Source organism: Halomonas sp. Ps84H-12, assembly GCF_024124725.1.
Lineage (GTDB): Bacteria > Pseudomonadota > Gammaproteobacteria > Pseudomonadales > Halomonadaceae > Vreelandella > Vreelandella aquamarina.
Map to the genome: position 1 here is coordinate 1 of NZ_JAMXSJ010000033.1, position 41,766 is coordinate 41,766.

The following is a 41,766-nucleotide window of genomic DNA, read 5'->3' on the forward strand; positions in this document are numbered from 1 at the left end:
CACGGCTTGGAGAGTAGAATTGCTCATGGCGTATCCGTCCTATGTTGGTTGTGATCTGGCGAGATCAATCAACAGGATACGCCACCCTCTCTACTGCCCTCCATACACAAGAACTGAGCTTAACTCCTATGCACGTCCTACTCATAGAAGATGATCCACTGGTGGCCTCGGGTATTCGTTCTGGGCTGATGATGTACCACTTCGTTGTGGAGCACGTTACCTCGGTGCAGGCTGCGCGTCAGGCGATGCAAAGTGTCGCCAGCGACGTGGTGATTCTTGATCGTGGACTACCCGATGGCGATGGCTTGGCGCTGCTGCAATCCTGGCGCGATGAGGGCGTGACGACACCTGTGCTCATGCTGACTGCCAGGGATGCCGTGCGCGACAGAGTGGGTGGGCTGCAAAGCGGGGCCGATGATTACCTAGTGAAGCCCTTTGATTTAGATGAGCTGGTGGCAAGGCTACATGCGCTACTGCGGCGCGTAGCCGGGCGCAGCCAAGGGCTGACCGTGCATGGCGCGCTGACACTAGACCCCAGCGCTCGGGAGGTGCGGGTAGCGGGCGAACTGATAGCGCTCTCCCGCCGTGAGTTGGTGCTGTTAGAGGCTTTTTTACACGCCCCGCGCAGCGTGCTCTCGGCGGACCAGCTCAAAGATAGCCTCTATGGGCTAAGCGATGACGTAGAGAGTAATGCGCTCAATGTCCATATTCATCATCTGCGCCGCAAATTGGGCAGTGGGATTATCGAGACCGTGCGCGGCTTGGGCTACCGCTTGGGCAAGCCAGAAGCCGTGCTTGCGCCGGGGCAAACGCCTAAGGGGCAGCGATGAGTCTACGCGCCCGCCTGCTACTCACGCTTGGGCTGACGTTGGCGCTGCTATGGGGCGTTGCGGCTGCTTGGCTGCTCAACGATTTGCAGAAAACCTTTGTCGCCACCCTGGACCAGCGTTTGGCTCAGTCCGCGCGCATGGTGGCCGGGCTGGTGCATCAATTGCCGGAGGATGTGTGGGAGCAGAGCATGATGACGACGCTTGCCATTCCACCCATCGAGGGGCTGGCCTGCCAGGTGCACTCGCCACGCGGAGAGGTGATTGCTCGCACCCACGCCAACATGGATAGCGTGCTAGCGCCAGGGCAGCGCGGTCACACCTACCGCCAGGAAGGGGATACCACTTGGCGCGTCTTTACCTACGAGCGCGGCGGCCTGGTCATTACCACGGCGGATCGAATGGATGAGCGCACGATGCTGCTAAACGGGGTAGTTCGGGTAGCCGTCGTGCCGTTTGTGGTGGCGTTAACCGGCAGCCTGATTGCGCTTTGGGTGGGTATATGGCGCGGGCTGGCACCGTTGTCACGGTTGCGTGAGTCGTTAGCCAGCCGCCACCCAGAAGCGCTGGCACCGGTGGCTACCTACGGCGTGCCGAAAGAGATGAAGCCCCTTATCGATACGCTCAACAGCCTCTTAATACGCGTGCAGCAAACCCTGGTGCGGGAGCAGCGTTTTACCAATGACGCCGCCCATGAGCTGCGCACCCCGCTCACCGCTATTAAGACGCACCTACAGGTTGCCCAACGTGCTGAAGGCCCGGCTGCTCAAGAAGCCCTTAAGTATGCCGAAGCAGGCGTCGTGCGCTTGGCCCACACCTTAGGCCAACTGCTCACGCTGGCCCGTGTGGAAGGCCGCATGCGCTTTGATGATGGTGAGCCAAGCGAAGTAGCCCAAGTTGTTGAGCTAGCTGTTGCTGATAGCGCCGCTGCTCAGGGGCAGTGCCAGTGGCCTGAAGTGCTGCCTCAAGTGTATTTGGCCATGCCCAGAGAGCTGGCGATTACGGCGCTGCGTAACCTAGTGGATAACGCATTGCATCACGGGCCACGCGGAGCGCCCATCACCCTGATGGCAGAACAAACGCATAGCGACATTACCTTCACCGTGCATGACCAAGGCCCTGGGGTGGATGAAGAGACACTGGCCCAACTGACACAACGTTTTTGGCGGGCCAGTAAGCAGCAGGGCAGTGGTCTGGGGTTGGCCATCGTTGCAGCGATTGCCGAGCGTTTTGGTGGCGACGTGCGTTTTGAAAACGCAAAAGCAGGGGGCTTCTATGCGCATCTCACGATTCCCACGGTGTCACCGCTATAAAGCAATTCCATAACAACCGACGCGATCAGGGGGAGTAATGAAAACATCAATGTGGGGCAGGCTTAGCCTGCTGATGGGCGCTTGCTTGATGGCGAGTGGCAGCATAGCTCAAGAGGGAGATGCCGAGCGGGGTGAAGCGGCATCGGCGACATGTGTGGCCTGTCACCAAGCCAACGGAGGAGGCATGAACATTTCCGGCGGCGAATCCTGGCCGCGCTTGGCAGGCTTAAATTCCAACTACATCGCTAAGCAGCTGCACGATTTTAAAGCCGGGGACCGTCAGAACGCGACGATGGTGACGTTCGCCAATATGCTCGACGATCAGCAAATTGCCGACGTGGCGGCGTATTACAGCCAGCTACCCGCGACGCCAGGCCAAGGCGGCGACAATGCCGATGAAGCGCTGCTGGCGCGCGGTCAGCAACTAGCGGAACGCGGCGACTGGAACGCCTATATCGTTTCCTGCCAGAGCTGTCATGGCCCCGGTGGCCAAGGCGTCGGTGAGACATTCCCAGGCATCGCGGGGCAACATGCGGGCTATATCAGTGCACAGCTAAACGCTTGGAAGAATGACACACGCAGCAACGACCCTCAAAACCTAATGGGGGCGATTGCCAAGCGTATGAGTGAAGAGGATATTCAGGCGGTCTCCGCGTGGTACGCCACCCAGCCCGCCGCTGAAGGGGAGGCCGCACAATGAGTAACTACCATCGTTATATAGTGATCGCGCTATCCAGCAGCGCGCTTGCAGTGGGCACCGGTTTGAGCCTCTACGCAGCGAATGCGTTTGCCCAGCAGGAGGAGCGGGTCGATGCCGCGCTGAATCAGCTAGTACACGAACCGCCCACCATGGAAGACTTGGAAGCCTCGGATCTCCATCCAGAGCTTAAAAAAGTCATTCGCTACGGCTATGACCTATTTACCAATACCCAGCAGCTAAGAGGCGAGTACGTTTTTAACGATATGAACTGCTCAAGCTGCCATCTAGGAGAGGGCCGCGTACCGTTTAGCGCGCCGGTATGGGCAGCTGCCATCACCTTGCCCGATTTTCGCGGTAAAAATCAGCATGTGAACAACCTGGAAGAGCGCATTGCAGGCTGCTTTGCCTACTCCATGAACGGCACACCGCCTGAGTACGGTAGCGACGAAATGCTGGCGCTTAGCGCCTACCACCAGTGGCTCGCCACCGGTGCGCCGATGTACCCCGATAAACCGATCTATGGCCGTGGTTTCCCAGCGCCTGAACAGCCTGAAACACCCAGCTATGCCAGAGGCGAGGCGGCGTACCAGGAAAACTGCGCCATTTGCCACCAAGAAGATGGCTCTGGGCACTATGAAAACGGCGAATATGTTTTCCCCGCCCCTTGGGGCGATGGCTCTAACAACTGGGGGGCCGGTATTGCACGGGTAGAAACCATGGCTGGGTTTATCTATCAAAACATGCCGCTGGGCCAGCCGCGCTCGTTAACCGGCCAGCAGGCGTGGGATATTGCCTACTACATCAATAGCCAAGAGCGCCCCCAAGACCCGCGCTACACCGGCGATGTTGCAGAAACCGCCGAGCGATTCGGCCCCACATTCCACAACCGCTCGCTCTACGGCCAAACCCGCGAGCATGACGGCCATGTGCTAGGCGACCACGCTAATTTTGGCGAGAAAGGTGACATCCAACCCTGGAACGTTGGCATGCCACGGTTCGAAAATCTCTCTGAGGAGTAAGCTTGAACGCATTTGCAGGAGAAAGCGTCAGGAGTGTTGTGGGAGGGAGCTTCAGCTCGCGACGGTTAGGGCACCAGTGCTGCGGCAGGCTAAGGGCGGCTGACGCCGCCGTCGCCCAATAAATTGGCCTCCCACTGTTGAGTTTGCCGCTGTTCGATCAGTGATCTTATCTCTCTAGCTATTGGCTTGGGCCAATAATACGGAGCTTCTGCTGTGCAAAGGTTTTGTTCTGTTGAAGGCCAGTATTATCTGAAGAGTAGGTAATGACTGTGTGGGAGGGAGCTTCAGCTCGCGATGATTAGGGCTTCAGTGCTGCGGCAGGCTAAGGGCGGCTGACACCGCCGTCGCCCAATGAATTGGCCTCCCACTGTCGAGTATGCCGCTGTTCGATAAGTGACCTTCCCTCTCGAGCTATTGGGTTGGGCCAATAATACTGACCTTCTACTGTGCAAAGGTTTTGTTCTGTTGAAGGCCAGTATTATCTGAAGAGTAGGTAATGACTGTGTGGGAGGGAGCTTCAGCTCGCGACGATTAGAGCACCAGTGCTGCGGCAGGCTAAGGGCGGCTGACGCCGCCGTCGCCCAATGAATTGGCCTCCCACTGTTGAGTTTGCCGCTGTTCGATCAGTGATCTTATCTCTCTAGCTATTGGCTTGGGCCAATAATACGGAGCTTCTGCTGTGCAAAAGTTTTGTTCTGGTTAAGGTCAGTATTATCTGAGGAGTAGGTAATGACTGTGTGGGAGGGAGCTTCAGCTCGCGATGATTAGGGCTCCAGTGCTGCGGCAGCTTAAGGACGGCTGACGCCGCTGTCGCCCAATAAACTGGCCTCCCACCTCTGGGTTTTTTCTAATCGACAAACGGCTGGTTGTTTACACTTGTATTCTAGGATGTGACTTATAGCCAAATAGCATCCCAATAGCTGTACTTTCCTATATCTTCGACCAAATTGGCTCTTAGAGGATTGGCAACGATATATCTAGCAGCTGCTTTTAGCGATGCTTCATCTTTAATCATTCGATCGTGAAAGCCATCTTGCCAAAGACGCCTGCCAATATTCAGCGATACGTAAGCCTTATAACGTCTCACAGCCTCAGAAAGGTCGCCATTTAGCTGAAGCAACCAATGGATATGGTCTGGCATAACAACAAAAGCAAAAGTTGTCGCCAGCTCGCTCACGCGAGGGTGGTAAAAGTGCCTGGATGCACAACAGGCAGTATGAAAATTAGTAAAAACCTGCTGACGATGGCGGGTCGTCGCAGTGACTAAGTAGTGAGCATTCGGGATTGATTGCCTCCCTTGGCGAAGCAGATGGCTCCTGTTCATTATATGCTCCCTATAAATTTTTAATTAACTTAGCACATGCTGTGTAGCATTTTCTGTAGGAGGGAGCTTTAGCTCGCGATAATGAAGGCACCTCTGCTGCGGCAGGCTAAGGGCGGCTTTCGCCACCATCGCCCAATAAATTGGCCTCCCACATCAGGCTCTTCACCCCTCAAGCAGTCAGGTGTGGGAGGGAGCTTCAGCTCGCGATAATGAAGGCGCCACTGCTGCGGCAGGCTAAGGGCGGCTGACGCCGCCGTCGCCCAATAAATTGGCCTCCCACATCAGGCTCTTCACCCCTCAAGCAGTCAGGTGTGGGAGGGAGCTTCAGCTCGCGATGATGAAGGCACCACTGCTGCGGTAGGCTAAGGGCGGCTGACGCCGCCATCGCCCAATAAATTGGCCTCCCACATCAGGCTCTTCACCCCTCAAGCAGTCAGGTGTGGGAGGGAGCTTCAGCTCGCGACGGTTAGGGCACCAGTGCTGCGGCAGGCTCAGGGCGGCTGACGCCGCCGCCCAATAAATTGGCCTCCTACTTCTTTTGTTAAGGCGCTTCGCTACCCATCATCTCAATGAGGCGTTCTTGGCTGGGGAGGCCTTGGATTCGGTCAATGCGCACAGTGCCGCCTTCAGCCTCACGTTGGAAAGCGCTGGTGGGGGTGGCGTAGAGGCCTAGCTCTTCAAAGAGCTGGTTGTTGGCATATACCTGCTCTTCGATATCCCGTGGCTGTGCGCTGGGGGAGAGCTCATCACCTTCACTGTGACGGTGCAGGGCAGCGGAGGGGTCGTCAGCGCCGAGAATGGTAGCGGCTAACGCAGGGCTATTGGGGGCGAGAATGCCGACCATAATATGGCGTAGCTGAACCTCGCCAGCCTCTACCCAAGGGCGGGTTTGTTGCCACAGCTGACGGCAGTAAGGGCAGTTGGCGTCGGTGAAGGTGTAGATGACGCGTGGGGCATCCGGGTCGCCATCCTGAATCCAGCGGCTCTCTTCAAGCAGCTTCCAGGTTTCGGCCTCTAAGGGTGCCCGTACGTGCTCGTCAAGCTGTGCTTCCGTCAGGTTGCTACCTTCGCTATCGACTAGCGTGCCGATAATGGCGTGCTCTCCATCTGGCGTTAAATAAATCGCCATATCCTGGCCCTGAGCGCTGGCCCCAAAGCCGCGCATTCCCCCGGGCGCCTCAAATTGCCCGTGAATGGTTAAGCCCTGGTTGGCCAGCGCCTGCACGGGGGCTGGTAGCTCGTCGGCATGGCTGGCTGCCGCTGCGCTACCCAGCGCGGCAAGTAAAGCGAAACGGCCAACATGGGGTAAGAAAACACGTTGCATAGCACTATCCTTATGAAAACGGCTTGGTGTGGGTGCCGCGAGGCAAAATATATTAGCGAATACGCGAAAGGCCATCTTGCAAAGTGGCGCGGGAAAGCTCGCCAAAATGGGTGCTCACGAGCTGTCCATCCGCGTTGTAGTAAAGCGTTGTGGGCATGGCATGGGCTCCGGTGGTTTGACCCAGGGCATTGCTCGGGTCTTGCCATACATTCTTCAAATCAAAGCCGTGTTCGCTCATAAACGCATGAATGTGTTGAAGGCTTTCACCTTGGTTAACGAACACAAAGGTAATGTCCTGCGCTTGTTGCTGGGCCTCTTCAAACACCGGCATTTCACGAATACATGGCGGGCACCAACTTGCCCATAGGTTAACTACCATGGGCTTTTGCTCCTGCTGAGCAAGTTGGGGCAGGGTAATAGGCTCGCCGTTGAGCGTAGCAAGCGGAGTAGTGGGCAGTGGGCGTGCCTGCTGTTCGATCAGTAGCGTACTGCCAGCTGTCAAGCCCCAGGCTAAACCGCCTACCAAAAGCGCCCCGGCAAGCGGTACTCGTTGGCGCGGTGAGCGCCATATTGCCCATCCAGCGTAGCTAAGGCCCGCCACTATACCACCGAGTATATCGAAGCCGCCATCGCGAATATCTAAGCGCGATAGCATGCTGTCATAGTCGCTCCAGTAACGCACAACAAAGACGAGGCGTGCGGCCACCAGCGCCACAAATAGCAGGGTAAATAACGTATCGCTGACCGCCACGCGATGCCGCTGGCCAATAAGCGCACCCGCTAGCAGGGCCAGTAAAAAGGCAAATCCAATCATCAATTGATGCAGACTAAACCCCATGGGGCCAATCGCAACACTTTGCTGCAACATAGTCACTCACGCTTTCACCAGTGGTTTAGCGTAAGTGTGTCAGAACAAGATTATTTAACGATTATCTCTCGTTGCCCTGAGTCGTTATGTCGCAAGCCTTATGCTTCAGCAGCCAGCCAGCGGACGGCATAGGGCGGCAGTGTTTCTTCGTGGTGAGCTGTCAGCGGGTCTAGCGGCTGCCAGTGGTACTGGGTAAGCGCTTGGTTCAGGGCATCGCCTGCGTGAGCGAGATCAAACTTAACATCGGTGACGTTATACAGCGCGAGTAGGCGTCGCCCGTTACGGAGTGGCCCGCGCTCAATGGCTAGCAGCTCGGGTGGCGTTTCTATCACGCGCTGCGGGGCGTTGGGGTGAAAGCAGGGCTCTTGGCGACGCTGCACTAGTAGCCGGTGCAGGGCATGGAAAACGTCATGGGTGGGGGTGGAAGGGCTCTCCAGCAGCAGTGCCAGCTCATCAAGCTGCCAGCGGCGACGGTTAATCGAGCGTAAGCGGCCGCTGCGCTCCACACCTTCGACATCATTTAGCGTGCCGGTGAGCGTATGGATATAGAGTGCGGGTATTCCTTGTAGGCTGAGCATGATCGCTTGGCTGCATAGAAAGCGCGCAATTTGCCACGGGTCTGGCCCGCGGCGGGTGCCGCGCATGGCCTCAAACCAGGTAATGTTAATTTCGTAGGGTGTGTCGCTGCCATCAGGGTTGCTGCGCATGCTGACAAAGCCACCAAAACGATGCATCAGTTCCAGCAGTGCGTCGCGTTCATGGTCAGGCAACAGGCCTTCTAACGGCCGTACGCCAATACCGTCGTGGCTCGCGGTGAAGTTTAAGTAGGTGCACTGTTCAGGCAGCACCGGCAAGCTGTTTAACCACGTTTGTATCGTCGTCGCTTCGCCGCGGGTGAGGGTGTGCAGCAGCAGGGGCGGCAGGGCGAACTGGTACACCATGTGGGCTTCATCGGGCGCGCCTTTCGCTAATCGCTCCAAGCCAAAGTAGCTGATGTTTTCGGCATGGGGCACGTTGGTTTCGGTGATCAGCAGCGTGCCGGGGGCTATTTCATCCACGATGGCGCGAAGTAAGCGCACAACGGTATGGGTTTCCGGCAGGTGAATGCAGGAGGTGCCCAATCGCTTCCACAAAAACGCCACCGCGTCCAAGCGAATAATGCGCACCCCTTGCTGTAGGTAGAACAGCAGAATACCCACGAACTCTAACAACACATCCGGGTTTTCGAAGTTGAGGTCTATTTGGTCTTCCGAGAAAGTCGCCCACACGTGGCGCGTACCCCGGCGCGTAGAGATCGGCACTAGAAGTGGGCTACTGCGCGGGCGGGTGACTTGGGAGACATCGGTATCCGGATCCACTTCGATAAAGTAGTCGCGACCGGGCAGGCTGCCGGTCAGGTAATCCACAAACCAGAGCGACTCTCTGGAGACATGGTTCAGCACTAAATCAGCCATCAAGTCATAGTGGCTGGCTAGCGTTTGGATATGCGCCCACTCGCCCAGCTCGCTATTGACCTCGCGGTAGTGAATCACCGAAAAGCCGTCGTCGCTGCTCCAGGGGAAAAAGGGCAGTACGTGAACCCCGCTAATGGCATCCCCCAGATAGCGCTGTAGAAAAGTATCCAGCACCGCTAAAGGCGGCGTACCTTCATCCAAGATGGAGTCACCGTAACAAATGACCCACTGATCTTTTTCGCTCCATGTTGGTGCGTCGTGGCCCGCCGTGTTAGCGGGTGGGGAAGCCGTCGAGGCGGTACGAAAATTCGCAAGATGCTGGCCAATACGCCGCTGTACTTCCCCCGCACGGGGGCCATACAGGTGGGTAAGGTAGTGGTGAACGGTCTGCTCGAAAGGGGTCATAAAGGGCGTCCTATAAATCAACCTTCGACAAACGCTGCAGCTTGTGTGCCAAATCGTTACAATACCGTGTTGATACGCGTTGTATAACACAGCTACGCCCTAAGGGCAGCGATAAGGCTGCCGCTGACAATAGGCGATAAAACAGGTTATAAAATGGCGAATAACGGGCAGGGCATGGAGCCTTGTAGCGCTTTTTATTCGTACAGGCTGACACGCTGCACGCACAGCTACTAGTGCGTACTGATAATAGGTTGACTGCCATGCATTGCCCTTTTTGTGGTGCAAATGATACCCGAGTGACAGATTCCAGGCTGGTGGCGGAAGGCGACCAGGTGCGCCGCCGCCGTCAGTGTGCCAACTGCCAAGAGCGTTTTACGACTTATGAAACCGCTGAGCTGATTATGCCGCGGGTCGTAAAATCCGACGGCTCTCGCGAGAGCTTTAATGAGGCGAAACTACGCGACGGTATGCTGCGCGCGCTGGAAAAGCGCCCGGTAAGCGCTGAAGCGATTGAAGTGTCGGTAGAGCGTATTCGCCAGACGCTGCGCGCCCGTGGCGACCGTGAAGTCAACGCGCGTGAGATTGGTGAAGCGGTGATGAAAGCGCTGCGTAGCTTGGATCAAGTGGCCTATATTCGTTTCGCCTCGGTATATCGTAAATTTCAGGATTTAGACGAGTTCCGGGCGGAAATCGACCGCCTCTCCCAAGAGCCCACGGATGAGCCAGAGGGCAGTGGGACACAGCACGGAGCATCGTAATGGGTGAATTCTCCACCGCCGACTATCGCTACATGGCTCGCGCTATCCAGCTAGCCAAACGCGGGCTTTATACCACCGACCCCAACCCCAGGGTGGGGTGTGTGATGGTGCACTTTGATGGCAGCGCGGAAGGCAGCATTGTGGGCGAGGGATACCATGTGCGTGCGGGAGAACCCCATGCAGAAATTCACGCCCTAAAGGCGGCAGGCAGCGCCGCCCAGGGTGCCACCGCTTATGTCACGCTAGAGCCTTGCTCACATACCGGGCGAACAGGGCCCTGCGCGGTGGCGCTGGCGCAAGCGGGTGTTGCGCGCGTGGTGGTGGCGATGGGGGACCCTAATCCCCAGGTCAGTGGTGGCGGTATTGAGCATTTGAAAGCAGCAGGCATTCAGGTGCAGGTAGGCCTGTTGGAAGCAGATGCCCGGGCGCTGAATCCGGGCTTTATTTCCCGTATGGAGCGTCAGCGCCCCTTTGTGCGGCTGAAAATGGCGATGAGCTTGGATGGCCGTACCGCCATGGGGTCGGGGGAGTCCCAGTGGATTACCGGCCCGCAAGCGCGCACCCAAGTGCAGCGGCTGCGCGCCCGCTCAAGCGCTATTCTGAGCGGCGTGGAATCTATCATTATGGATGATTCACGCTTAACGCTGCGTGCCGACCAACTGGCACTGGATAACGCCGCCGAGATCGTGCAGCGCCAGCCGCTAAGAGTGATCTTGGATTCGCGCCTTCGCTTACCGCTTGCCGCGGCCTGCCTACGAGAGCCAGGGCGCACGCTGATTATCACCACCGATCAGCATAGCGAAGAGAAACGGCGTAAACTGGCGGCGGCGGGTGCTGAGATTCAGGTGCTTCCTGCCGAAGGCGGCCGGATTGCGCTGGCTGACATGCTGCGTTGGCTGGCAGATAATGAGCAGGTTAACGAGCTGTTGGTAGAGACCGGCGCAACGCTAGCAGGAGCGTTACTGGAGGCGAATTTAGTCGACGAGCTGCAGCTATTTGTTGCTCCTACGCTATTAGGCGGTGAAGCAAGGCCACTATTTGCACTGCCGGGAATTACCCAGATGGCCGATCAGAAACGCTTGACGATTAAAGAGTCGCGAACCGTTGGGCAAGACTGGTGGATCACCGCCACCCCTCACGCTGACTAGCGCAAGCCGTCATTGCAAGGTACCCTGACGCCCGAAATCGCATACGATGCGACCACATTTTTTGGAGATTCCATGGCGCACTCCTCTTCTGAGGGCTTATCCCCTATCGCTGAGCTGGTGGACGATATTCGCCAGGGCAAAATGGTGATTCTCATGGATGATGAGGATCGCGAGAATGAAGGTGATATCATCATGGCCGCCGAAATGGTGAAGCCTGAGCATATCAACTTCATGGCACGATACGCGTGCGGCTTGATCTGTATGCCGATGACCCGTGAGCGCTGCGAGCAGCTCAACTTGCCGCTGATGGTACGGGACAACGGCTCAGGCTTTGGCACCAAGTTCACGCTCTCTATTGAGGCAGCCGAAGGTGTCACGACCGGTATTTCAGCGGCTGACCGCGCGCGCACTGTGCAGGCAGCCGTTGCACCGAATGCCAAGCCTTCGGATATCGTTCAGCCAGGGCATATTTTCCCGCTGATGGCCGAGCCGGGCGGCGTGCTTCGCCGTGCCGGTCATACGGAGGCGGCCTGTGATTTGGCAGCGCTGGCAGGCTTTGACCCCAGCGGTGTGATTTGTGAAATTATGAACGATGACGGCAGTATGGCGCGTCGTCCGGAACTGGAAGTGTTTGCGAAGACGCATGGCATTAAGATGGGCACCATTGCCGATCTGATCCACTACCGTATTGTGAACGAGCAAACGGTGGACCATATAGAAACCTCTCAGGTGTCGACCGTTCACGGCAAGCTTGCGCTACATGTGTTCCGTGATCGCATTCAAGGTGCGCACCATTTGGCGCTGGTAAAAGGGCAGCCGACGCCGGAGCAGGCCACCACCGTACGTGTGCACCTTGCAGATACGCTGCGCGACGTGATGGGCTTAATGAAGGGTGAGCAGTGTCGGTGGGATGCCAACCGCGCTATTCATGAAATTGCCCAAGCCCAGGCCGGTGTGTTTGTACTGATTGATGATGGGCGTCCTAATCAAGATTTGAAAGACCAGCTAGATATCTTTCTGGATCGCGTACGCCAGCCGCGTACCAGCGACTCAGACGGTTCTGGCAACTACTTAACGATTGGTACTGGCTCGCAGATTCTGCGCCACTTAGGCGTTGGTAAAATGCGGCTACTCAGCTCTCCGTGGAAATTCTCAGCGCTCTCTGGGTTTGGTCTTGAAGTAGTCGAGCGCCTGGGGCCCAATGACACGGCGTATGAGCCAACTTTTCAGCAGGAATAAATTGATGCAACCCCTTTCGCAAATTGAAGGCACTTTTGTAGACGTTGATGGACGCTATGTCATCGTGGTGGGCCGCTTTAATCACCACGTGGTCGATAGCTTGGTGGAAGGTGCCGTCGATAGCCTGACACGCCACGGTGTGGATGTGGAAAATATCCATATCGTTCATGTGCCGGGCGCGTGGGAACTGCCCCTGGCCGTGAAGCGTGTACTCAATGTGATGAAGCCGGATGCGGTGATTGCCCTCGGTGCGGTCATTCGTGGCGGCACGCCACATTTTGAGTACGTGGCGGGTGGCTGCAACACGGCTATTAACCATCTCCAACTTGAGTTTGATACGCCCGTAGCCAATGGCGTATTAACCGTTGAGTCTATTGAGCAAGCCATTGAGCGTGCAGGCACCAAAGCCGGTAATAAAGGCACCGAAGCGGCGATGGCCGCGATGGAAATGGTGTCTCTACTGCGCGCGCTGCCGGTAGGAGACTCTCAATGAGCGAGCGTCGTGAGCGCAAGCCCTCTGCGGCACAGCAGGGGCGTCACGCCGCAAGGGAGTTAGCGGTACAGGGGCTTTACCAGTGGCAGATGACCGGTAAGTCCATTACCACGATTGAAGCTGAGTTTCGTAGCCAAGTGGCTGACGATGACTTAGAAGATCATGAGAACTGGGTAAAGGTCATGGAAATCGCGGACAAAGCGCTGTTCCATGAGCTACTGCATAACACGGTGCGTTTCAAAACCGAGCTGGACCGTGAAATTGCCCCATTGCTTGATCGCCGTTTGGAAGATTTGGACGCGGTGGAGCTGGCGATTCTTCGTCTCGGCGCTTACGAGCTTTCCCGGCGAATGGAAGTGCCTTACCGCGTAGTGATTAACGAAGGCGTTGAGCTGGCAAAATCATTTGGCGCCACCGACGGCCATAAATACGTGAATGGCATTCTCGATAAGCTGGCAAACCGCTTACGAAGTGCCGAAGTCAGCGCCCGCCGCTTGTAAGCGGGCCGCCTGATCAAGCGTTTAAGGGGCCTTTGTGCTTGCCGAATTCGATCTGATTCGACGTTACTTTATGTCGCCGCAGGAGGCACAAGCGACAGATGGCGTTGCCCTAGGATGCGGCGATGACGCCACTCTATTGGTACCCCAGGCGGGGCAGCAGCTGGCGGTGAGTGTTGATACATCCGTCGTCGATGTTCACTTTCCCCACGATGCCCCCGCCTATGCGATAGGACACCGAGCGTTAGCCGTGGCACTCAGCGACTTAGCCGCGATGGGGGCTAAGTCGCGCTGGTGCTTGATGGCTATCACCTTGGATCAGCGCGCCTTTAAAGATGACACTGCCGCTGAGCAGTGGCTTGCCGATTATGCCAGCGGTTTTCACACGCTTTGCCAGCAGCACGCGACGACACTCGCTGGAGGCGATGTTACCTCTGGCGCGCTCAGCATTAGCGTCACCGTGATGGGCGAAGTGCCTACTGGCACGGCTATAACGCGTTCGGGCGCGCAGGTGGGCGATGTGGTGGCCGTGACCGGTGCATTAGGTGGCGGTGCTGGCGGGCTAGCGTTGTGGCAACAGGGTGAACGCGACCTGAAACACCCGTTGCTACAGCGCTATCTCTTGCCTCAGCCCCGACTAAAGGCCGGCATTGCGCTACGCGGGCTGGCCACAGCGGCGATGGATATCTCCGATGGCCTGCTAGCGGATCTGGCGCATCTGCGGGAAGCGTCCCAGGTAGGTGTCGCTTTGCAGCCCGACTCGCTACCCCTAGCCGAAGGATTAGCCGAAGTGCTGGGCAGCGAAGCGGCCTTAACCGCAGCGCTATCTGGCGGTGATGACTACGAACTGCTGGTGACACTACCTCCCTCCAAGGTTGCTCAAGCGCAAATGCAGCTGGCCGAGTTAGGCCTTTCGCTTAGCATTATTGGCCGCTGCACCGAAGCGCTTGGGGTGACGGGAGTGCCTGTAGAAGGGGCGACTGGCTGGCAGCATTTTCGTGGGGGTGCCCAATGAATCGAGCACCGGCGAGCGTCTGGCGGCGCCCCACCCACTTTTTTGCTTTTGGCCTCGGCAGTGGCACGGTGCCTTGGGCACCGGGTACCTTTGGTACTCTGGCTGCGATTCCTTTCTACTGGATGATGGCCGACCTGACGCTAGGCTGGTACCTAGGCATTGTGCTGGCAGCCTTTGTGGTTGGTGTATGGCTGTGCGATAAAACGTCTCATGACCTGGGGGTGCATGATCACTCAGGGATCGTATGGGATGAGTTTGTTGGTTACTGGATTACCATGGCAGCGGTTCCTTTCTCCTGGGAGGCAGCGCTGTGGGGGTTTGTGGTATTTCGCATCTTCGATGTCTTTAAGCCATGGCCCATTCGCTGGGCTGACCGCCGAGTAGCTGGTGGCTTTGGCATTATGATTGATGATGTGATGGCAGGGGTCTACGCCTGGAGTACTATGCACCTTTGGTTTTGGCTGCATTAAGTTAAGCCTGCGCATCAACTGCTATGCTTACTGTGTTGCACGCCTACTGCTTGTATGGAGCGAAGCCTTCTTGGGGAGGCTATTCAAGGAGATAGCATGCGCAAGGAACGTTTGATCGTGCCTATCCTCGCGGCCGTGGCCGTGATCTGGATGGTCGCGCAACTGCTATCCAGCGTTCTTTTTGAACGTAGCCTACGCCAAGCGCTGGAAGATCTGGAGGCGCGGGGCGAGTGGCGTGTCAGTCGAATTGAGAACCACCAGGGGTGGCTAACCTCCCGTGGAGGGCTGGTTCTTTCTCCTCTTTTAGGTCGGCCTTGGCGTTTGGAACTGACCTACCGGGCCCGTCATGGTGTGCTCAGCACGGATGTTGAAGGCACCCTATTGCCGCGCTTGGATAGTGTATTGCAGAAAGCGGTGGGTGAGGTCTCGGCGCCTTCGGTGCCACGCTGGCAAGGCCGCTATCAAACGTTGAGTGGGCACACCGAGCTGCGTCTGGCCCTGGCGCCCTTTGTGATTCAGCAGAGCGGGCGTGAGCTGGCGGTTCGTGGTGCTCGCGTTCGGCTAGAGGGGCTGTTTGGTGACTGGCGTTTGCGCGGGTTGCTGGAACAGCTCACGCTGACCGATGGCCTTGCCCAACTCACGCTGGGGCCAACCCAGCTAGAAAGCCGTTATACCTATATTGAAGATGCCTACCATTTTGCTCAGCGCGACCATCTGCATATTGAAAGTTTAGCGCTGCGCTATCCCGCTTACGATATTCATGTCACACCCTTAGATGTGCATAGCCATATGGAGCTGGATGAGAGTGAGCTGCGCTTGAAGGGCGAGCTGATTATTGGCGATGTGCGTGTGCCTAGCGAAGCACCTGATACCTCGCTGTTAAGCGGCCGTATAGAAGCGGAGCTTTCCCGGCTAAACGGAGATGCAGTGCGGGCAACCATTCGTCGGCTGCGTCAGGAGGCTGCTTGGGGCGATGCTAGCCTGCCTATGGCAGAAGGCTTATTGTCACGCTTAGAGCCAAATTTGCTCCAGGTACTCAGTAATTCTCCGCGCTTAGATGTTACCACTATTGATATTGATAGCCCGTTGCTTGGCTTGCAGGTGGATGCCGAGGGGGCTCTGTTTTTTGATGCGCGCCGCCTGGATGAGTTAAGTATCACGGCTCTTGGTAAATCCGATGAACGTGCTCGCTGGCTAGAGCGCATCGACGGCGATTTTATTTGGCATGATGCCCCAACGGTTGCCGCCCTTTGGTTGGGCTTGCCTTTAGGCACGCGGGAGCTGCAGTTTGATGTGATTCGAGGAGTCTGGCGTGTGAATGGCCGCCCTATGCCGACGCTTTGGCCATGAATGCTTTCATAACCATTGGCTAAATTGCCTTGAGGGTTGAAGTTTTCCCTGTGTGCCCACATTCCTTTAGCAATGCTGAGTGGCCCAAGCCACTAGTGACTGTTGATGGGAGGGCGCATGAGCGACCAGGATTACGATCGAGAACACGAACATCAAGACTGGCTTACTGAGAGTGAGTCGCACGATTCTCAAGAAGATAACCCCAAAAGCAACGGTTACCGCTCTGATGGGGAGCGGGTAAATTCGCTATTGCCTGCCAGTGAGATGCTGCCCGAGCGCATCTACCTGCTACCGATTCATAACCGTCCTTTCTTTCCTGCCCAGGTTCAGCCGCTGGTCATTAACCGCGAGCGCTGGGAAGAGACCATGCGCCGGGTCAATAACACGCCACACCACACTATCGGCGTTGCGTTTGTTGGGGAGCATGGCGTTGAGTCGCTGGATCATGAAGTCTTCCCCGAGATTGGCACCGCAGTGAAGGTGCATAAGCTCAAAGGCGAAGATCAACAGATTCAGTTCATTGCTCAGGGGTTGCAGCGTTTTAAAATCCAGCGCTGGCTCTCCAAAGAGCCGCCTTACTTGGTGGAAGTGACTTACCCGAAAGAGCCGGTCAATGCCGAAGATGAAGAGACCCGTGCCTATGCCATGGCGATCATCAACGGCATTAAAGAGCTGCTGCCCATTAACCCGCTCTACGGGGAGGAGCTAAAACACTACCTTAACCGTTTTAGCCCCCATCAGCCCGGCCCGCTGACCGACTTTGCCGCCGCGATTACCTCGGCCAAAGGCCCAGAGCTGCAAGACGTGCTGGCAACGCTACCCGTTGCCGAGAGGATGCAAAAAGTGCTGCCGCTGCTGCGTAAAGAGATCGATGTCGCCCAGTTGCAAAGCGAAATCAGCGAGCAGGTCAATGCCCAGATGCAGGAGCGTCAGCGGGAATTTTTCCTACGCGAACAGCTGAAGGTGATTCAGCGTGAGCTGGGCATCTCTAAAGATGACCGCGAAAACGACGTGGATACTTTCCGAAACCGGCTGGAATCCTTGGTGGTGCCAGAGCGAGTTCAGGCACGTATCGATGAGGAACTGAATAAACTCAGCGTGCTGGAAACGGGCTCGCCGGAGTATGGCACCACCCGCAACTATCTGGACTGGTTAACCTCGCTGCCTTGGGGAGTAACCAGCCAGGATAAGCTGGATCTTGCCCATGCTCGAGAAGTCCTCGACCGCGACCACGATGGCCTAAAAGACGTGAAAGAGCGGATTGTCGAGTTCCTTGCCGAGGGCACCTTTAAAGGCGATGTAGGCGGCTCGATTGTGCTGCTGGTTGGCCCGCCAGGGGTGGGTAAAACCTCCATTGGCCGCTCTATTGCCGAAGCGCTGGGACGTAAGTTTTATCGTTTCTCGGTGGGCGGTATGCGGGATGAGGCTGAAATCAAAGGCCATCGACGCACCTATGTAGGCGCAATGCCCGGTAAGCTCGTTCAGGCGTTCAAAGAGGTTGAGGTAGAAAACCCGGTCATCATGCTGGATGAAATTGATAAGCTGGGTCAATCTTTCCAGGGTGACCCCGCCTCGGCGCTGCTGGAAGTGCTTGACCCCGAGCAGAACGTTGACTTCCTCGACCACTATCTCGACGTGCGGATGGATCTTTCCAAGGTGCTCTTCGTGTGCACCGCTAACACGCTGGATAGCATCCCCGGGCCGTTGCTCGACCGTATGGAGCAGATTCGCCTGTCGGGCTATATCGCTGAAGAGAAGCTGCAGATCGCCAAGCATCACCTCTGGCCCAAGCTGCTTAAGCGCGACAACTTGTCGAAGAGGCGCATTAACTTGAGCGATGCGGCGCTGAAGCAGGTGATTGACGGCTATGCCCGTGAAGCAGGCGTACGTCAGTTAGAAAAACAGCTGCACCGCATTGTGCGCAAAGCCGCGGTGAAACTGCTGGAAGAAGATGTTGAAACCGTCAAGGTCTCGGTCAAGAACCTGGAAGAGTTCCTGGGCGCACCGCTTTTCCGTAAAGAGAAAGTCCTGAAAGGCGAAGGAGTCGTCACAGGGCTTGCCTGGACATCCATGGGCGGTGCCACGCTGCCCATTGAGGCAGGCAAGGTGCATTCGCTAGATCGCGGCTTCAAGCTAACCGGCAAGCTGGGCGATGTGATGAAAGAGTCGGCCAATATTGCCTACAGCTACACCTTGGGGCATTTGGCGGAGTACGGTGCGGATGCAGATTTCTTTGACTCTGCCTTTGTTCACCTCCACGTGCCTGAAGGAGCCACGCCGAAGGATGGCCCCTCTGCCGGGGTAACCATGACCACCGCGCTACTGTCGTTGGCTAAACATCAAGCCATCACTCGCCCGTTGGCGATGACCGGTGAGTTAACCCTCACCGGCCAGGTGCTACCGGTAGGCGGTATCCGCGAAAAAGTGATTGCCGCACGGCGCAGCGATATCTTTGAGGTCATCTTGCCTGAGGCAAATCGCCGTGATTACGAGGAGCTACCGGATTACCTAAAAGAGGGGATGACGGTGCACTTTGCTAATCGCTACCGGGATGTTGCTAATGTGGTCTTCAAGTAGCTGGCCAGCATGATGGGCTTACACAAGCAATAAAATCATTAAAAGCGCCGCTCTGAAGAGAGCGGCGCTTTTTTACATCTGTTTACTGGTTAAGTGCCCCGCTAATTCTGGATAATAAAGAAAAATCAAATTATTAAAAAATGCCCCTGGGGAGCTTCTATGCGCAACAACCAGCCCGTTACCCAACGCGAATATGTGCTTGATGAAGAGACCGTGCTTATTTCACGCTCTGATTTAAAAGGTAATGTGACCTATGCCAACGCAGCCTTTGTGGAAGTCAGCGGCTATTCAAGGGATGAACTGCTTGGCGCGCCGCATAATTTAATTCGCCACCCCGATATGCCCGAAGCCGCTTATGCCGATTTTTGGAAAATCATTCAGGCAGGTGGCACTTGGCAGGGAACGGTTAAAAATCGCCGTAAAAATGGTGATCACTACTGGGTCAATGCCACAGTGGCACCTTTGAGAGATGGCGACCGCATTGTTGGCTACACCTCTTTACGCCGCAAAGCCTCGGATAAACAGATCGCCTTGGCAGACCGAGTGTATGCGGAGATACGCGAAAAGGGTAAATCCCGCCGCTATGCTCTCCACCAAGGGGCGTTAACGCGCCGAGGCCTTGGCGGTATTGTGGCGCGCTTTCAGTTCACAAGCTTAAAAGCCAAGTTAACCGGCATGGTTGTCGTTGCAGTGGTCCTGCTGGGTTTATCGGGCGGGTTAGGGCTGTATGGCTTAAATGCTTCTGGAGAGCGGCTTGAAACTCTCAACCGCGCAGGTCTTGAGGCAGTAGCTGACCTGCAGTTAATCGAGCGTCACATTGGTTTGGGCGTTGAGCAGTTGGAGCCTGCGGTAAGAAACCCACGTCGAGTGGATATGGACGCAGTGTCTGCCAGTCTCACCAGCAGCACGCAGACCGCTCAGCAGCTGTGGGAAGAGTACCGCCAAACCAGTAGTGCACCCGAAGAGAGTGTAGAAGCGTTTAATGCTGCCTTTAGCACTTGGCGTGATGGTGTTGCTAGCGCCATTGAAGCCGTTGGGCAAGCCAATGGGTTTGCGGCATTTGAATCGCTCAATAGCGTAGTGCTGCCCGCGACTACCGAGATTCGCGAGCTAAATAGCCAGTTGGTCGACTACGAGCGTGCTGGCGCGGTCAATTTGATGTCAGATGCTCGCCAGGGTCGCCAGCAGATGTTTATTGCGCAGTTGGTGCTGATGCTGATTGGCCTGTGTGTGCTGGTCGCCCTCAGCGTATTTATCTTGAAATCTGTCTTCCGCAGCTTAGCGGGGGCACGCTATATGACGTTCCAAATTGCGGCGGGTAACTTAGCGGCACGGGAGCGCCGTCAAAGTAATGATGAGCTAGGCGAGCTGCTCTATTCGCTGGATACCATGCGCTTTAGTCTCTCTAGCATCGTTGGTGATGTGGAAAACCGCGTGTCGGTCGTCACCCCCGCCATTCAGCAAATTGCCACCGAAAACGAGGAGCTGGCGACGCGAACCGAACAACAAGCGTCATCGCTGCAACAAACGGCTTCCAGCATGGAAGAGATGACCTCAACCGTTCAGCAAAATAACGATAATGCTCGCCAAGCCACAGAGCTTGCCCAACAAAATGCTATCAGTACGCGAGCTACTCGTCAGCAGATGGAGCAGTTGGTTGAACGTATGCAGCGCATCGCCAAAAGTGCCGAAAAGATGACTGAAATGATAGGGGTTATCGATAGCATTGCCTTCCAAACCAATATTTTGGCACTCAATGCCTCGGTAGAAGCCGCGCGAGCCGGTGAGCACGGGCGCGGGTTTGCGGTGGTTGCCAGCGAGGTGCGGGTGCTGGCAAGCCGCAGTGCCGATGCATCTCAGGAAATTCGCAAGATGATCGACAGCACGACACAGGAAGTGCAAGGGGGGCGTAGTGCGGTGGAGCAAGCAGAAAGTGCCATCGAAAACGTCGTGGAACAGGTAAGCCGTGTGAGTGAGTTAATGGCCTCCATTAGTACCGCTTCCAGCGAGCAGAGTAGCGGTATTAGGCAGATTAATGCGGCGATTGCGGAAATGGATAGCGTGACTCAGCAAAACGCCTCCAAAGTGCAGTCTATCGCCGCGTCAGCAGACAACCTTGCCCTGGAAGCCTTTGAACTGGCTAACGTGGTTGATGCTTTCCGCTTGGAGGGAGCGCAAGCAGAGAGCATTAGTGCTGCCCGTGAGAAGCTTAGCAGCGTTCAAAAGGCGGCCAAGCAAGCAGCGCCTCGCCTGTCGAGCAGCAAATCTTCCAAGCAGCAGGCCAGTAGGCAGAGCACCAGCACGAGTGCTGATGAGTGGGATGAGTTTTAACCGCTAACCCCCGTTGGTTGCCCTCTACATCTAGTCTCAGCGGTGCGCTCATGCCACAATCTAAGGCCGCTGGATTCAACTGCCTGCCGCCATGTATGCGGCAGGCCATGATAAAGATGTAGAGGACACCATGCCCGAGTATCGCTCCCGTACCACCACCGCTGGCCGCAATATGGCTGGCGCCCGTGCCCTTTGGCGTGCCACCGGTATGAAAGATGACGACTTTCATAAGCCGATTATTGCGGTCGCCAATTCCTTCACCCAGTTTGTACCCGGTCATGTGCATCTAAAAGACATGGGCCAACTGGTGGCGCGTGAGATTGAAAAAGCGGGCGGCGTAGCCAAAGAGTTCAACACCATCGCCGTGGACGATGGCATCGCCATGGGTCATGACGGCATGCTCTATTCGCTGCCGAGCCGCGATATCATTGCTGACAGCGTCGAGTACATGTGTAACGCCCACTGCGCCGATGCACTGGTGTGCATCTCCAACTGCGACAAAATCACCCCAGGAATGCTGATGGCCGCGATGCGCCTCAATATTCCGGTGATCTTTGTATCAGGCGGCCCGATGGAAGCCGGTAAGACCAAACTCCTGGATCACGGCCTCGACCTCGTCGATGCCATGGTCATGGCGGCCGACGACAGTGTCGATGACGAAACCCTGGCCGAAGTCGAGCGCAGTGCGTGCCCTACCTGCGGAAGCTGCTCGGGTATGTTCACCGCCAACTCTATGAACTGTCTCACCGAAGCATTGGGGTTGGCCTTGCCGGGTAACGGCACCGTCCTGGCGACCCACGCCGATCGTCGCCGTCTGTTCGAAAATGCCGGTCACCGTATTGTCGAGCTGGCCAAACGCTATTACGAGGGCGAAGAGGCGCACCTGCTCCCCCGCGCGATTGGTAGCAAAGCCGCTTTCAAGAACGCCATGACGCTGGATATCGCCATGGGCGGCTCGACCAACACCATTCTTCACCTGCTGGCCGCCGCCCAAGAAGCGGAAGTTGACTTCACCATGGCGGATATCGACCGTCTCTCTCGTGAAGTGCCGCAGCTGTGTAAAGTGGCTCCTAATACCCAGAAGTACCATATCGAAGATGTACACCGCGCCGGCGGCATTATGGCCATCTTGGGTGAGCTGGACCGGGCAGGCGTACTCGATACCTCGGTGCCGACTGTCTATGGCGATAGCCTGAAGGCCGCTCTGGAAGAGTGGGATATCATGCGCTCGCCTAGCTCAGAAGTGGTTGAGTTCTTTAAGGCTGGCCCTGGCGGTGTACCGACTCAAACCGCTTTCTCCCAAAGCGCCCGCTGGCCAAGCCTGGATGGCGACCGCGCCACCGGCTGTATACGCGATTTGGAGCACGCGTTCTCCCGCGAGGGCGGCCTGGCCGTGCTTTACGGCAATATCGCGCTGGATGGCTGCGTGGTGAAAACCGCAGGGGTTGATGACTCCATTTTGGTATTTGAAGGCAAAGCCCACGTGGTGGAGTCTCAAGACCAAGCGGTGGCCGACGTGTTAGATGGCAAAGTAAAAGAGGGCGATGTGGTCGTCATCCGCTACGAAGGCCCCAAAGGCGGCCCCGGCATGCAAGAGATGCTGTACCCGACCTCTTATCTGAAATCGAAAGGGTTGGGCAAGGCCTGTGCGCTGCTCACCGATGGTCGCTTCTCCGGTGGTACATCGGGCCTATCGATTGGTCATGTTTCTCCGGAAGCGGCAGCAGGGGGCGCGATTGGTTTGGTCGAGCAGGGCGACACCATCTTGATCGATATCCCCAACCGCTCCATCAACGTGCAACTCAGCGATGCCGAGCTGGCTAAACGCCGTGAAGCCATGGATGCCAAAGGCAAAGATGCCTGGAAGCCGGTCGAGCAGCGCCCGCGTAAGGTTACCCCTGCGCTCAAAGCCTATGCGCTACTCGCCACCTCCGCCGATAAAGGCGCGGTGCGCGACCTCTCTAAGCTAGATTAATCTCTCCATCAAACAGCCCGTCTCGTGCGGGCTGTTTTTTTGCCAACCTGAACCGTCACATCGACTAAGGATTGTAATGAAGGCGATCATCAACGTTGGCCTTGTTGGCTATGGTTTCGCAAGCAAGACGTTTCACGCCCCGCTGATTCAAGCGACCGCAGGGCTGGATTTAGTGGCTGTCTCTTCCAGTGATGCGGCCAAAGTGAAGGCGGACCTGCCTAACGTGGAAATAGAGAGCCAAGCGCTGGCGCTATGTAAGCGCCCAGACCTTGATCTCATTGTGATTCCCACGCCAAACGATACCCACTTCCCCTTAGCCAAAGCGGCGCTCGCGGCGGGTAAGCATGTGGTGGTGGATAAGCCCTTTACCGTTACGCTCTCAGAAGCAAAGCAGTTAAAAGCGCTGGCGTTGGATAAAGAGCGGATGATTTCGGTATTTCATAACCGCCGCTGGGATAGTGACTTCCTGACCATTCAAGCGCTCTTAAAGAAAGGCACGCTAGGGCGCATGACCGGCTTTGAGTCGCGCTTTGATCGCTTTCGCCCTGAAGTGCGTGACCGCTGGCGGGAAAAAGCCACCCCAGGGGGCGGTATTTGGTACGACCTAGGCCCGCACCTGCTAGATCAGGCCTGCGAGCTATTCGGCACGCCCAACGCCATTTTGCTAGAGCTAGGCGTACGCCGTGACGGCGCCAAAGCCGATGACGACTTCCTCGCCTTGCTGGAGTACGAGGGTTTCCGAGTGAGCTTGAGTGCCGGTACGCTGGTGGCAGAACCCACGCCGCGCTACCGCATCCATGGCACCAAAGGCAGCTATATCAAGTACGGCTTAGACCCGCAGGAAGATCGTTTGAAAGCCGGGGAAACGCCGTCTTCAGCCTGGGGAGAAGATAGCCCTGGAACGCTGACCCTGCGCGAGGGAGAGGGTGAAGACGCACCGCTTGTCCGTCACGACCACCCCACATTGCCCGGCGACTATCTCGCCTATTACCAAGGGGTAAGCGCGGCGATTCGTGATAAAGCGCCGCTTCCCGTGGATATCGATGACGCCTTGCGTTGCATGGCGCTCCTCGAAGCTGGCCTAGACAGCCACCGCCAACGCCGCTGGATCCCGTTAAAACACCACCTATAGCAACTCAGCAGTGGAACTTTGTAGGCGGTTACGCCGCTAATGACTGATGTGGGAGGCCAATTTTATTGGGCGATTTTCTGAGTCGGCTGAGAGCTTGAATCGTCGCGGGCTGAAGCCCCTCCCACAACATTGTCAAGGGCGTGTGCTAGAGCAAATCCATCCCGCCACGGCGCTTCTCTTCGCGTAGTTTATCCCGCGCAATATAGAGCGCGGCGATGGCGCGGGCTTCGTGGAAGTCTTCGCGCAAGAGTAGTGCAGGAAGTTCTTCAATAGCATGGGTTTCTACAATCAGCGGTTCGGGCTCGTCACCCGGTAAGCGTTTGGGGTAGAGGTCCGTTGCCATCAACACCTGCATGCGGTGGCGCATGTAGTTGGGCGCTAGCGAAAGCTCCACTAAGGGTTCCATGCGGTGCGCGCCGAAGCCGCACTCTTCCATCAGCTCGCGGTTGGCGGCGGTGACTATGTCTTCGCCGGGGTCGACCAAGCCTTTGGGAAGCGTCAGCACATAATCTTCGAACCCCGCAGCATACTCCCGAATGAGCAGCACATGGTCCGGGTCGGGCATGGCAATAATCATCACCGCACCGCGATCAGCCCCCGTCAAACGCTCAAACTGTCGCTCTTCCCCATTAGAGAAGCGCAAATCCAGTGACTCAATTTGAAATAGACGGCTTTGGGCGACGCGCTGGCGGCCTAAGATTTGCGGCTTGCGCGGATAGCCGGTTAGCGTATCGCCTGTTGTTGTGTCGTCGCGTGACATCATGCCTCCGTGGCTGCAAAAAACGGGTTACGCTACAATAGCACGCTTACTCTTTAAGACTGGAGCGGCAATGATTGATTGGCGCGAGATCGATACCGTCCTACTCGACATGGACGGCACGCTGCTAGACCTTCACTTCGACAGCCACTTTTGGCTTGAGCACCTGCCGCGGCGCTACGTAGAGCTGCACCAGCTAGACCAAGCCAGTCAGGATGCGCTCAAAGCACGCATTATGGGTGAGCAGGGCACACTGAACTGGTACAGCCTTGCCTACTGGAGCCGCGAGCTGAACGTGGATATCGTTGCCCTCAAGCGCGAAGTGCAGCACTTGATTGGGCTACGCAGCGATGCTTTGGACTTCCTGACATGGCTCAAGCAAGCTCACCCCCGAGTGGTACTTGCTACGAATGCCGACCGCGCAAGTCTCGCATTAAAACTCCCGCTCACGGGGTTGGAAAACTACCTAGACGCCATCATCTCATCAGAAGACGTGGGGGCTGCGAAAGAGGAGCAAGCCTTCTGGTTTGCACTTCAAGAACGCGAGCCATTCGACCCCGCACGCACCCTGTTTATTGATGATAATGCCCGGGTGCTAGAGAGCGCTCGCGAGTTTGGCATCAAGCATCTGTTAGGTATTAAGCAGCCTGACAGCCAACGCCCAGAGAAAGAGCTACAGGAATTTATTGCCCTTGACCGATTTGCCCAGCTGCTACCCGCAGAGTTGCCAGGGCAGCGCTCACACATCTGAGTTCACACACATTAGGAGAGCGTGAATGAGTGACAGCGTTCGCTTGGATAAGTGGCTATGGGCAGCGCGGTTTTTTAAAACCCGTGCTCTGGCCAAAAAAGCCATTGAAGGCGGCAAAGTCCATTACGACGGAGCTCGTGTAAAAACCAGTAAGAACGTTGAGCTGGGTGCGCTGATCCGTGTGCCGCAAGGCTGGGATATCTTCGAGGTGGAAGTGACCGCGCTATCCGACCAGCGTCGAGGCGCACCGGAAGCGCGTAAGCTCTATGCGGAAACCGAAGATAGCGCTAAACGTCGTGCCAAAGAGGCCGAAGCGCGCCGCTTAACCAACGAAGCCATGCAGCACCCGCTTAAACGCCCTGATAAAAAACAGCGGCGCGATATCCAGCGCTTCCAGCGCCAGCAAGGGGAGTAAGCAGCCGCTTACCCTGCTGTGCTCTCCTATTACTTCTCCTCCTACTTCTCCTCCCATGGTCTTTTTATGTCTGATCAAATTCAACGCTTTTTGTTTGACCAAACTAACGTGCGTGGCGAGATCGTTACGCTCAGCACGGCTTACCACGAAGTGCTCGACCGCCACGCCTACCCACCCGCAGTTAACCAACTGCTGGGTGAGTTGCTAGCGGCGGTCGCCCTATTGACCGATACCGTTAAGCTGGATGGTACGCTCAGTATCGAAGTGCGGGGCCAGGGAGTGCTCGCCCTGTTAATGGCAGAGTCCAACCCCGGCGGCGAGCTGCGGGCCATTGCACGTATTGCCGAAGACGCCGCACTGCCCAGCGAACACGCTAGCTTCCGCGAGCTGGTAGGGGACGGCCAAATCGTGATTACCCTAGACCCTAAAGAGGGGCATCGCTATCAGGGCATCGTCGGGCTGGATCACGATACTCTGGGCGGCTGTCTGGAAGCCTACTTCGGCCAGTCGGAGCAGCTGCCCACGCGGCTTTGGCTAGCTGCTGACGGCGAACGGGCAGGAGGGCTGCTTCTCCAGCGCTTACCGGATGCGTCGCAAAACCAGGATGTAGACGCCTGGGAGCGCAGCGTTCACCTAGCCGATACTATCAAGCAAGAAGAGCTGCTGGGCTTAGAGCAGCGAGAAGTGCTGTATCGCCTCTATCATGAAGAGACCGTGCGGGTCTTCGACCCCAAAGCGCTGAGCTTTGGATGCACCTGCTCGCGGGAGCGCATGAGTTATGCGCTCTACACCCTTGGCAAGGATGAACTTCGGGATATTTTGCGCGAACAGGGCGCGATTGATACCCAATGTCACTTTTGTCATACGAAATATCACTACACCGCAGCGGATATTGAAACTTTGTTGGAGGACCCAGGCGCGCCACCGCCGGTGATTCACTAATTGTGTAGTCGGCACCTGACGAGGGTGCGTTTGGGGCGGGATGCTGCACCCCGCGCACCGCACCGTTTGATGGCGAAAAGCCAAACAGGTGTTTGAAAATATACTGCGCTGCAACACAAAATGTAGTGTCATTGTAGTAGTTTAACTACAAGATATTTGGTAAAAGCCCCCGTTTCCCGGGGGCTTTCTTTTTGCCATAATGCGCCAAACTTCAGCGCACCTAGCCTGCTGTGACCGCAATGCCACAGGCTAGGATGATTCTCAAGGCGTCGGTGACGCCCGGTAAATTAGAGACCCAGGAATCGACATGACCACGACTCAAGCCGCTCCCCAAGCCCACGTTAATCTCAGCAGCGCCGAACTGATCGAGCGCGCAGTGGCCCGTGGTGAAGGTCGCCTCGCGGCGAACGGAGCCCTGGTAGTCAACACCGGCGTACGCACCGGGCGTTCACCGAAAGACCGTTTTATCGTCGATGAGCCCTCCACCCGTGACAGCATTGATTGGGGCAGCGTTAACCGCCCCTTCGACGCTGAAAAATTCTCAGCTCTTTGGGCGCGGGTTGAAGATCACCTGAGTAACGGCGAGCACTTCATTTCTGAGCTGCACGTGGGCAGCGACGCCACTCACTACCTGCCGGTACGCGTGACCACTGAAACCGCTTGGCAGAACCTATTTGGTCGCACCATGTTTGTACGTCCTCAGGCCTACAACCAAGCCGCCAAAGAAGAGTGGACCATTCTTAACGCCGCAGGCTTCGAGTGTGACCCGAACCGCGACGGCACCAACTCCGATGGCTGCGTCATCATCAACTTTGCCGAGCGTAAAGTGCTGATCGCTGGCATGCGCTACGCCGGCGAAATGAAGAAAGCCATGTTCTCTGTGCAGAACTTCCTGCTGCCCGCTTCCGACGTGCTGCCGATGCACTGCTCGGCTAACGTGGGCGAAGATGGTGAAACCTGCCTGTTCTTCGGCCTCTCTGGCACCGGCAAAACCACGTTGTCTGCTGACCAAGCGCGCTTCCTAATCGGTGATGACGAACACGCTTGGGGCGACGGCATTGTCTTCAATATGGAAGGCGGCTGCTACGCCAAGTGCATCGACCTTTCTGAGAAGAACGAGCCGGTCATCTGGAACGCGATCAAGTTTGGCACCGTGCTGGAAAACGTCGTACTCGACGACCGTCGCGAGCCGGATTACGCCGACGACAGCCTGACTCAGAACTCTCGTGCTGCCTACCCGCTGGAGCACGTTGAGAAGCGCGTTGCAGAAAACCTGGCAGGCGAGCCGAATGCCATCGTCTTCCTGACCTGCGATATGTCGGGTGTTCTGCCGCCGGTCTCCGTGCTGTCCAAAGAAGCGGCGGCTTACCACTTCCTGTCAGGCTACACAGCGAAAGTCGGCTCCACCGAAATGGGTTCTTCCGAAGGCTTGGCGGCGACGTTCTCTACGTGTTTCGGCGCTCCATTTTTCCCGCGTCCGGCCCGTGAGTACGCCGACCTTCTGATCAAGCGCGTTGAGAAGAAAGACGCCCAGGTTTACTTGGTCAACACTGGCTGGACCGGCGGTGCTTACGGTGAAGGCGGTTCACGCTTCTCCATTCCGACCACTCGCGCCATCATCAGCGCGATTCAGTCTGGCATTCTGCGCGATGTAGAAACCAAGCACATTGAAGGCTTAAACCTGGAGGTGCCGGTAGCCGTACCGGGCGTAGACTCCAGCCTGCTCGACCCTCGCGAGACCTGGGCAGACCGCGACGCTTATGACCGCCACCTGCAAGAGCTGGCCACTAAATTCGTTGAGAACTTCAAGAAGTTTGAAGGCGTTAACGAAGCCATCATCAAAGCAGGCCCGCAGTTGACATAATTTTTACACCCAAGTGTAAATTGTCGAACGTACGGACAACTAAGTAATCAGAAAGGGACAGTGCCACGGCACTGTCCCTTTTTCATCAATGTTGCGCGTGAAACCCCGTCCTTTTAGGGCGGGGAGGGATAGCGCGGCGGCGTCAGCCGCCCCTGTTCCCGCTCCTCCGTTTTAAGTTGGTTGCTATCTTCACACAAATAAGACTAAAGTGTGAACTATGACGAAACGCGCTTATAAATATCGGTTTTACCCAACCCCCGAACAGGCTGAGCTGCTGGCTCAGACTTTCGGCTGCGTGCGTTTTGTCTATAACTCGATACTACGCTGGCGTACCGATGCCTTTTATCAGCGCCAGGAAAAAGTCGGTTATGTCGGCGCTAACGCCCGACTGACCGAACTCAAGAAAGACCCCGAGTTGGCATTTTTGAGCGAAGTCAGCTCGGTGCCGTTGCAGCAATGCCTTCGCCACCAGCAAACCGCCTTCAAAAACTTCTTTGAGGGCCGCGCTAAGTACCCGGTATTCAAGAGCAAGCGGCACCGCCAGTCGGCGGAGTTCACCCGCTCGGCCTTCAAATACCGGGACGGCAAGCTGTATCTGGCCAAGAGCAAAACCCCGCTGAACATTCGCTGGAGCCGTGAACTGCCCGGCGAACCCAGCACCGTCACGGTTTCCAAGGACTCGGCAGGCCGCTACTTTGTGAGCTGTCTGTGCGAGTTCGAACCCAGCAAGTTGCCGGTTACCTCCAACATGACCGGCATTGATCTGGGCCTGAAAGACCTGTTTATCACCGACCAGGGTGAACGGGTCGGCAATCCCCGCCATACCGCGAAATACGCCGCCAGGCTGGCCAAGGCACAACGACGACTGAGCAAGAAAAAGCTCGGCTCGGCCAACCGTGCCAAGGCCCGGCAGAAGGTGGCGAAACTTCACGCCAAAATCTCCGATTGCCGACAGGACAATTTGCACAAATTGTCCCGCAGATTGATTAACGAGAACCAAGTGATCTGTGTCGAATCCCTGAAAGTGAAAAACATGATCCGCAACCCCACGCTGAGTAAAGCGATTGCCGATGCCGGATGGGGTGAGTTCGTGCGCCAGTTGGCGTACAAGGCAGAATGGGGCGGACGCTCACTGGTCGCCATTGACCAGTGGTTCCCCAGCTCCAAACGCTGTTCGGGTTGTGGGCACACATTGTCGTCGCTGCCGTTGACGGTCAGGAAATGGAACTGCCCCGAATGTGGCGCAAACCATGACCGCGACCACAACGCCGCAACCAACATTAAAGCCGCCGGGCTGGCGGTGTTAGCCCTTGGAGAGAATGTAAGCGGCATGGCGTCAGTCTCCATGTCCTGTTCTCGGTGAATTGGGAATCTCCTTCCTTTAGGGAGGGGAGCAGTCAAATCTGCTTGTTTCTCTTTACTATCCAACCGTTGTCGATGGGAGTTATGCCAATGAAACGTCGTCACTTTTTAGGCTTAGCCGGCTTAACCGGCTTAGCGGGTGTTTTGCCGGGTGTCTCGTTTGGCTTTCCGCGCCTTGATCTTGAGGCTGCCCCAGATTTAGGTGCTGCGCGAAGAGGGGGTAGAGGCAGCATTCTCAAGCCCCTTGGATAAGCAGTACGATGAAGGCGCATACCACTGTGCAGGCTGCGATTTGCTGCTGTTCACCAGTGCCATGAAGTACGACCCTGGCACCGGCCTGCGTTGGTGTAATAACGGCGTTGTGCTGCGCTTTGTGCCCGCCTAACGTTGGGAGTAAAGGGCAATCCATGCCAGTCTAGGTGGTTTGTGGTACCTTGTCGGCACCTCGAATGCTGCATGAGTTAGTTGCACGTTATGGATGTCAAACAACGCATTACTGCACGCTTGGCCGAAGAGCTAAGCGTCCGGCCTGAACAGGTCGCCGCAACGGTAGAGCTTTTGGATGGTGGCGCTACCGTTCCTTTTATTGCCCGTTACCGTAAAGAAGTCACTGGCGCGCTGGATGATACGCAGCTTCGCCAGTTGGACGAACGCCTGCGCTACCTGCGCGAGCTTGAAGAGCGTCGTGAAGCGGTACTGGCCGCCATCGATGAGCAGGGCAAGTTAGACCCCACACTCAAAGCGACCATTCAAGCTGCCGATACCAAGCAGCGTTTGGAAGATTTATACCTCCCCTTCAAGAAAAAGCGCCGCACCAAAGCCCAAATTGCCCGTGAAGCCGGGTTAGAGCCCCTGGCGGTTGCGCTGTTAGCGAATCCAACGCTTGACCCCGAAAGCGAAGCCGCCCAATACCTGCGCGAAGCCGAAGGGGATATCCCCGCCATTGAAGATGCCAAGGCGGCGCTGGATGGTGCCAAGCAGATTCTGATGGAGCGCTTTGCAGAAGACCCCGAGCTGATTGGTCAACTGCGGGAGCGGCTATGGCAAGAGGGCGAGCTCAGTGCGCGCGTGCTGGATGGCAAACAGCAGGAGGGCGCGAAGTTCTCCGACTACTTCGAGCACGACGAAAAGCTGGCGAAAGTGCCCTCGCACCGGGCGCTGGCCATGTTCCGTGGCCGCAACGAAGGCATCTTAAGCCTAGCGATCCGTTTGCCGGGCGAAGACGACGCACCCATTCATCCCGCCCAAGTGGCGATTGCCAAGCACGTAGGCATTAGTGATGAGGGACGCGCGGCGGATAAATGGTTAAGCGAAGTAGTTCGCTGGACCTGGCGCGTGAAGCTTTACACCGCGTTGGAAACCGAACTACTGGGCCGCCTGCGTGAACACGCCGAGCAGACCGCCATCGACGTATTTGCCGCCAACCTGAAAGACCTACTACTGGCAGCGCCTGCCGGGCAGAAAGTCACGTTGGCATTAGACCCCGGCCTGCGCACCGGCTGTAAAGTAGCGGTGATCGACGCCACCGGTCAGTTTATTGACCAAGCAACGATCTACCCCCATGCGCCGCAAAACCGCTGGGATGAATCCCTTAACGTGCTGGCCAAGCTAGTAAAACAGCACGGTGTGGAGCTGATCGCGGTAGGTAACGGCACCGCCAGCCGCGAAACCGACAAGCTCGCGGGCGAGCTGGTAAAAGCGCTGGTCCCAGCCCATCGGCTGAGCAAGGTAATGGTATCCGAGGCGGGCGCATCGGTGTATTCGGCATCCGAGTACGCCGCGCGCGAACTCCCGGATCTGGACGTGACGATTCGCGGCGCTGTCTCTATCGCTCGCCGCTTGCAAGACCCTTTAGCCGAGCTGGTGAAGATCGAGCCCAAATCCATTGGTGTGGGCCAGTATCAGCACGATGTTTCCCAAGTGCAGCTCTCTCGCAGCTTGGAAGCCGTGATTGAGGACTGTGTTAACGCCGTGGGCGTGGATCTCAATACCGCGTCCAGCGCGCTGCTTTCCCGTGTGGCAGGCCTAAGCGCCGCTATTGCCGAAAATATCGTCGCTCAGCGCAACCTGCAGGGGGCATTCAAGAGCCGTAAAGAGCTGCTTGAAGTGAGCCGCCTTGGCCCGAAAACCTTCGAGCAGTGCGCAGGCTTTTTGCGTATTAGCAATGCTGAGAACCCGCTGGATGCCAGTGCCGTTCACCCCGAGGCGTATACGCTAGTGGAGCGCATCGCCAAGCAGAATAGCCGTGATGTGAAAGGTTTGATTGGCGACAGCACGACCCTGAAAGCACTCAAGCCCGCCGACTTCGCCGACGAGCGTTTTGGTGTACCCACCGTGAGCGACATCCTCAAAGAGCTGGATAAGCCCGGTCGCGACCCGCGCCCAGAGTTCAAAGCCGCTGAATTCCGCGAGGGCGTTGAAACCCTCAATGACCTCAAGCTCGGCATGGTGCTGGAAGGCACTGTCACCAACGTGACCCACTTCGGGGCGTTTGTGGATATCGGCGTTCACCAAGACGGCCTCGTGCATATCTCGGCGCTTTCCGACCGCTTTATTGATGATCCGCGTAGCGTTGTGAAGGCGGGCGATATCGTCACGGTAAAAGTGATGAGTGTGGATATTCCGCGTAAACGGGTAGGGCTATCCATGCGTTTGGGTGACGAGCCGGAACAGCCCGAAGCACCAGGCAGCACAGCCTCGGCAGCGCCGCGCAAACCCACTCGCAGCAGCCGCCAAGGTGGGCAGCGCCAGGGCAATCAGCAGAGCGAACCCCCTGCTGCGATGGGTGCGCTTGGGGCTGCGCTGATGAAAGCCAAGCGGGGCAAATAGTCGCGCGGCTTGAATATTTAACCATTGTCGCCATATCCTGCTGTCTATTCTCGATTAGAAAGCAGGGTAATAGTTATGGCGATGCCAGCTGACTTCAACAAGGCCTGCTTAATGCAGACCTTACTAACAAGGAGTGTTCACCTTGTCTGAACCTCTCACTGTGCCATCTTCGCTCACCGCCCAGGTAGAGCGGCTGCTGCCAAGCGCGCGACTTGGGCGCTTAGGGCGCTTGCGTCGCGGGTTGGAGAAAGAGGGTCTGCGTGTTGATGCCAACGGACATATTGCCCAAACGGCTCATCCGCAGGCGCTGGGGTCAAAACTGACTCATCCGCACATCACCACCGATTACTCAGAGGCGCTACTGGAGTACATCACTCCGGTGTACTCCGAGCCTAAAGAGGCGCTGGCGTTTTTATCTGATCTGCACACCTTTACCTATCACCACTTGGAAAACGAGTGGATCTGGCCGGGCAGCATGCCCTCGCGGCTTTCAGGTAACGATAGTGTGCCCATTGCGGATTACGGCAGCTCTAACGTCGGCACCATGAAGCATGTCTACCGTAAGGGTTTAGACGTACGCTATGGCCGTATTATGCAGGCCATCGCGGGCGTGCATTACAACGTGTCGCTGCCGGACGATATGTGGCACGCGCAGCGGGAAATGGAAAAAGCCACCAACATCCCGTTTAACGATTACCGCTCGACCCGCTACTTCGGGATGATTCGCCACTTCCGCCGCCATAGTTGGTTGCTGCTCTACTTGTTTGGCGCGTCTCCTGCGATAGACAAAAGCTTCCTGCCGAATGGCCAAGTGCCGGATAAGCTGCAGCCGCTCAGCGACGATACCTATTACGCGCCTTATGCCACTACACTGCGTATGTCGGATCTTGGCTATCAGAATAAAGTGCAGTCGCAGCTTAAAATTTGCTTCAATTCGCTGTCGAACTACGTCAACACGCTGCGCCATGCCATTTCCACCCCCTGGCCGGACTACGAAGCGCTGGGCGTGAGAAACGGCGACGAGTGGCAGCAGCTTAATGCCAATATCCTGCAGATCGAAAACGAGTACTACAGCGATATTCGGCCCAAGCGCGTAGCCAAGCACAACGAAACGCCAAGCCAGGCGTTGGAGGCCCGGGGCGTCGAATACATCGAAGTGCGCTGCCTGGATCTCAATCCGTTCGATCCGTTGGGCGTCACGGAATCCCAGATGCGCTTTGTCGATACCTTCCTGATGTGGTGCCTACTCAGCGACAGCCCCTGGATTTCCGATGAAGAGTGTGACCGCCTAGACGACAACCGTCGGCTGGTCGTAGAGCGCGGCCGCGACCCGGAACTGCGCCTAACTCGCAATGGGGAATCGGTCACGCTGCCTGCTTGGGGCGAGCAAATTTTTGCTGAAATGGCTGAGGTGGCACGCTTGCTGGATGCTGTCGAGGAGGGCGAACCCCATGCAGCAGCGCTTGAAGCTCTTGCACCACGCTTGAAAGATCCTTCGTTGACCCCCTCGGCGCAAATGCTGGCGCGCTTGCAAGAGGGCAATGGATCACTAAGCGACACGCTACTAAGCATGGCGCAGGCCCAAGCCGATAAGCTGAAAGCCACGCCGATGCTGCGTTCCCGCGAAGCGCTACTCGCTCAACTGATCGAGACCTCTCACCAGCAGCAGCGGGATATTGAGGAGGCCGACCAAGAGAGCTTTAGCGAGTTCCTAGAGAGTTATTTCACCAAAGCGCGAGAGTCTCGGGTGCTTTCTGCACTGCCACCCGAGGATGCGCAATGACATTATCAGCCATTCGTCCGACGGCACTCGCCGGTGTCGCGTTTTGCGTACTGATGATGGCCGTAGCGCTGAGCCTTGAGCACATTGTGGGTTTAGAGCCCTGCCCGCTATGTATTTTTCAGCGAGTAGCGGTTATCGCCGCCGGGCTAGTGCTAGCTGTGGCAGCCATTCACAACCCTAAAGGGGGCGTGGGTAGAGGCCTTTATGGCCTGTTGGGGTTAGCTGCCGTGGGCACCGGTGCCTTTATCGCCGGGCGTCATGTATGGCTGCAGGGCTTACCAGCAGATGAGGTGCCTAGCTGTGGCCCAGGGCTGGATTACATGATGGATATCCTACCTATGCAGGAAGTCGTCGCCATGGTGCTTACCGGCTCTGGGGAGTGCGCTGAGATCGACTTCATGCTGTTGGGGCTGTCACTGCCTGCCTGGACGCTGATCGGTTTTTTGGTGCTGGCCCTGGTGCCGCTGCGTATGCTGTGGCTAGCCATCAAGCGCTAGCCTAGTCGTTAGGCAGCCGATCTATCGACGGCTGTCTAACGCAAGCGTTGACTATCGAAGACGTACTCTCCAGTATCAAGGAAATCATTCCCGCCAGGATTGACAGAGGCAGAAGGAAAAGCGAGTCTAGCCCTGTTCAAGGCGGCTATCTGCAAGGAGAAAGCCCCATGCTCGAAGATTGCAAAAATGCCCTGGAGCGCTGGGGAGGCGTACACAGCTTAATTGATCGCTGGCTTGATCAGCGTCGCGCGCTACTCGTGAGCTTTATTGAACTAAAAGAAGCCTGCGATGCGGAGTTGGAAGCCGTGAGCAAGGCGCGCATTGATACCTTCAGCGAACTGCTGATGGACTATATCAGTGCTGGGCACTTTGAGATTTACCCGCAGCTTGCGGAAGAAGCGAAAGCCTTTAATGACGAAAGCGCGCTTCACATTGCCGCACAACTGCTAGAGCGCCTGGAAATGTCTACTGCCATGGTGCTGGAGTTTGATGAAGACTTCGTATCCCCGGTGCGCTGCCAACAAAACCTAGCGCGGTTACCCGCTTGGATTGACCGTCTCGCCAAAGGGCTCACCGAACGCTTCGCCCTGGAGGAACAGCTCATCGCACGCCTCCATGCAGCCCACAGCCCCCAGCAGATCAAATCTCCCGCTTAAGCCTCTGTCCTCGTAAGCCCCTTCACCCTGTGGGAGGGGCTTGTTGTGGGAGGGAGCTTTAGCTCGCGACGATTCAGGCACCAGTGCCTGCCCAGACAGTCGCCCAATGAATTGGCCTCCCACAGGCTGGCTTGTAGCTAGTTTTCAACCGAGATCTTTCTCCCGCCGTAAGCGGCCGCCAATCACCAGCATGCAGGGGGTGAGCAGCAGGGTGAGGAAGGTGGCGAACGTCAACCCACCGGCGATGGCGCTGGACATTTGTGTCCACCACTGGGCAGACGGGGCGTTGAAACCTAATGCCGGGGCAAACAAATTGACGTTGACGCCCAACACCATCGGCATCAACCCCAGTACGGTCGTAATCGCGGTGAGTAGCACCGGGCGCAGGCGTAAACAGCCTGCTTCCAAGGCCGCTTGAGCGGGGGACATGCCCTCGGCGCGCAGCTCGTTATAGGTATCGATCAAGACGATATTGTTGTTCACCACGATCCCTGCCAGCGCGATCACCCCCATGCCTACCATCACAATGCCGAACGCTTGGCCGGTGATGAGTAGTCCCATCAATACCCCTGCCGTTGAGAACACAATCGCCGACAGTACCAGCGCGGCTTGGTAGTAGCTATTGAACTGCGTCACCAGAATCAGTGCCATCAAGCCAATCGCAACCAAGAAAGCGCTGACCAGAAACTGCATCGACTCCTGCTGATCCTCTTGCTCACCGGCGACGTTAACCATCAAACCGTCGGGCAGTTGGCCTTGGCCAGCGTCCAATAGAGCGCGCAGCCGCTCATCGGCCAAGAACCCTGGAGCTAAGTCGGCTTCGACCGTAATAGCACGGCGGCCATCAATGCGGTTAAGCGTGCCCACTTTTGGTGCAGGAGTAATCTCCACAAAGTGCGAAATAGGCACCTGCCCGCGAGGGGTATTAATCGTCAAACGCTCAAGCTGGTTCAATGTGCGCCAGTTTTCTGGCAGGCGAACGCGAATATCCACTTCATCATTCACCGTCGGCGGGCGGTAAGTGGCGACTTGCAGGCCGGTGGTGAGCAGTTGAACGGCACTGCCGATGGTGGTGATATCGGTTCCCATACGGGCAGCGGCTTCGCGATCCACATGCACCTGCCACTCGACCCCCGGCAGGCTGCGGTTATCCTGAATATCGGTAAAGCCGCCAAGGTTGCGCATCATCGCCGTGATTTGATCAACCCCTGCATCGGCAATGTCCGGGTCGGTAGCACTCACTTCCAGCACAATCGGCTTGCCGCCGCCGGGGCCCATTTCCTGCTCTTGAAACTCCAGGGTAATGCCTGGGATATCCTGGGTGCGCTCAGCCATATCCGCCAGAATGGTGCGAGCAGGACGGCGCTGATACCAGTCGATAAACTGGAACTGAAGCATGCCAATTACATCACTACCCATTTGCTGGTCGGGCACAGCGTAAGAGCGGGCGTAGAGCGCCTCCACTTCCCCCATACCACCCAAGCGCTGCTCCACGCGCTGCAATATCGCGTCAGTTTCTTCCGCCGAAAAATCGCCACGGGCGCGTACCAGTACCTGGGCGCTGTCCGGCTCGACACTGGGAAAAAAGTCTACGCCATGGTTAAAGCGTGCATAGCCGGTGTACAGCAGTGCGATGAGCAGTACGGCAAACAGCAGTACCCAGGCTGGGTGCTGCAGGAGACGGCTCAGTATCCGACGGTAACCGCGGCCTAGCGCCGTGCTTTCATCTATCGGCCCGGTACCACTGGCATGAGAGGTGCGCGTGAACAGGCGGCCCAGAGTAGGCAAAAACACCAGCGCCATGGCCAGCGAGGCCAGCAAACACAAGATCACCGTGGCGGGTAGGTACTTCATAAACTGGCCCACCACGCCGGGCCAGAACAGTAGCGGGATGAATACGGCGAGTGTCGTTGCCGTGGAAGCAATCACCGGCCAGCTCATGCGCGAGGCCGCGTTGAGCCATGCTTGATGCGGCGCTTGGCCTTCGTGCAGGTAGCGGTCCGCCAGCTCGCTGACCACTATGGCTCCATCCACCAGCATGCCCGCCACGAGAATCAGCGCAAACAGCACCACGATATTGAGCGTAAAACCAAACGCCCACACCAGCAGAATGCCGGTGAGGAACGCTCCTGGAATGGTCAGCCCTACCAGCAGCGCCATCCGCCAGCCCATCACGGCCACCACCACGATGAGTACCAGCACAACGGCGGTTAACACGTTATTCAGCAGCTCCGAGAGCATATTCTGCACGGTAACCGACTCATCCAGAATAGTGGTTATCCGTAGCTGTTCGGGCAGCAGGTCTTCCGCGAGTGCGAACTGCTCTCGCACTGCTTCAATGGTCGCGATGATGTTGGCCCCAGCGCGTTTGGAGATTTCCAGCACCACGGCGGGCTGGCCATCAATACGGGCAAATCCTTCGGCCTCTTTGTAGGTGGGGTGAATCCACGCCACATCGCCAAAGGTGACCACTTGATCTCCTTCTACTTTTACCGGCATGTTCATCACGTCGTTTAACGACTCAATAATGCCGGGAACCTTTAACGCTAAACGCCCCGCGCCCGTATCCAGACTGCCTGCGGCGACCAAGCGGTTATTGCGTGATATCTGATTGAACAGGGTGTCGAAATCAACGCCGTAGCTCTCCAGCACCAGCGGGTCGACGACGATCTCCAGCAGGTCCTCCCGTTCGCCAGCAATCTCTACCTCGAGCACATCGGCGATGCCTTCGATTTCCTCTTTCAAGCGCCGGGCAATCGTCATCCGCTCCCGGGTATCCAGATCGCCGGAGAGGCCGATACTCAGAACGGGAAACTCGGAGACGTTAACTTCCATCACCCGTGGCTCTTCCGCTTCATCGGGCAGGCTGCTGCGGGCAATATCGACGCGCTCGCGCACATCGGCCAGCGCGGTGTCTGGGTCAAAACCAGGGTCGAACTCAAGCGTCACCGAACCGTGCCCTTCACTGGACTGAGCGGTGAATTTACGCAGCCCCTCGATGCCACGCAGCTCCTGCTCCATGGGGCGGACCAGTAGACGCTCGCCATCTTCGGGGCTGACGCCCTCCAGCGCGAGAGAGACGTAGATAATCGGAATGGTAACGTCGGGGTTGGCTTCTTTGGGAATCGCCTGCCATGCGGCCGTGCCCGCCAGTAGCAGCCCTACCAGTAGCAGCAGTGTGGTACGGGTATGGGTGAGGGCGGCATTAATTAACTGGCGCATGTCCACCTTCCTGGGCAGGCACGGGGGTTACTGCTTCGCCGGGGCTGACCAAGCCAGCCCCTAACGTAATGAGAGTGACCGGGTCGGGCAGGCCGCTGACATAGGCGCGCTGGGTGTCGGCGCTAACTAGCTCGACGGCGGTTTGCACGACACGATCCTCGTCATCCAAGTGCTTGATGGTTAACTGGCCGCGCTCGTCAAGGCTGAATAACGCAGGCGAGAGGGTATGCACTTGGCGGGGTGGCAATGTGATCGTGAACTCTGCACTGCCTCCCGCTAAGCGCAGGCGCTCGGGGTTGTCGAGTGCTACTTCGATATAGAACGTACGGGTCGCTTCTTCTGCACGGCTGCTGATATAGCTCACTTCGCCAGCGAGCGATCCACCGTTAAGTAGACGGGCCGTCACGGGTAACCCCACGCTTAAAGCACCTATCTGCTGCTGTGACACCCAGGCGGTACCGGTTAGGCGGCGATCATCAATCAAGCGTGCCCACTCTTCGCCTGGCTGGAGTAGGTCGCCAAGCTCTACCTGTATTCGGTCGAGGGTGCCGTCAAATGGGGCAGTGGGCCGGGTGTCTTGCAGCTGTTTCTCTAGCTGCGCCACCTGCGCCGCGCTGGCGCTGAGCGCACTTTGCAGGCGCAGCAGCTCCGGCTGGGAAATTAGCTCACGACGGCGCAGGTTCTGGGCACCGGCGTACTCGGCTTCGGCCAGCGCAAGTTCATCTCTGGCCTGCTGCAAGCGTTCGGGCAGGGCATCGTTATCCAGCACTAGTAGCGTTTCGCCCTGGCCCACGCTCTCTCCTTGCTTGACCGGCTTCTCTGCGACGTAACCCGCGACGTTGGCACGCAGCACTGTCTCACGCTCAGCGGTGAGCTGGCCCTGTAGCACCTGCTGGGGAATATACGGCGTGCTCTGCTGAGTGCTTACCTCGACGCGGGGGAGGGCCTCGGCTTGCTCTGCTGTGCTTTCAGGAGGTGAAGATTGAAACTGCTGAAAATCGCCAACGGCCAGCCATACCACTAACGCCAGCACCAGCAGGCTAGCCAGCGCGTAAGAGGGGGGAATTCGTCGCATGGGAAGTCACTGTTCCAAGGGAATGACAAAATAGATAGCGCGGTAAGGATGGTACCGCAGCCCGTCACACCATAGCGTAACTGGCCGTTTTCAGCGAGTACCAAGCCCGCGCGCGAAAGGGTAGTCGTCTCATGTCTGATTGAGTTTTTGAGCGTCTGGGCATACCATCATGGCGCTATTCTTTACCAGGCGAACCTCCATTAGGCGAACCATCAAGGAGCAATGATGAAAGATCCAGTACGTATTGCGATTACCGGCGGTGCCGGCCAGATCAGCTACTCTCTTATTTTCCGTATTGCCGCTGGCGACATGCTGGGGCCGGATCAGCCTGTCATTCTCCAGCTTCTCGAAATTCCTCAAGCGATGGACGCGCTGAACGGCGTCGTGATGGAAGTTAACGACTGTGCGTTCCCGCTGGTGCAAGACATCGTTGCCACCGACGACCCGAACGTTGCCTTTAAAGATGCTGACTTCGCTCTGCTGGTAGGTGCACGTCCGCGTGGCCCGGGTATGGAGCGTAAAGATCTGCTGGAAGCCAACGCCGCGATCTTCTCTGTACAGGGTAAAGCACTGAACGACCATGCTAGCCGTGATGTGAAAGTGCTGGTCGTCGGCAACCCGGCCAACACCAACGCGCTGATTGCTTCCTGCAACGCGCCGGATCTGGACGCTGGTCAGTTCACTGCCATGACGCGTCTGGACCATAACCGCGCGCTGACACAGCTGGCTCAGAAAACCGGCAAGCACGTCACCGACGTTGAAAACATGATCATCTGGGGCAACCATAGTGCCACCCAGTACCCGGATCTGGCCCAGTGCAAAGTAGACGGCAAAGCCGCTTTCGATCTGGTTGAGCGTGACTGGTACGAAAACGACTTCATCCCGACTGTGCAGCAGCGCGGTGCCGCGATCATCAAAGCGCGCGGTGCTTCCTCTGCCGCTTCTGCTGCGTCTTCCGCCATCGACCACATGCGTGATTGGGCGCTGGGCTGCGACGGCATCGTCAGCATGGCGATTCCTTCCGACGGCAGCTACGGCATCGCCGAAGGCATCATCTACTCCTACCCGGTTCGTTGCCAGGGTGGCAAATACGAAATCGTACAAGGTTTCGAGCTGGACGCGTTCAGCAAAGAGAAGATGCAAGCCACCGAGAAAGAACTGCGCGAAGAGCGTGCTGCCGTCGAGCACCTGCTCGGCTAAACGCGCCTGCTAAGCGCTTTTTATAAGCGGTTAGTCACGCAAAACCCCGCAAGATTTCTTGCGGGGTTTTTGTTGTGCGCCAGGCACGGCGCGTAGCGCCTTGATAGGCGCTGTTCCTGGGGGTGGTGCCTCAGGATGACTTGGGGGTGAAAGTCCCCTGCACGCCCGGTAAGGGGAAGTGCTAGCCGACGGCA

The 41,766-nt window shown here is 57.0% G+C and carries 33 protein-coding genes and 1 pseudogene; 27 read left to right on the plus strand and 7 right to left on the minus strand.

All coding sequences use genetic code 11. The features are described from left to right. Positions 1-128: 128 nt before the first annotated feature. The 4 genes from NH344_RS14590 to NH344_RS14605 are packed head-to-tail and all read left to right on the plus strand — an operon-like array spanning position 129 to position 3,859. Entirely contained in the window at positions 129-830 is a 702-nt protein-coding gene (locus tag NH344_RS14590) for a response regulator transcription factor (protein WP_044630668.1), read from the plus strand. Further along, complete coding sequence (locus NH344_RS14595) at positions 827-2,140, plus strand: ATP-binding protein (protein WP_253028064.1); 1,314 nt, start codon at positions 827-829, stop codon at positions 2,138-2,140. The genes NH344_RS14590 and NH344_RS14595 overlap by 4 nt, the downstream gene beginning before the upstream one ends. Before the next feature lie 37 nt (positions 2,141-2,177). After that, complete coding sequence (locus NH344_RS14600) at positions 2,178-2,840, plus strand: c-type cytochrome (protein ID WP_062361717.1); 663 nt, start codon at positions 2,178-2,180, stop codon at positions 2,838-2,840. Next, positions 2,837-3,859 (plus strand): c-type cytochrome, encoded by a 1,023-nt coding sequence (locus NH344_RS14605; RefSeq protein WP_054645142.1) that lies wholly within the window; start codon positions 2,837-2,839, stop codon positions 3,857-3,859. Before NH344_RS14600 ends, NH344_RS14605 begins: the two co-directional genes overlap by 4 nt. A gap of 895 nt (positions 3,860-4,754) precedes the next feature. Here NH344_RS14605 and NH344_RS14610 read toward each other — a convergent pair. From NH344_RS14610 to NH344_RS14625, 4 genes are all read right to left on the minus strand, one after another. Beyond that, positions 4,755-5,183, minus strand: coding sequence for a transposase (locus NH344_RS14610; RefSeq protein WP_058577277.1), 429 nt, complete (start codon positions 5,181-5,183; stop codon positions 4,755-4,757). Positions 5,184-5,724: 541 nt separating this feature from the next. After that, positions 5,725-6,507 carry a thiol:disulfide interchange protein DsbG gene (gene dsbG, locus NH344_RS14615; protein WP_062361720.1) on the minus strand — a complete coding sequence of 261 codons (783 nt, stop codon included), beginning with the start codon at positions 6,505-6,507 and terminating at the stop codon, positions 5,725-5,727. Between the two features lie 52 nt (positions 6,508-6,559). Then, positions 6,560-7,375: a TlpA disulfide reductase family protein gene (locus NH344_RS14620; protein ID WP_058578377.1), complete on the minus strand. Its 816-nt coding sequence runs from the start codon at positions 7,373-7,375 to the stop codon at positions 6,560-6,562. 98 nt (positions 7,376-7,473) lie between these two features. Further along, positions 7,474-9,234 (minus strand): sugar phosphorylase, encoded by a 1,761-nt coding sequence (locus NH344_RS14625; RefSeq protein ID WP_253028065.1) that lies wholly within the window; start codon positions 9,232-9,234, stop codon positions 7,474-7,476. Positions 9,235-9,494: 260 nt separating this feature from the next. On the opposite strand from NH344_RS14625, the gene nrdR reads away from it, so the two are divergent. From nrdR to NH344_RS14685, 12 genes are all read left to right on the plus strand, one after another. Further along, positions 9,495-9,992, plus strand: coding sequence for a transcriptional regulator NrdR (gene nrdR / locus NH344_RS14630; RefSeq protein ID WP_044630383.1), 498 nt, complete (start codon positions 9,495-9,497; stop codon positions 9,990-9,992). Continuing rightward, complete coding sequence (gene ribD, locus NH344_RS14635; protein ID WP_062361726.1) at positions 9,992-11,140, plus strand: bifunctional diaminohydroxyphosphoribosylaminopyrimidine deaminase/5-amino-6-(5-phosphoribosylamino)uracil reductase RibD; 1,149 nt, start codon at positions 9,992-9,994, stop codon at positions 11,138-11,140. The genes nrdR and ribD overlap by 1 nt, the downstream gene beginning before the upstream one ends. Before the next feature lie 72 nt (positions 11,141-11,212). Then, positions 11,213-12,379: a bifunctional 3,4-dihydroxy-2-butanone-4-phosphate synthase/GTP cyclohydrolase II gene (ribBA, locus tag NH344_RS14640; RefSeq protein ID WP_044630381.1), complete on the plus strand. Its 1,167-nt coding sequence runs from the start codon at positions 11,213-11,215 to the stop codon at positions 12,377-12,379. A 4-nt stretch (positions 12,380-12,383) separates the two neighbouring features. Further along, on the plus strand, positions 12,384-12,872 hold the full coding sequence (gene ribE, locus NH344_RS14645) for a 6,7-dimethyl-8-ribityllumazine synthase (protein WP_044630380.1): 489 nt from the start codon (positions 12,384-12,386) through the stop codon (positions 12,870-12,872). After that, on the plus strand, positions 12,869-13,372 hold the full coding sequence (nusB, locus tag NH344_RS14650; RefSeq protein WP_044630379.1) for a transcription antitermination factor NusB: 504 nt from the start codon (positions 12,869-12,871) through the stop codon (positions 13,370-13,372). Before ribE ends, nusB begins: the two co-directional genes overlap by 4 nt. 34 nt (positions 13,373-13,406) lie before the next feature. Then, positions 13,407-14,384, plus strand: coding sequence for a thiamine-phosphate kinase (thiL, locus tag NH344_RS14655; protein WP_228219547.1), 978 nt, complete (start codon positions 13,407-13,409; stop codon positions 14,382-14,384). Next, positions 14,381-14,854, plus strand: coding sequence for a phosphatidylglycerophosphatase A (locus NH344_RS14660; RefSeq protein WP_044630377.1), 474 nt, complete (start codon positions 14,381-14,383; stop codon positions 14,852-14,854). The genes thiL and NH344_RS14660 overlap by 4 nt, the downstream gene beginning before the upstream one ends. 96 nt (positions 14,855-14,950) lie before the next feature. Then, positions 14,951-16,204: a DUF945 family protein gene (locus tag NH344_RS14665; protein WP_044630376.1), complete on the plus strand. Its 1,254-nt coding sequence runs from the start codon at positions 14,951-14,953 to the stop codon at positions 16,202-16,204. 117 nt (positions 16,205-16,321) lie between these two features. Next, positions 16,322-18,781, plus strand: coding sequence for an endopeptidase La (gene lon, locus NH344_RS14670; RefSeq protein WP_228168681.1), 2,460 nt, complete (start codon positions 16,322-16,324; stop codon positions 18,779-18,781). Between the two features lie 159 nt (positions 18,782-18,940). Beyond that, entirely contained in the window at positions 18,941-21,112 is a 2,172-nt protein-coding gene (locus tag NH344_RS14675) for a PAS domain-containing methyl-accepting chemotaxis protein (RefSeq protein ID WP_253028066.1), read from the plus strand. A gap of 130 nt (positions 21,113-21,242) precedes the next feature. Further along, positions 21,243-23,087 carry a dihydroxy-acid dehydratase gene (gene ilvD / locus NH344_RS14680; RefSeq protein ID WP_044630388.1) on the plus strand — a complete coding sequence of 615 codons (1,845 nt, stop codon included), beginning with the start codon at positions 21,243-21,245 and terminating at the stop codon, positions 23,085-23,087. A gap of 76 nt (positions 23,088-23,163) precedes the next feature. Then, a complete protein-coding gene (locus NH344_RS14685) occupies positions 23,164-24,219 on the plus strand; it encodes an oxidoreductase (RefSeq protein ID WP_044630373.1) in 1,056 nt (351 codons plus the stop codon). A 145-nt stretch (positions 24,220-24,364) separates the two neighbouring features. Here the strand turns inward: NH344_RS14685 and nudE are convergent, their stop codons facing one another. Further along, the gene (gene nudE / locus NH344_RS14690; protein ID WP_044630372.1) at positions 24,365-24,979 is read right to left on the minus strand and encodes an ADP compounds hydrolase NudE; all 615 of its coding nucleotides are present in this window, start codon (positions 24,977-24,979) and stop codon (positions 24,365-24,367) included. A 70-nt stretch (positions 24,980-25,049) separates the two neighbouring features. Between nudE and yrfG the strand changes: the two genes are divergently transcribed. The 10 genes and pseudogenes from yrfG to rsd all read left to right on the plus strand — a co-directional run bounded on the left by yrfG (position 25,050) and on the right by rsd (position 36,075). After that, complete coding sequence (gene yrfG / locus NH344_RS14695; protein WP_044630371.1) at positions 25,050-25,727, plus strand: GMP/IMP nucleotidase; 678 nt, start codon at positions 25,050-25,052, stop codon at positions 25,725-25,727. Positions 25,728-25,752: 25 nt separating this feature from the next. Beyond that, positions 25,753-26,142 (plus strand): ribosome-associated heat shock protein Hsp15, encoded by a 390-nt coding sequence (hslR, locus tag NH344_RS14700; protein WP_044630370.1) that lies wholly within the window; start codon positions 25,753-25,755, stop codon positions 26,140-26,142. A 66-nt stretch (positions 26,143-26,208) separates the two neighbouring features. Further along, on the plus strand, positions 26,209-27,084 hold the full coding sequence (gene hslO / locus NH344_RS14705) for an Hsp33 family molecular chaperone HslO (RefSeq protein WP_044630369.1): 876 nt from the start codon (positions 26,209-26,211) through the stop codon (positions 27,082-27,084). 307 nt (positions 27,085-27,391) lie between these two features. Then, complete coding sequence (locus NH344_RS14710) at positions 27,392-28,948, plus strand: phosphoenolpyruvate carboxykinase (RefSeq protein ID WP_044630368.1); 1,557 nt, start codon at positions 27,392-27,394, stop codon at positions 28,946-28,948. A 217-nt stretch (positions 28,949-29,165) separates the two neighbouring features. Continuing rightward, on the plus strand, positions 29,166-30,311 hold the full coding sequence (locus NH344_RS14715; RefSeq protein ID WP_044630367.1) for an RNA-guided endonuclease TnpB family protein: 1,146 nt from the start codon (positions 29,166-29,168) through the stop codon (positions 30,309-30,311). 89 nt (positions 30,312-30,400) lie between these two features. Beyond that, positions 30,401-30,695, plus strand: a pseudogene (locus NH344_RS14720) (peptide-methionine (R)-S-oxide reductase). Between the two features lie 89 nt (positions 30,696-30,784). Further along, positions 30,785-33,139 (plus strand): Tex family protein, encoded by a 2,355-nt coding sequence (locus NH344_RS14725; RefSeq protein WP_253028067.1) that lies wholly within the window; start codon positions 30,785-30,787, stop codon positions 33,137-33,139. Positions 33,140-33,281: 142 nt separating this feature from the next. Continuing rightward, entirely contained in the window at positions 33,282-34,922 is a 1,641-nt protein-coding gene (gshA, locus tag NH344_RS14730; protein ID WP_253028068.1) for a glutamate--cysteine ligase, read from the plus strand. Further along, the gene (locus tag NH344_RS14735; protein WP_230835163.1) at positions 34,919-35,419 is read left to right on the plus strand and encodes a disulfide bond formation protein B; all 501 of its coding nucleotides are present in this window, start codon (positions 34,919-34,921) and stop codon (positions 35,417-35,419) included. Before gshA ends, NH344_RS14735 begins: the two co-directional genes overlap by 4 nt. A gap of 167 nt (positions 35,420-35,586) precedes the next feature. Beyond that, positions 35,587-36,075 (plus strand): sigma D regulator, encoded by a 489-nt coding sequence (gene rsd / locus NH344_RS14740; RefSeq protein WP_044630363.1) that lies wholly within the window; start codon positions 35,587-35,589, stop codon positions 36,073-36,075. A gap of 144 nt (positions 36,076-36,219) precedes the next feature. On the opposite strand, the gene NH344_RS14745 is transcribed toward rsd, so the two are convergent. Together NH344_RS14745 and NH344_RS14750 are read right to left on the minus strand one after the other, a co-directional pair. Next, positions 36,220-39,297 carry an efflux RND transporter permease subunit gene (locus tag NH344_RS14745; RefSeq protein ID WP_253028069.1) on the minus strand — a complete coding sequence of 1,026 codons (3,078 nt, stop codon included), beginning with the start codon at positions 39,295-39,297 and terminating at the stop codon, positions 36,220-36,222. Continuing rightward, on the minus strand, positions 39,281-40,372 hold the full coding sequence (locus tag NH344_RS14750) for an efflux RND transporter periplasmic adaptor subunit (protein WP_253028070.1): 1,092 nt from the start codon (positions 40,370-40,372) through the stop codon (positions 39,281-39,283). The genes NH344_RS14745 and NH344_RS14750 overlap by 17 nt, the downstream gene beginning before the upstream one ends. Before the next feature lie 225 nt (positions 40,373-40,597). On the opposite strand from NH344_RS14750, the gene NH344_RS14755 reads away from it, so the two are divergent. After that, entirely contained in the window at positions 40,598-41,572 is a 975-nt protein-coding gene (locus tag NH344_RS14755) for a malate dehydrogenase (RefSeq protein ID WP_016913321.1), read from the plus strand. The last annotated feature ends 194 nt before the right edge of the window (positions 41,573-41,766 follow it).

Excerpts from the sequence above, each read along its gene's own strand:
- NH344_RS14590 (WP_044630668.1), top strand. The coding sequence starts at position 129 with ATGCACGTCCTACTCATAGAAGATGATCCACTGGTGGCCTCGGGTATT.
- NH344_RS14595 (WP_253028064.1), top strand. The coding sequence starts at position 827 with ATGAGTCTACGCGCCCGCCTGCTACTCACGCTTGGGCTGACGTTGGCG.
- NH344_RS14600 (WP_062361717.1), top strand. The coding sequence starts at position 2,178 with ATGAAAACATCAATGTGGGGCAGGCTTAGCCTGCTGATGGGCGCTTGC.
- NH344_RS14605 (WP_054645142.1), top strand. The coding sequence starts at position 2,837 with ATGAGTAACTACCATCGTTATATAGTGATCGCGCTATCCAGCAGCGCG.
- NH344_RS14610 (WP_058577277.1), bottom strand. The coding sequence starts at position 5,183 with ATGAACAGGAGCCATCTGCTTCGCCAAGGGAGGCAATCAATCCCGAAT.
- dsbG (WP_062361720.1), bottom strand. The coding sequence starts at position 6,507 with ATGCAACGTGTTTTCTTACCCCATGTTGGCCGTTTCGCTTTACTTGCC.
- NH344_RS14620 (WP_058578377.1), bottom strand. The coding sequence starts at position 7,375 with ATGTTGCAGCAAAGTGTTGCGATTGGCCCCATGGGGTTTAGTCTGCAT.
- NH344_RS14625 (WP_253028065.1), bottom strand. The coding sequence starts at position 9,234 with ATGACCCCTTTCGAGCAGACCGTTCACCACTACCTTACCCACCTGTAT.
- nrdR (WP_044630383.1), top strand. The coding sequence starts at position 9,495 with ATGCATTGCCCTTTTTGTGGTGCAAATGATACCCGAGTGACAGATTCC.
- ribD (WP_062361726.1), top strand. The coding sequence starts at position 9,992 with ATGGGTGAATTCTCCACCGCCGACTATCGCTACATGGCTCGCGCTATC.
- ribBA (WP_044630381.1), top strand. The coding sequence starts at position 11,213 with ATGGCGCACTCCTCTTCTGAGGGCTTATCCCCTATCGCTGAGCTGGTG.
- ribE (WP_044630380.1), top strand. The coding sequence starts at position 12,384 with ATGCAACCCCTTTCGCAAATTGAAGGCACTTTTGTAGACGTTGATGGA.
- nusB (WP_044630379.1), top strand. The coding sequence starts at position 12,869 with ATGAGCGAGCGTCGTGAGCGCAAGCCCTCTGCGGCACAGCAGGGGCGT.
- NH344_RS14660 (WP_044630377.1), top strand. The coding sequence starts at position 14,381 with ATGAATCGAGCACCGGCGAGCGTCTGGCGGCGCCCCACCCACTTTTTT.
- NH344_RS14665 (WP_044630376.1), top strand. The coding sequence starts at position 14,951 with ATGCGCAAGGAACGTTTGATCGTGCCTATCCTCGCGGCCGTGGCCGTG.
- lon (WP_228168681.1), top strand. The coding sequence starts at position 16,322 with ATGAGCGACCAGGATTACGATCGAGAACACGAACATCAAGACTGGCTT.
- NH344_RS14675 (WP_253028066.1), top strand. The coding sequence starts at position 18,941 with ATGCGCAACAACCAGCCCGTTACCCAACGCGAATATGTGCTTGATGAA.
- ilvD (WP_044630388.1), top strand. The coding sequence starts at position 21,243 with ATGCCCGAGTATCGCTCCCGTACCACCACCGCTGGCCGCAATATGGCT.
- NH344_RS14685 (WP_044630373.1), top strand. The coding sequence starts at position 23,164 with ATGAAGGCGATCATCAACGTTGGCCTTGTTGGCTATGGTTTCGCAAGC.
- nudE (WP_044630372.1), bottom strand. The coding sequence starts at position 24,979 with ATGTCACGCGACGACACAACAACAGGCGATACGCTAACCGGCTATCCG.
- yrfG (WP_044630371.1), top strand. The coding sequence starts at position 25,050 with ATGATTGATTGGCGCGAGATCGATACCGTCCTACTCGACATGGACGGC.
- hslR (WP_044630370.1), top strand. The coding sequence starts at position 25,753 with ATGAGTGACAGCGTTCGCTTGGATAAGTGGCTATGGGCAGCGCGGTTT.
- hslO (WP_044630369.1), top strand. The coding sequence starts at position 26,209 with ATGTCTGATCAAATTCAACGCTTTTTGTTTGACCAAACTAACGTGCGT.
- NH344_RS14710 (WP_044630368.1), top strand. The coding sequence starts at position 27,392 with ATGACCACGACTCAAGCCGCTCCCCAAGCCCACGTTAATCTCAGCAGC.
- NH344_RS14715 (WP_044630367.1), top strand. The coding sequence starts at position 29,166 with ATGACGAAACGCGCTTATAAATATCGGTTTTACCCAACCCCCGAACAG.
- NH344_RS14725 (WP_253028067.1), top strand. The coding sequence starts at position 30,785 with ATGGATGTCAAACAACGCATTACTGCACGCTTGGCCGAAGAGCTAAGC.
- NH344_RS14735 (WP_230835163.1), top strand. The coding sequence starts at position 34,919 with ATGACATTATCAGCCATTCGTCCGACGGCACTCGCCGGTGTCGCGTTT.
- rsd (WP_044630363.1), top strand. The coding sequence starts at position 35,587 with ATGCTCGAAGATTGCAAAAATGCCCTGGAGCGCTGGGGAGGCGTACAC.
- NH344_RS14745 (WP_253028069.1), bottom strand. The coding sequence starts at position 39,297 with ATGCGCCAGTTAATTAATGCCGCCCTCACCCATACCCGTACCACACTG.
- NH344_RS14750 (WP_253028070.1), bottom strand. The coding sequence starts at position 40,372 with ATGCGACGAATTCCCCCCTCTTACGCGCTGGCTAGCCTGCTGGTGCTG.
- NH344_RS14755 (WP_016913321.1), top strand. The coding sequence starts at position 40,598 with ATGAAAGATCCAGTACGTATTGCGATTACCGGCGGTGCCGGCCAGATC.